The organism is Micromonospora sp. NPDC005707 (genome assembly GCF_040631005.1).
GTDB lineage: Bacteria > Actinomycetota > Actinomycetes > Mycobacteriales > Micromonosporaceae > Micromonospora.
In genome coordinates this window covers 1-55,500 of the sequence record NZ_JBEXYR010000011.1, presented here as the reverse complement: position 1 = coordinate 55,500, position 55,500 = coordinate 1, and the positions used below count along the sequence as shown (strand labels likewise).

Here is a 55,500-nt window from a genome sequence, read left to right as displayed (position 1 = left end):
TCGCCGTGTGGGACGACGGGGACGACCTGCACGCCGAGCCCCGGGCGCCCTACCCGCACGCCCGCGACGTGCTGCTCACCCGCGCCCAGCTCGGCGGGACCGCCGCCCTCGTCGGCGGCTACGCCCGGACCGCCGAGGCCCAGCTGCTGGTGGAGACCGGCTGGGCCCGCGAGGTGGTCGCCGACCGGGCGACGGTACGGGCCCGCATGCCGGCGATCGCGCCGACCGGGGACGACCCGCACTTGGCCCGGGACCCCGGCGCCGCGTCCGCCCGGCTGCCCAGCCTGGCCTGGACCACCGCCCGGGACGCGCTCCGTGCCGACCTGCCGGTGCTCGTGCAGGTGCCCCGCCGCGGGTACCTGCCCTCGGTGGCCTGCGCCGACTGCCGGGCCCCGGCCCGCTGCCCGCACTGCGCCGGGCCGCTGGGCCTGCCGTCGGCCGAGGGCGTGCCCGCCTGCCGCTGGTGCGGGCGGGTCGCCGCCGCGTACGCCTGCCCGGAGTGCGGCGGGCGGCGGCTGCGCGCGTCCGTCACCGGCGCCCGGCGGACCGCCGAGGAGCTGGGCCGCGCGTTTCCGGGGGTGCCGGTACGCACCTCGGGGCGGGAGGAGGTGCTGGCGACCGTGCCGGCCGGCGCGGGCCTGGTGATCGCCACCCCCGGGGCGGAACCGGTCGCCGAGGGCGGCTACGGGGCGGTGCTGCTGCTCGACTCGTGGGCCCTGCTCACCCGGGCCGACCTGCGGGCCGGGGAGGAGGCGCTGCGGCGCTGGCTGGCCGCCGCCGCGCTGGCCCGGCCCGGGCCGGCCGGCGGCCGGGTGGTGGTGGTCGCCGACGGGGCCCTCGCGCCGGTGCAGGCGCTGCTGCGCTGGGACTCCGCGTGGTTCGCCACCCGGGAGCTGGCCGAGCGCCGCGAGCTGGGCTTCCCGCCGGCGGTGCGGATGGCCAGCGTCACCGGCGTGGCCGACGCGGTGGCCGACCTGCTGGCCGGCACCCGGCTGCCGGACGGCGCCGAGGTGCTCGGCCCGGTGCCGGCCGACGAGGGGCGGGAGCGGATGCTGGTCCGGGTGCCCCGGGCCCGGGCCGCCGCCCTGGCCGGGGCGCTGCACGCGGCCGCCGGGCAGCGCAGCGCCCGCAAGGCGGCGGATCCGGTCCGGCTCCAGATCGACCCGCTCAGCCTGTTCTGAGCCCGCCCGCCGCCCGTGACCTGCCGCACGCGGGCCGTCGCGTACGGTCGTGAGCTGGGGTTTGCCACACACCGCGTCCGGCAAATGGGTGGAAGACGCGTGATAGCATCGCCCGTCATGCCCAGGCGCACGACGGCTCCCGGGCGCGGCGCGGCAAAGCGGGAGTGCGTCGAGCCGACGCGGATTCGATGATGTCAATCAGCCGGTGATCAGGGGTGGACCAGTCGTGACCGTTCGTCAGTCGATCGTCTTCAACGGTGACCTCGGCAGCGGCAAGAGCACCGTTTCCGTCGAGATCGCCAAGCGGCTGGGCCTGCGCCGGGTCAGCGTCGGCGACCTCTACCGCCAGATGGCCCAGGAGCGGCAGATGACCGCCCTGCAGCTCAACCTGCACGCCGAGCTGGACCAGGCCGTCGACGGCTACGTCGACCAGCTCCAGCGGGACATCGCCGCGTCGGGCGAGAGCCTGGTGATGGACTCCCGGCTGGCCTGGCACTTCTTCACCGACGCGCTCAAGGTGCACATGATCACCGAGCCGACCGAGGCGGCCCGCCGGGTGCTGGCCCGCCCGTCCGGCCCGGCGGAGAGCTACACCTCGATGGAGGAGGCGAAGGCCAAGCTCCGCGAGCGCAGCGAGAGCGAGCGCAGCCGGTTCATCGTGCGCTACGGCGTCGACAAGGCCCGCCTGCGCAACTACGACCTGGTCTGCGACACCACCCGGGCCACCCCCGAGCAGGTGATCCAGCACGTCGTCGACGTCTACGAGGGGCGGCTCGGCGCGGACGTGCTGCGCGACGGCCAGCCGCTGCTGCTGCTCGACCCGGCCCGGGTCTACCCGACCGAGGACATCGCCACCCTCCGTGGGCTGTGGGACTCGGAGTTCGTCGGCGAGGTGGCCGGGTCCGGCGACGAGGCCCTGGAGCCGCTGACCATCGGCTACACCGGCGAGTACTTCTTCGTGGTCGACGGCCACCGCCGGCTCAGCGCCGCCCTCCAGAGCGGCTTCCCGCTGGTCCCCGCCCGGCTGGTCGCCGAGGTCGACGAGCCGGTGGTCGGCGGGCTGAGCGCGGTCGACTTCTTCGCCGCCCAGGCCCGGCCCAGCCTGATCCACGACTGGGAGGCCGCGCACGGCCTCGCCCTGCCGCTGCCCGAGCACGCCCTGCTGGGCGGGGGCGCGGTGCTGGCCGGGGAGCCGGGCGCCGGCGCCTGACCGGGCCCACGGGCGCGGCGGCGGGATCGCCCGATCCGGCGGACCGGAGCATGATGAAGGTCTCCGATGCCTGGGGAGGCCGATCGTGGATCCTGCTGACGCCCTCGCGCTGCTCATGTCGCCCTCGGGACGGGTCGACCCGTACCCGACGTACGAACGGTTGCGCGCGCACGGCCCGGTGGTCCAGGCCGGCCCGGTCTTCTACGTGGTGACCGGCTACGCCGAGGCCGACGCGATCCTCCGCGACGCCCGGTTCGGCGTGATGGACGACGACCTGCGCGACCAGTTCCTGCCGGGCTGGCGGGAGAGTCCGGCGGTCCTGTCGATCTCCCGGTCGATGCTGCGCACCAACCCGCCGGACCACAGCCGGATGCGCCGCCTGGCGGCCGGCGCCTTCACCCCGCGCCGGATCGCCGCCATGCGGGACGTGGTCGAGGCGCAGGCCGACCGGCTGGTCGACGGGATACTGGCCCGCGGCCGGGAGGGCGCGCCGGTCGACTTCATGGCCGAGTTCGCGTACCCGCTGCCGGTGGGGGTGATCTGCGCGCTGCTCGGCGTGCCGGCGGCCGACCGGCCGCTGTTCCGGCGCTGGGCCACCGACCTGACCGGGGTGCTGGAGCCGGAGATCACCCCCGAGGAGCTGGCCGTGGCCGACCGCGGCGCGAGCGAGTTGCGCGACTACTTCACCGAGCTGGTCGCGGCCCGCCGGCGCGCCCCGGCGGACGACCTGACCACCGCGCTCGTGCAGGCCCACGACGCCGACGGCCATAATTCGGCCTCCGCGCCGCGAGGCGGCGCTACGGACCGAATGAGGGCCGACGGTGACCGGCTCTCCGGCGACGAGCTGCTGGCCAACCTGATCGTGCTGCTGGTGGCCGGCTTCGAGACCACCACCAACCTGCTCGGCAACGGCCTCGTGGTGCTCCTCGACCACCCGCGCGACGCGGCGGCGCTGCGGGAGCATCCCGAGTTCGCGCCCGGCTACGTCGAGGAGCTGCTGCGCTACGACTCACCGGTGCAGCTCACCTCCCGGATGAGCACCGCACCGACCCGGCACGGCGGCGTGGACCTGCCGGCCGGGAGCTGGCTCATCGTGATGCTCGGCGCCGCGAACCGGGACCCGGGCCGCTACCCGGAGCCGGAGCGGTTCGACCCGTGGCGGCCGCAGGTGCACCCGCTCTCCTTCGGCGCCGGCCCGCACTACTGCCTCGGCGCGGGCCTGGCCCGGCTGGAGGCGCAGGTGGCGTTCCCCCTGCTGCTGCGCCGGCTGCCCGGCCTCGCCCTGGCCGGGCCGGGCGAGCGGCGGGTCCGGCTCACCCTGCGGGGATACGCGACGCTGCCGGTCACCGTGGGTGACGAGGCGTCGCCGGTCACCGATCGCGGTACGCCGGCCGGGGCGACCGGATCGACTCCGTAGACTGGTACGGCACCACCCGTCCCAGACAAGGAGCCACTCCGCGTGACCGTCCAGCCCATCCGTCTGTTCGGCGACCCGGTGCTGCGCACGCCGGCCGACCCGGTCGTCGACTTCGACGCCGAGCTGCGCAAGCTGATCGCCGACCTGACCGACACGATGCGCGAGCAGAGCGGCGCCGGCCTGGCCGCGCCGCAGCTCGGGGTGGGCCTGCGGGTGTTCACCTTCGACGTCGACGACGTCCTCGGGCACCTGGTGAACCCGGTGCTGGAGTTTCCCGATGAGGAGGAGCAGGACGGCCCGGAGGGTTGCCTGTCCATCCCGGGGCTCTACTTCGACACGAAGCGGCGGCAGAACGTCATCGCCAAGGGCTTCAACGGCTACGGGGACCCGCTGCAGATCGTCGGCACCGGCCTGATGGCCCGCTGCGTGCAGCACGAGACCGACCACCTCGACGGGGTGCTCTTCGTCGACCGGCTCGACCCGGCCGGCCGCAAGGAGGCCATGAAGGCGATCCGCCAGGCCGAGTGGTACGACGAGGCCGCCCCGCCGACCGTCAAGCTCAGCCCGCACGCCGCCGGCAACCCCTTCGGCCTGGGGCGGTGACCCGGATGCGCCTGGTCTTCGCCGGCACGCCGGCCGTCGCCGTCCCCGCGCTGGACGCGATCGCCGCCTCCGGTCACGACCTGCTCGCCGTGGTCACCCGCCCCGACGCGCCGGCCGGCCGGGGGAGGGGCCTGCACCGCTCCCCGGTCGGCGCCTGGGCCGACGCGCACGGCGTGGAGGTGCTCACCCCGGCGCGGCCGCGCGAGCCCGAGTTCCTCGACCGGCTCCGCGAGCTGGCCCCGGACTGCGTGCCGGTGGTCGCCTACGGCGCGCTGGTGCCGCCGGCGGCGCTGGAGATCCCCCGGCTCGGCTGGATCAACCTGCACTTCTCGCTCCTGCCCGCCTGGCGCGGCGCGGCGCCCGTGCAGCACGCCGTGCTGCACGGCGACGAGCTGACCGGGGCCAGCGTCTTCCAGCTGGAGGAAGGGCTGGACACCGGCCCGGTCTACGGCACCGTCACCGACGAGGTGCGGCCCGCGGACACCTCCGGCGACCTGCTGGAGCGGCTCGCCCACTCCGGCGCCGGGCTGCTGGTCGCGGTGCTCGACGCGCTGGCGGCCGGCACCGCCCGGGCCGAGCCGCAGCCGGCCGACGGGGTCTCCCTCGCGCCGAAGCTGACCGTCGAGGACGCCCGGGTCCGCTGGGCCGACCCGGCCTTCGCGGTGGACCGCCGGATCCGCGCCTGCACCCCGGCCCCCGGCCCGTGGACCACCTTCCGGGGCGACCGGGTCAAGCTCGGCCCCGTCACCGTGGTGGCGGACGGCCCGGAGCTGAAGCCCGGCGAGCTGCTGGTCGAGAAGTCGCGGGTGCTGGCCGGCACCGGCACCGTCCCGGTGCGGCTCGGCGAGGTGCGCGCGGCCGGCAAGAAGGCCATGTCGGCCGGCGACTGGGCGCGCGGCGTCCGGGTCGCCGCCGGCGAGGTGCTCGCGTGACCGGGCCGGCCGAGCCCGGCCGTTTCTCCGACGGTCCGCGTGGCGGCCGCTCCGGCGACGCCGGGCGGTTCACCGGCGGCGAACGGTCCCGCGACCGCGGCGACCGCGGCGACCGCCCCGCACGCCGGGGCGACGGGCCGCCGCGCGAGGGGCGTTTCGGCGCCGACCGGCGCGGCGGCGTCCGGCGTCCGGTCCGGCCGGCCGTCGACCTGCCTCGGCACGTCGCGTTCCAGGCGATCGCGGCTGTGCACCGGGACGACGCGTACGCGAACCTGGTGCTGCCGGCGATGCTCCGTGACGAGGGGCTGACCGGCCGGGACGCCGCCTTCGCCACCGAGCTGACCTACGGCACGCTCCGCCACACCGGCACCCTGGACGCGATCATCACCGACGCGGCCGGCCGGGACGTGCAGCGGATCGACCCGCCGGTGCGGGACGCGCTGCGGCTCGGGACCTACCAGTTGCTGCACACCCGGGTGCCGGCGCACGCGGCCGTGTCGTCCACCGTGGACCTGGTGCGGACCGTCGCGGCCGGGGCCACCGGCTTCGCCAACGCGGTGCTCCGCGAGGTGGCGAGCCGCGACGTCGACGGCTGGGTGGCGAAACTCGCCCCGTCCGAGGAGACCGACCCGATCGGCTACCTCGCGCTGGCGTACAGCCATCCGCAGTGGATCGTCCGGGCCTTTGCCGAGGCGCTCGGCGGTGACCTGCGCGAGACCGCCCGCCTGCTCATCGAGGACAACGAGCGCCCGCCGGTGCACCTGTGCGCCCGGCCCGGGCTGGCCGACCCGGTGGCGCTGGCCGACGAGGTCGGCGGGGCGCCCGGCGCCTTCTCGCCGTACGCCGTCTACCTCGCCGGCGGCGCGCCGGGTGACCTGGCGGCGGTGACCGAGGGGCGCGCGCACGTCCAGGACGAGGGTTCCCAGCTGGTGGCGAACGCCCTCGCGGTGGCGCCGCTGGACGGCCCGGACGGCCGCTGGCTCGACCTGTGCGCCGGCCCCGGCGGCAAGGCGGGCCTGCTCGGCGCCCTGGCCGCGGAGCGCGGCGCCCGGCTCACCGCGGTCGAGGTCGCCGAGCACCGGGCCCGGCTGGTCAGCCAGGCGACCCGGGGCCTGCCGGTCACCGTGGTGAACACCGACGGGCGCACGGTCGGGGCCGATCCGAAGCTGCCGGAGGGGCACTTCGACCGGGTGCTGGTCGATGCCCCGTGCACCGGGCTGGGCTCGCTGCGCCGGCGGCCGGAGTCCCGCTGGCGCCGCCAGCCGTCGGACCTGCCGCCGCTGACCCGGTTGCAGCGGGAGCTGCTGACCGCCGCGCTGCGCGCGGCCCGGCCGGGCGGCCTGGTCGCGTACGTGACGTGCTCGCCGCACACCGTGGAGACGCACGTGTCGGTGACCGAGGCGTCCCGCCGGTGCGGCTTCCCGGTCGACTTCGTCGACGCCCGCCCGCTGCTGCCGGCCGGCATGCCCGGGCTGGGGGACGGCCCCACGGTCCAGCTGTGGCCGCAGCGGCACGGCACGGACGCGATGTTCCTGGCGGTGCTGCGCAAGGGCTGAGCGCGGACCCGGCCCACGGGCCGAATGTCCACAGGTGAATGGAAAAGCGGGACCGGCGACGCCGGTCCCGCTTTGTGTCATGTGACAGTCCCGTTGACTCTTACATCGATACGTGTCACTGTCCGATCACCGGTCCGTGGGGCTCCCACCGGAGTCCACGGGCCGCGCCACCCCCGCCAGCACGTCCCGCCGACCCCCACGAGGAGTCTCCATGAGACGCAGAACGCCGACCGCGGGCCTCGCGCTCGCCCTCTTCGCCGCCGTGACGGCGACCCTGACCACCACGGCCGCCTCCGCCGCCCCCGCGCCGGTGAGCGCCGCCCCCGCGCTCGCCGCCGCCGCGCCGGACATCTCGGTGACCAACGTCCAGGCCCACCTCACCCAGTTCAACTCCATCGCCACGAGCAACGGCGGCAACCGGCGGGCCGGCTCGGCCGGCCACACCGCCTCGGTCGCCTACGTGAAGGGCAAGCTCCAGGCCGCCGGCTACACCGTCTCCGAGCAGGTCTGCACGACCTGCACCTACCGGTCGAACAACCTGATCGCCGAGTGGCCGCAGGGCCCGGCCGACCAGGTGGTCATGTTCGGGGCGCACCTCGACGGCGTCTCCGCCGGCCCGGGCATCAACGACAACGGCTCCGGCTCGGCCACCCTGCTGGAGAACGCGCTGGTCCTGGCGAGCCAGAACCCGAGCATGACCAAGCGGGTGCGGTTCGCGTGGTGGACCGACGAGGAGCAGGGCCTCAACGGCTCGGAGTTCTACGTCAACTCGCTCAGCGCCACCCAGAAGGGCTACATCAAGGGCTACTACAACTTCGACATGGTCGGCTCGACCAACGGCGGCTACTTCATCAACCGGGTCACCTCCACCACGGCCGCGCCGCTGAAGGCGTACTGGGACTCGCTGAACCTCCAGCCGGAGGAGAACGTCGAGGGCCAGGGCCGCTCCGACGACTACCCCTTCCAGCAGGCCGGCATCCCGACCTCGGGTTACGCGGCCGGCGCCAGCGCCCGCAAGACCAGCGCCCAGGCCGCCAAGTGGGGCGGCACGGCCAACTCCGCGTACGACTCCTGCTACCACCGCTCCTGCGACACCACCGCCAACGTCAGCGCGACGGTGCTCAACCGCAGCGCCGACGGCGTGGCGTACGCGATCTGGCAGCTCGCGGTCGGCGGCGGCACCCCGACCAACGACTTCTCCGTCGCGGTGAGCCCCACCTCCGGCAGCGTCGCCCGGGGCGGCTCCACCACCGCGACCGTCAGCACCGCCACCACCAGCGGCAGCGCCCAGACGGTGAGCCTGTCGGCCACGGGCGCCCCGAGCGGGGTGACGGTGAGCTTCAGCCCGTCCTCGGTCACCTCCGGCGGCTCGGCCACCATGACCGTCAGCGCCTCAGCGACCGCCACCACCGGCACCTTCACCATCACGGTCACCGGCACCGGCTCGGTCACCCGCACCGCCGGCTACACCCTCACGGTGACCGGCACGGGCGGCTGCGCCGGCGGCCAGCTCATCGGCAACAGCAGCTTCGAGTCGGGCAGCACGCCGTGGACGGCCAGCTCGGGGGTCATCACGAACTCCTCGAGCCAGGCGGCCCGGACGGGCTCCTACAAAGCGTGGCTGGACGGCTACGGCAGCACCCACACGGACACGCTGTCGCAGTCGGTGACCATCCCGGCCGGGTGCGCCAGCTACACGCTGTCGTTCTGGCTGCACATCGACACCGCGGAGACCACCACGAGCACCGCGTACGACAAGCTGACCGTGCAGGTCGGCACGACCACGCTGGCGACGTACTCGAACCTCAACAAGGCGAGCGGCTACGCGCAGCGCAGCTTCAACCTGGCGGCGTACGCCGGGCAGACCGTCACGCTGAAGTGGACCGGGGTGGAGGACGCCTCCCTCCAGACCAGCTTCGTCATCGACGACGTGACGCTCCAGGTCGGCTGAGCGCACCGGGCGGGGTGGGCCGGAGAGCCCGCCCCGCTCCCGCTCAGGTGACCGGCAGCGCCTTGCTGCCGCCGCCCTTGAGTGAGCGGGTCAGCGTCCGGTCGGAGACCCAGAGGAAGCACTGCACGCCACGGTCGCCGTCCTGCCACTCCTCCTCGTAGGGGTGGTAGATGATCGTGCCGGCCCGGTAGACCAGGTCGCCGTTGTTCGGCACCTTGACGTACCTGGCGATCAGCGCGCGGCAGCCCTTGTGCGCCCGCAGGGTGGTCCGCTGGAACTCGGCGTAACTGAGATCCGGGAACCGGTAGACCCCGACGAACTCGGCGTGGTGCTTGGCGGTGCAGGCGACCGGCCGCATCTCCTCCACGTCGTCCTTGCTGAGCTTCGGGTTGAAGCAGCCCAGCGCCAGCGGCGAGCCCGCCTTCAGGGCGTTGCGCAGGCTGCCGCGGCGCGCGACGACGCTGCCGTCGTCGAGGCTGGCCACCTCGGAGGCGTCGCAACGGAACCAGTGGGCCCCACCGGTCCAGGCCGCGGCCGACGGGAAGACCACGGACAGCCGCAGCCGCCCCGAGCGCCACTCGGCGCCGACCGCCTTGTTGACCTGCTTCGCGCATTCGGCGTGCGCCGTCCGGGCGCCGGTCGACCCGGCCTTCGGGGGAGTGCCGCGTCCGGCGTCCGGGCCGGTCAGGGTGCCCACGTACAGCGTCTCGGCCCGGTGGGTGGCGGCGCAGTCGACCGGGTTCCAGCCGCTCAGGTAGCCGACGTCCTGGATCGTGGAGTGGCAGGCGCCGGCCTGGGGCACGAAGGCCGCCGGGGCGCCGAAGGCGGGCCAGTCGTCGGCCAGGTCGCGGTCGACCCCGGCCGGCGCGCCGCAGCCGCCGAGCGCCAACACCGCCGTGACACCGGCGGCGACCGCCGCCCACCATCGCCGCATCCCGACCGACCTCCCCGTCGTCCGTGGTCGCCCGACCGGCGCGGAGCACCGGGTACGCCTCGGCGGTGCAGCATACGACACCCGGGCTCAGCTGACGGGTAGTCCCTCCGGGCCGGCCCCGCGCACCGACCGGGTCAGCTTCCGGTCGTCGCTCCACAGGAAACAGCGCACCCCCCGGTCGCCCTCCTCCCACTCCCGCTGCGACGGCGGGTAGAAGATCGAACCGGCCCGGTACGGCAGGTCGGCGTTGTTCGGCACCGCGGCGAAGGCGGCGATCAGCGCCATGCAGCGGCGGTGCACCTGCGGGGCGGCGCGGGTGAAGTCCGCCCAGCTCATGTCGCCTTCCTCGAAGACGCCGACGAACTCGGCGCGGTGCGGCTCGGTGCAGAGGACCGGGGCCATGTAGTTCAGGTTGTCGCCGATCAGCTTCGGGTCGAAACACCGGTGCACCAGCGGGCTGTCGCCCACCATGGCGCCGCGCAGGCTGCCCACCCGGTTGATCGGCCGGGTGTTGTCGATGCTGTCGGTCTCCGCCAGGTCGCAGCGGAACCAGCGGGCCCCGCCCATCCAGGCGGTGACCGGGGGCAGCGCGATGCTCAGGGTGAGCCGGGCGGAGTGCCAGTCCCCGCCGATCACCTCCCGGGCCCGCTGGTCACACTCGGCGCGGGCGGTGCGCAGCCCGGGGGAGCCCGGTTCCGGCCGCGCGCCCTGCGCCGCCGGACCGGTGAAGGTGCCGACGTGCACCGTCTCGGCCAGGTGGCTGCCCGCACAGTCGACCGTCTCGTAGGTGGCGGCCTGCACCACGGCGGTGAGCCGGGACAGGCAGGCGTCGGTGGCGGGGACGAACAGGCGCGGCGCCGGCAGCGCGGCCCAGTCGTCGGTGAGGTCCCCGTCGGCCCGGTGCGGTGGGACACAGCCGGTCAGGGCCACCGTCGCCGTGCCGGCCAGCGCCAGCGCCAGGAGCCACCGTCGCATCGTCCGCCCTTCCCGGGAGATGACAGCCGGTCGCTGCGGCCCGTGCGGCGTGCCCCGCGACCGGGCGTGCAGCATACGTGACAGTCCCTGTAGGAGTTTCGCCCTGTTTCGATCGATCGGCCAGTCGCGGATGACTTTTCGTGTCGACTTTCCGCACCGGACCGGCTGATTCTGCACCGCGGGTCACGTCCGGGTCACGGTGGGCTCCCGCCGGTGCCGCGCTGCGGACGCCGGGTGACCGCCTTCGTACACTGGCCCCGTGACCGTACCGCCGCTGATCGTCGCGCCCAGCATCCTGGCCGCCGACTTCGCCCGCCTCGCCGACGAGGTCCGCGCCATCGAGCATGCCGCCGACTGGTTGCACGTGGACGTCATGGACAACCATTTCGTGCCCAACCTGACCATCGGGCTGCCGGTGGTGCAGAGCCTGCGGGCGGCCACCCAGCTTCCCTTCGACGTGCACCTCATGATCGAGGACCCGCGCCGCTGGGCGCCCGGCTACGCCGACGCCGGGGCGTACAACGTGACGTTCCACGCCGAGGCGTGCGACGACCCGGTGGCGCTGGCCAAGGACCTGCGCTCGGCCGGTGCGAAGGCGGGGCTGGCGATCGACCGGGACACGCCGATCGAGCCGTACCTGGACCTGCTGCCCAGCTTCGACACGCTGCTGATCATGACGATCAAGGCCGGTTTCGGCGGCCAGCGGTTCATCCCCCAGCTGCTCGACAAGGTGCGCGCCGCCCGGCGGCACGTCGCGAGCGGCCACCTGGAACTCCGCATCGAGGTGGACGGCGGGATCGCCGCGGACACCATCGAACAGGCCGCCGCGGCGGGCGCCGACGCCTTCGTCGCCGGCACCGCGGTCTACGGGGCCGACGACCCGGCCGAGGCGGTCCGCCGGCTGCGCGGCCTGGCGGAACGCGCGACGACCGGGGCCTGAGGTGGATCCCGCCGGCGACCGACCCGACGTGATCCTGGTCGTCGACGACGACGAGGACATCGCCCGCTTCGTCGAGTTCAACCTGCGGTTGCACGGCTTCGAGGTGCTGCACGCCGGCGACGGCCAGGAGGCCCTGGAGGTCATCGAGCGGCACCGGCCGGACCTGGCCGTGGTCGACCTCATGATGCCGCGGATCGACGGCCTGGAGCTGACCCGCCGGCTGCGCGCCGACCCGATGACCTCGGCCCTGCCGGTGATCATGCTGACCGCCAAGGGGATGACCTCCGACAAGGTCAACGGCCTCAGCGCAGGCGCGGACGACTACCTGGTAAAGCCCTTCGACACCGCCGAGCTGGTCGCGCGGGTGAGTTCCACGCTGCGCCGCAACAAGGAGTTCCGGGAGGTCTCCCCGCTGACCGGGCTGCCCGGCAACAGCCGGATCCGGCGGGAGATCAGCGACCGGGTCCGCAGCGGCGTCGACTACGCCGTCGGCTACATCGACATCGACCGCTTCAAGAGCGTCAACGACCGCTACGGCTTCGTCCGGGGCGACGAGTTCATCTCCGCGCTGGCCCGCAGCCTGCACCGGGCGGTGGTCTCGATCGGCCTGCCGCCGGCCTTCCTGGGCCACGTCGGCGGCGACGACTTCGTCATCGTGTGCACCCCGTCCCAGGTCCGGCCGCTGACCAGCCGGGCCGTGGTCGACTTCGAGAAGGCCGCCGACGCCCTCTACGACGCGACCGACCGGGAGCGCGGCTTCGTCGAGCTGAAGGACCGCCGGGGCAACATCCGCCGGGCCGCGCTGGTCACCCTCTCCATCGGCGTCTCCCTCTCCGACTCCGGCAAACGCTTCACCGACCCCCTGGAGGCGATCGCCGTGGCCTCCGAGATGAAGACGGTCGCCAAGAGCCAACCCGGGTCATACGTCGCGGTCGACCGCCGACGGGGAGTGACGTGACGATCCGACCCGGGCTGTGAAGTAGCTCGCCTCTGTGGCGCGACCCGCCTCGCGACGTGTAAGACTTCCGGTGTACCCACCACGCGCTGGCGGGGCTCGGTGAAATTCCGAACCGGCGGTGATCCACGGTCCGACCGTGGTAAGCCCGCGACCCGGACGGCTTCGGCCGGACGGTGGACCTGGTGAGAATCCGGGGCCGACGGTTGGGGTGCGGCTCGTCCGCCCCCAGACAGTCCGGATGGGAGACAGCGCGCGGGACGGGGAGAGCCCTGCTGGGCGCTGAGCACCCTCAGCCGCCGCGTGGGCTTCCCCGGGGTCGGCTGTGCCGTCCCCGGATCTCCGCCGCCGCGTGTCCGCGGCACCCGTGCCGCTCTGTCCCTGACCCGCCCGCGCGCGACCGGCGAGCGAGAGGGCAGGGCTGGCGATGGCGAGCGTCTCCGTGGACGAGGCGATGCGTCGTGCGATCGCGCTGGCCGCCCGCGGCCTCGGTGCCACCAGCCCCAACCCCGTGGTCGGCTGCGTCCTGCTGGACGCCGACGGCGAGGTCGTCGGCGAGGGCTTCCACGCCTACGCGGGCGGTCCGCACGCCGAGATCGTCGCGCTGGCCCAGGCCGGCCGGCGCGCCCGCGGCGGCACCGCCGTGGTCACCCTGGAACCCTGCGACCACACCGGCCGCACCGGCCCGTGCAGCCACGCCCTCATCGCGGCCGGCGTCGCGCGCGTGGTGGTCGCCGTCCCGGACCCCAACCCGGTCGCCTCGGGCGGCGCGGCCACCCTGCGCGCCGCGGGCGTCCAGGTCGACCTGGGGGTACGCGGCGACGAGGCCGAGGCCGGCAACATCGCCTGGCTCACCTCGATGCGCCGGGGCTGGCCGTACCTCATCTGGAAGTACGCGGCCACCCTCGACGGGCGCTCCGCCGCGGCGGACGGCACCAGCATATGGATCACCTCGGAGGCGGCCCGGATCGACGTGCACGCCCTGCGCGGCACCGTCGACGCGGTGATCGCCGGGGTGGGCACCGTGCTGGCCGACGACCCCCGGCTCACCGCCCGCAACCTGCGCGACGGCACCCTGGCCATCCGGCAGCCGCTGCGGGTGGTGGTGGACAGCTCGGGGCGTACCCCGGCGCAGGCCCGGGTCCGCGACGGCGCCGCCCGGACCTGGGTGGCCACCGCCGCGGAGGTCGGTGCCGGCCCGGACGGCCGGGTCGACCTCGCGGCGCTGCTCGCGGAGCTGCACCACCGCGGCGTGCGGGCCGCGCTGTTGGAGGGCGGCCCCACCCTGGCCGGCGCGTTCCTCGCCGCCGGCCTGGTCGACAGGATCGTCGGGTACGTCGCGCCGAAGCTGCTCGGCGCCGGGCCGACCGCCCTGCTGGACGCCGGCGTGACGACCATCGCCGACGCCATCGACCTGGAGCTCACCGACGTTACGCAGGTCGGTCCCGACCTGCGGATCACCGCGCTGCCCCGGAAGAGGGAGGCCTGACATGTTCACCGGCATCGTCGAGGAACTGGGCGAGATCGTCCGGACCACCGACACCGGGGGTGACTCGGCGCTGGTCGCGGTCCGCGGCCCGCTGGTCACCTCGGACGCCCGGCACGGCGACTCCATCGCGGTCAACGGGGTCTGTCTCACCGTGGTCGACGTCGACGGCGGGATCTTCACCGCCGACGTGATGGGGGAGACGCTGCGCCGCACCGCGCTCGGGGCGCTGCGCCCCGGCGACCCGGTCAACCTGGAGCGGGCCGCCGCGCTGAACAGCCGCCTCGGCGGCCACCTGGTGCAGGGGCACGTCGACGGGGTCGGCGAGCTGCTGTCCCGGGAGCCGGCCGCGCAGTGGGAGACGGTGCGCTTCCGGCTGCCCGCCGGGCTGGCCCGGTACGTGGTGGAGAAGGGCTCGATCACCGTCGACGGCATCTCGCTGACCGTCGCGGCGGTCGGCGACGACTGGTTCTCGGTCGGGCTGATCCCGACCACCCTCAAGCTCACCACCCTCGGCGCCAAGGGTCCCGGCGACCCGGTCAACCTCGAGGTGGACGTGCTGGCCAAGTACGTCGAGCGGCTGCTCGGCGACCGCGCCGCCGGGGGTGCCCGGTGACGGGCCCGCTCGGCTGGCTGCTCGACGCCCAGGTGCACGTGGCCGGCTCGCCGGTGCTGGTCCGGGAGATCGTCGGCAACGTCTTCGGCCTCGCCTCCGCGCTGTTCGGGCTCCGCCGGGTGGTCTGGGCCTGGCCGGTCGGCATGATCGGCAACGCGCTGCTGTTCACCGTGTTCCTCGGCGGGGTGTTCGCCACCCCTCAGGCGCACGACCTCTACGGCCAGGCCGGCCGGCAGGTCTTCTTCTTCGCGGTCAGCGTCTACGGCTGGTGGCGCTGGTCGCGCAACCGCCGCTCCGGCGGCGGGGAGCAGCCGGCGGTCGTCCCGCGCTGGGCGACCTGGCGGGAGCGGCTCGGCCTGCTCGCCGCCGCGGCGGTCGGGACCGCGGCCGCGTACCCGGTGCTCGCCGCGCTCGGCTCGTGGGGGCCGCTGCCGGACGCCTGGATCCTGGTCGGCAGCCTGCTCGCCACCTACGGCATGGCCCGCGGCTGGGTGGAGTTCTGGCTGATCTGGATCGCCGTCGACGCGGTCGGCGTGCCGCTGCTGCTCCAGGGCGGCTTCTACCCGTCGGCCGCCATGTACCTGGTCTACGGCGGGTTCTGCCTCGCCGGCCTGTACGCCTGGTGGCGCACCTCCCGGGCGACGCCGCCCGCCCGCACCCCGATCCCGCCGACGTACTCGGAGGCCGTGGCATGAGCAGCACCTTCGGCAGCATCGAGCAGGCGGTGGCGGACATCGCCGCCGGCCGGCCCGTCGTGGTGGTCGACGACGAGGACCGGGAGAACGAGGGCGACCTGATCTTCGCGGCCGAGCTGGCCACCCCGGAGCTGGTCGCGTTCATGGTCCGCTACACCTCCGGCTACATCTGCGTGCCGCTCACCGAGAGCGAGTGCGACCGGCTGGACCTGCCGCCCATGCACCACACCAACCAGGACCGGCGGGGCACCGCGTACACGGTGACCGTGGACGCGCGGGAGGGGATCAGCACCGGCATCTCCGCCGCCGACCGGTCGCACACCATCCGGCTGCTCGCCGCCGCGTCGACCGACCCGACCGACCTGGCCCGCCCCGGGCACGTGGTGCCGCTGCGCGCCCGCCAGGGCGGGGTGCTGCGCCGCCCCGGGCACACCGAGGCGGCCGTGGACCTGACCCGGCTGGCCGGGCTGCGCCCCGCCGGGGTGCTCTGCGAGCTGGTCAACGACGACGGCACCATGATGCGCCTGCCCGACCTGGAGAAGTTCTGCGCCGAGCACGGGCTGACCCTGGTCACCATCGCCGACCTGATCGCCTACCGGCGGCGCACCGAGAAGCAGGTCGAGCAGGTGGCCGAGGCGCGGATGCCCACGCCGTACGGGGTGTACCGGGCGCTCGGCTACCGCGCCGAGCACGACACCGCCGAGCACGTGGCGCTGGTCATGGGCGACCTGGGCGACGGGCGGGACGTGCTCGTGCGGGTGCACTCCGAGTGCCTCACCGGGGACGTCTTCGGGTCGCTGCGCTGCGACTGCGGGCCCCAGCTGCAGGCCGCGCTGGCCCGGGTGGCCCAGGAGGGGCGGGGCGTGGTGCTCTACGTGCGCGGGCACGAGGGGCGGGGCATCGGCCTGCTGCACAAGCTCCAGGCGTACCAGCTCCAGGACCAGGGCCGGGACACCGTGGACGCGAACCTCGACCTGGGGCTGCCGGCCGACGCGCGGGACTACGGGACGGGCGCGCAGATCCTCTACGACCTCGGCGTCCGCTCCATGCGGCTGCTGACCAACAACCCGGCCAAGCGCGCCGGCCTGGAGGGCTACGGCCTCACGGTGAGCGGCCGGGAGGGCCTGCCCGTGCGGTCCAACCCGGAGAACGTGCGTTACCTGCGGACCAAGCGGGACCGGATGGGCCACCTCCTGGAGGGGCTGGACGAGGTGACCGAGGCGCCGATGGGCCGCCCGGTCGCCGGCGACGAGATCGGAGCGTAGACATGGCGGGTTTCGGCGAACCGGGCGTGACCGCGGTGGACGCCGGCGGGCTGACCGTCGGCATCGTGGCCGCGCGCTGGCACGGCGACCTCACCGACCACATGGTCGACCGGGCGGTGGCCGCCGCCGAGGCGTGCGGCGCGCGGTCCGTGGTGGCCCGGGTGGCCGGCTCGGTCGAGCTGCCCGTGGTGGCCCAGGCGATGGCCCGCCGGTACGACGTGGTGGTCGCCCTCGGCGTGGTGGTGCGGGGCTCCACCGCGCACTTCGACTACGTCTGCCAGTCGGTCACCGAGGGGCTGACCCGGGTGGCGCTGGACGAGGGGAAGCCGGTGGCGCACGGGGTGCTCACCGTGGACACCATCGAGCAGGCCCGGGACCGGGCCGGGCTGCCCGGGTCGGCGGAGGACAAGGGCTGGGCCGCCACCGTGGCGGCGCTGGACGCCGCGCTGGCCATCCGTGGCCTGGACGCCGCGAGCGGCCACCGGGTCGGCTTCGCCTGACCGGCCCACCGGGTCGGCTTCGCCTGACCCGGCCGGCACCCGTGCGGCCGACCGTCCGGGGCGGCGGGTGCCGCGACGATCCCCGGTCGGAGCTGCCTGCCGTGTGACTCGCGGGACGCTACGAGCTTGATGACGTGGGTGATTCACCGTCCCGCCGCCCGTCACGACCGGGGGGCGTCCGCGGCTGCGGTCACCCGAGCCGCACCGGGAGCGTCGCCGGCCCGGCTGAATCGCCTGCGTCATCAGGTTCGTAGCGTCCTCCGGTGTGTGGGGTGGTGAGGCGGCGGCCGGTGAGCAGGTACGCCCCGGCAGCCAGCAGCAGCGCCCCGATCGCCCCGTACAGCAGCCGGTAGTCGACCAGGCCGACCACCAGGGCGCCCGCCCCGATCGCCACGGCCTGCGGTCCGCTGGCCAGCGCGTCCAGCGCGGCCGAGACGCGGCCGACCAGACCCGGTGGGGTGTTCCGTTGCACCAGCGTCATGGTGCCCACGAGGGCGACCGGCAGGCCGAGGCCGATCAGCACCGCGGCGGCGACCGCGAACCCGAGCACCGGCCAGACCGGGGCCACGAAGCCCACGGCGATGGTGGCCACGCCGAGCGCCATGGCGCCCAACTCGCCGAGCCGGCGCACCAGCGCCGCCGAGCCCAGCCCGCCGATCAGGCCACCGATGCCCTGCAGGGAGACCAGCACCCCCAGGAAGGCCGGCTCCCGCCCGAGCCCCCGGTCGACGTACGCGAACCACAGCGTCTCCCCGAAGCCGAGGCCGATGGTGGCGACCACGACCGCCAGCAGCGCCCGGCGCAGCGCCGGCTCGCCCACCAGGTGCCGCACGCCGGCGACCAGTTCCCCGCGCCCGTCTCCGGGGGCCCGCACCTCCGCCGCCCGCGGCGGGGCTGTTCCGGTGGCCCCGATCCCACCCGCCCCCGGCGCCGGGCGCACGGCCAGCCCCACGGCGCCGGCCACCAGGAACCCGAGCGCGCAGGTGGCCGCCATCGCCGGGCCGCCGAGCAGCACGAACAGGCCGGCGCCGAGCAGCGGCCCGACCAGCCGCAGCCCCTGCTTGACGGTCTGGGACACGCCGTTGGCGTCGGGCAGCAGCTCCGCGGGGACCAGTTCCTGCACGAGCGCGGTGACCGTGGCGCCCAGCGCGATGTACGAGAGCCCGTAGCCGGCGGCGACCGCGTAGACGATCCACAGCCGGCTGGCGTCGTGGACGGCCAGCAGCGGCAGCAGCAGGACGGCGGTGCCCGCGTTGAGGGCCACGAACAGCCGACGGCGCGGCGCCCGGTCGACCACCCAGCCGGCCAGCGGGGCGAGCACCATCGGCGCGGTCAGCGCCAGGAAGGTGGCGCCGGCCAGCCCGTCGGAGCCGGTCAGCTCCTTGACCCAGATCGCGAGGGCCAGCAGCAGGATCGACTCGGCGATCATGCTGACGGCCAGTGCGACGAAGAACAGCCGGAACTCCGGGCGGCGCAGCAGTTGTCTCATCGGTCCCCGTTCCCTTCGGCGACGGTGGGGCCGTCGACCTCGGGCACGCCCCAGGCCATCAGCCGTACCGGCCGGGAGCCGGGCGGGCGGGCCGCCGGGTCGCCGAGCCGGTCCAGGTGGCGGGCGAACAGCGCGCGCAGCTCCTCCTGGAGCTCCTGGAGTTCGTCGGCGGTGTACCAGCTGACGAACTGGGTGAAGTAGCCGGCGTCCCGCCATTCGGGGGACTGCTGCCGGCGGGCCGCCATCCAGTCCCAGAGCTTGCGGTACTCCAGGTCGAGCAGGACCCGGGCGGCCGCGTCGCCGGCGCGTGCCAGCTCGGGGCCCTCCTCGCCGTTGCCCCAGCGGTGGCCGTCGGTGACCAGCCGCCACGGCCGTTGCCGCCCGGTGCCGCCGCCGGCCTCGGTGACGAACCCGTACCGGGCGAGCTGGCGCAGGTGCCAGGAGCAGTTGGCGGGGCTCTCGCCGACCCGCTCGGCCACCTCGGTGGCAGTCAGCGGGCCGTGCACGCCGACCGCGTCGAGAATGCGCAGCCGCAGCGGATGGGCGAAGGCCCGCAGGGTGTCGACGTCGGTGATCTCGCGGGGGCGCTGTTCGGCCATGCGTCGAAGGATAACCTTCGAAAGGTGTGTTTCGAAAGACTTGCTTCGAGCGAGCCGTCCACCATGTGGTCGCCGTCCCGCCGCGCCGGACCCGGGGGGAGGCGTCACCCGGGGCGGCTGGAAGAATCGCCTTCCGTGAAGACGTTCGAGGAGTTGTTCGCCGAGCTGCAGGCCAAGGCCGCCGCCGGCGCCCCGGGCTCGGGCACGGTCGCCGCCCTGGAGAAGGGCGTGCACTTCATCGGCAAGAAGGTCGTCGAGGAGGCGGCCGAGTCGTGGATGGCGGCCGAGCACGAGGGCCCGGAGCGGGCCGCGGAGGAGATCTCCCAGCTGCTCTACCAGGCCCAGGTGCTGATGCTGGCCACCGGCCTCGAGCTGAAGGACGTCTACCGACATCTGTGAGTGCCCCGTCCGCTGATCACCTGATCGATCGAAGGAGCACTCCCATGCTGCGTGTCGCCGTACCCAACAAGGGCGCCCTGGCCGAGTCGGCCGCCGGGATGCTGCGCGAGGCGGGCTACCGCCAGCGCACCGACCCGAAGGACCTGGTCTGCCGGGACGAGCCCAACGACATCGAGTTCTTCTACCTGCGTCCCAAGGACATCGCCACCTACGTCGGCTCGGGCGACCTGGACGTCGGCATCACCGGCCGGGACCTGCTGGTCGACTCCGGCGCGCCGGCCGAGGAGGTCGTCGACCTCAACTTCGGCCGGGCCACCTTCCGGTTCGCGGCCCGCCCCGACGACGTGGACTCGGTCCAGCAGCTCGGCGGGCACCGGATCGCCACCGCGTACCCGGGGCTGGTCGAGCGGCACCTGGCCGAGCTGGGCGTCAAGGCGGACGTGATCCGCCTGGACGGCGCGGTGGAGAACGCCATCCGCCTCGGCGTGGCCGACGTGGTCGCGGACGTGGTGGAGACCGGCGCCACCCTGCGCCAGGCCGGCCTGGTGGTCTTCGGCGAGCCACTGCTGCGGTCCTCGGCGGTGGTGGTCCGCCGGGCCGGCGCCGCCGGCTCCGCCCAGCAGGAGCAGCTCCTGCGCCGGCTGCACGGCGTGCTGGTCGCCCGCCGCTACGTGATGCTCGCCTACGACGTGCCGGCCGGCCTGCTGGACCGGGCCAGCTCGCTCACCCCGGGCATCGAGTCGCCGACCGTCTCCCCGCTGCACCGGGAGGGCTGGGTGGCCGTGCAGGCCATGGTGCTGCGCGACGACGTGCACCGGATCATGGACGAGCTCTACGAGCTGGGCGCCCGGGCCATCCTGGTCACCAACATCCACGCCTGCCGCCTGTGAAGCCGCTGCCGGTTCCGGCCGCCCTGGCCGTGGTCGTCCTGGGCGGGGTGGCCTCGGCCGCGCAGGGCGTGGTCAACGCCGAGCTGGGGGAGCGGGCGGGCGACCCTCTCGTCGGCGCCATGGTCAACAACCTCGGCGGTTGCCTGATCGTGCTGCTCGGGCTGGTCGCCGTCCCGTCCATGCGGGCCGGGCTGGCCGGGCTGCGCCACTCCGGCCTGCCCTGGTGGGCCTACCTGGGCGGGCTGGGCGGCGCCGCCATCGTGGTGATCGGCCCGTTCGTCGTGCCGGCGCTCGGGGTGGCGGTCTTCACGATCGCCCAGGTGGCGGGCGGCAGCCTCGGCGGGCTCGCCGTCGACCGGGTCGGCCTCGCCGCGACGGGCCGGCTGGCGCTCACGCTGCCCCGGGTCGTCGGGGCGCTGCTCGGGATCGCCGCGGTGACCATGGCCCAGCTCGGCCGGCCGGTCGGCGACCTGGCGGTCGGTCTGGTGCTGCTCTCGGTGGCCGGCGGCCTGGCGGTGGCGCTGCAGTCCGCGCTCAACGGACGGGTCGCCGCGGCGATCGGTCCGGCCGCCGGGCTGGCCGTGAACTTCGCGGTCAGCACCTCGGTGATCGCCGCGGTGGCCGCGCTGGCCGGGGCGCTGGCCTCCCGCCCGACCTGGCCCACCCAGTGGTGGCTCTACGTCGGCGGCCTCTTCGGCGTCGGCATCGTGCTCGCCCTGCTGGTCGGCGTGCGCGCCGCCGGGGTGCTGCGCACCGGCCTGGCGCTGGTGGCCGGTCAGCTCGGTGGGGCCCTCGTGCTGGACGTGGTGGTGCCCGGCGGGGCCGGGGTGCGGCTGCCGGTCCTGGCCGGGGCGGTGCTCACCGGCGCGGCGGTGGTCGTGGCCGGCGTGCGGCGGCGCCGCCCGGTCCGTGTGGCGGCGGAACGTACGCCCGAGCCGGATGGCAGACTGGTTTCGTGAACGATTCAGTGGTGACCGTGCGGCCGCGGCGGGTCCGGGTGGTCTGCTGGGCGTCGGCCGTCACGCTGCTCGTGGTGTTCAGCCTGGTGGCGACCTCCCTGACCGGCGCGACCGGCGACGGCTACGGCAGCTTCCAGCGGGGCGACCAGCTCGCCATGGTGGGGCTTGGCGTCTTCGGGGCCCTCGGCTTCCTGCTCTTCACCCGCCCCCGGGTGGTGGCCGACGGCCGGGGTGTCCGGGTCCGCAACGTGATCGGCTCGTACGACCTGCCCTGGGAGGTGATTCGCGGGGTCCGGTTCGACCGGGGCGCCCCGTGGGCCAGCCTGGAGCTGCACGACGACGACCTGCTGCCGATGGTCGCCCTCCAGGCCGCCGACAAGGAGCGCGCCGTCGAGGCGGTCCGCGCCCTGCGCCGCCTGCACCAGGCCCACCTGGCCGCCCTGGCCGGCGACCCGGCCGTCCCGCGCTGACCGCCGCGCCCCGGTTTGGGGCGGGCTGGTCCGAGGGTGTAGTGTTGCGGAGTCGACCAGACCGCCCTGTGGGCGGTCCTGAAGCGGAGCGCCTGCTCCCACCCGAGTCGCCCCCGTAGGTGGCCGGGTCCCGGTCTCCCGGTTCCGGGCACGTCCCGGTTCCGGATGCGCGATCCTGTGATCGTGCCGACCGGTCGAGTGGGCCCTGGCATACGCCGGGGCCTTCTGCTTTCCGGGTCGGCTCCCGTCCGGGAGCCCGCGGAGTCGGCACCACGGAAGACTCGACTCGAGGAGGCCCCATCAGCGTCGAACCACGCGTGAACGAGCAGATCCGGGCACGTGAGGTCCGACTGGTCGGCCCTGAGGGTGAGCAGGTGGGCATCGTCCCGCTGGAGCGCGCCCTGCAGCTGGCCGCGGACGTCGACCTGGACCTGGTCGAGGTTGCGCCGATGGCGCGCCCGCCGGTGTGCAAGCTCATGGACTTCGGCAAGTTCAAGTACGAGAGCGCACTCAAGGCGCGCGAAGCGCGGCGTAACCAGCAGCAGACCGTCATCAAGGAGATGAAGCTCCGGCCGAAGATCGACCCGCACGACTACGAGACCAAGAAGGGTCACGTGGTGCGGTTCCTCAAGGCGGGCGACAAGGTCAAGGTGACGATCATGTTCCGCGGTCGCGAGCAGAGCCGCCCGGAGCTGGGTTACCGGCTCCTGCGCCGGCTCGAGTCCGAGATCACGGACCTGGGATACGTCGAGGCCGCGCCGAAGCAGGACGGCCGAAACATGATCATGGTTCTCGCTCCGCACCGGGCCGTGAAGGCCTCCGCGGTCGCCGCCACGGCGTCCCGCGGTGGGCCCCGGGACCGGGCCGCGGAGGAGTCGGAAGCCCCGGCAGGTGGCGAGACCCCGGCGGCCGGCGAGACCGCAGCAGCCGGCGAGACCGGCCCGACCGCTGACACCAGCGGCCAGTAACAGGGAGAGACGTTCCACATGCCGAAGATGAAGAGCCACACGGGTACGGGCAAGCGGGTCAAGGTCACCGGCACGGGCAAGATCGTCGCCCAGCAGGCCGGCCTCCGCCACAAGCTGGAGAAGAAGCCCTCCACCCAGACCCGCCGGCTGACCGGCACGGTCGAGCTGGCCAAGGCCGACACCAAGCGCATCAAGAAGCTGCTCGGCCGCTGACGCGCGCCACCTGAACCGAAGAAGGAGTTGAGATGGCACGCGTCAAGCGGGCTGTGAACGCCCAGAAGAAGCGTCGTACCCTGCTGGAGACCGCGAGCGGCTACCGCGGTCAGCGCTCCCGGCTCTACCGCAAGGCCAAGGAGCAGGTGCTGCACTCGATGCAGTACTCCTACCGGGACCGTCGTGACCGCAAGGGCGACTTCCGGCAGCTCTGGATCCAGCGGATCAACGCCGGCGCCCGGGCCAACGGCCTGACCTACAACCGGCTCATCCAGGGCCTGCGCCTGGCCGGCATCGAGGTCGACCGCAAGATCCTGGCCGACCTGGCCGTCAACGACGCCGCGGCGTTCGCCGCGATCGTCGAGCTGGCCCGCGCCGCCGTGGCGGCCGAGGGCACCGGTGGCGCCGCGGCCCAGGCCGCCTGATCCACCCGCACCAGCAGATCGAGGCGTCTCCCATGCCGTCAGCACCGCACGGGAGGCGCCTCGACGCTGTTCCCGGCCCGTTCACCCCGCGTACCCCGCGGGTGGTCGCCGCCCGCCGGCTCCAGCGCCGGCGGGACCGGGAGGCCACCGGCCGGTTCCTGGCCGAGGGGCCGCAGGCCGTCCGCGAGGCGCTCGCCCGCGCCGGCACCGTGGTCGAGCTGTTCGGCACCCCGGCCGCCCTGGACCGGCACGCCGACCTCGCCGCGCTCGCGGCCCGGGCCGACGTGCCGGTCTCCGAGGTCACCGACCAGGCGCTCGCCGCGCTCGCCGAGACCGTCGCGCCGCAGGGCCTGGTCGCCGTCTGCCGGCACCTCGACGTACCCCTGGACGACGCCCTGGCGCGCGGACCGCGCCTGGTCGCGGTGCTCGCCGAGATCCGCGACCCCGGCAACGCGGGGACCGTCCTGCGCACCGCCGACGCGGCCGGCGCCGGCGCGGTGATCTTCGCCGGGGACGCCGTCGACCCCTACAACGGCAAGTGCGTGCGGGCCTCCGCCGGCAGCCTGTTCCACGTCGACGTGGTCCGCGCCACCGACCCGGTCGCCGTGGTCGCGGCGCTGCGGGCCGCCGGGCTCACCGTCCTCGCCACGACCGGGTACGGCGACAGCGACCTCGACGACCTCGCCGACGCCGGCCGGCTGGCCGCCCCGACCGCCTGGCTCTTCGGTTCCGAGGCGCACGGGCTGCCCGAGGAGCTGACCGCCGCGGCCGACGCCCGGGTCCGGGTGCCGCTGCACGGGCGCGCCGAGAGCCTGAACCTGGCTGCGGCCGCGGCCGTCTGCCTGTACGCTTCAGCCAGAGCACTGCGCCGACCCGCGGGTCCGCGCGGCCACACAGCAGGGGAGTCAGCCGGATGATGAACGCGCCTCGGCGTTCGTTTAGCCAGCCCGCCGGTGTCGGCGGGCGGCGGGCCTGACCCTTCCTCCTGCGCGATCTCCCACCGGCGGGCTGCGGCGAAGCCGCGCGTCCGTAGACTCGCCTAGCCGCCCGTGAGGGCCGGCGCCGCCGTGAGGGAGTGCCCGTACGCCATGAGCTACCGCAACGATCCGTACGACCCGAAGCAGGTCGCCCTGCTCGACCCGGACGCCCTGGCCGCGGCCGTGGCCGACGCCGAGAAGGCGTTCGCCGCCGCCGCCGACCCGGACGCGCTGACCGCGCTGCGCCCCGCGCACCTCGGGGACCGGTCCCCGGTGTCCCTCGCGCGCCGGGAGATCGGCGCGCTGCCGCCGGCCGCGAAGTCCGACGCCGGCAAGCGGGTCAACGAGGCCCGCCGCGCCATCGAGACCGCGTACGCGGCCCGCCAGGAGATCCTGGAGCGCGAGCAGGCCGAGCGGGTGCTGGTCGAGGAGCGGGTCGACGTGACCCTGCCGTACGACCGGCGGCCGCGCGGCGCCCGCCACCCGTTGAGCACCCTCATGGAGCAGATCAGCGACCTGTTCGTCGGGATGGGCTACGAGGTGGCCGAGGGCCCCGAGGTCGAGCTGGAGTGGACCAACTTCGACGCCCTGAACATCCCCGCCGACCACCCGGCGCGCGGCCTCATGGACACCTTCCACATAGCGCCTCCGGCCGGTGCGGACAGCTCGGGGCTGGTGCTGCGCACCCACACGTCGCCGGTGCAGGCGCGCACCATGCTGACCCGCAAGCCCCCCATCTACGTGGTGGTGCCCGGCCGGGTCTACCGCACCGACGAGCTGGACGCCACCCACGCGCCGGTCTTCCACCAGGTCGAGGGCCTGGTGGTCGACAAGGGAATCACCATGGCGCACCTGCGTGGCACGCTCGACCACTTCGCCCGGGCCATGTTCGGCGAGGGCGCGAAGACCCGGTTCCGGCCGCACTACTTCCCGTTCACCGAGCCGTCGGCCGAGTTCGACGTCTGGTTCTCGGAGCACCGGGACGGCCCGCAGTGGGTCGAGTGGGGCGGCTGCGGCATGGTGAACCCGCGGGTGCTGCGCGCCTGCGGCATCGACCCGGAGGTCTACTCCGGATTCGCCTTCGGCATGGGCATCGACCGGACCGTGATGTTCCGGCACGGGGTCAGCGACATGCGGGACATGGCCGAGGGCGACGTGCGGTTCACCCGCGCGTTCGGGGTCTGACGGTGCGGGCACGAGTTACGGAGACGGTGGTTTAACAGTCATGCGAGTTTCTGTCAGTTGGCTGCGGGAGCACGTCGACCTCCCGGCCGACCTGCCCACCGGCGACCTGGAGCAGGCGCTGGTCGACCTCGGCATCGAGGTCGACTCCGTGGTGGACCTGCGGGAGACCGTCACCGGGCCGCTGGTCGTCGGTGAGGTGCTGGAGATCGAGGAGCTGACCGGCTTCAAGAAGCCGATCCGGTTCTGCCGGGTGGACGTCGGCGCCGCGAACGGCACCGGCGAGCCGCAGGAGATTGTCTGCGGGGCGCGCAACTTCGCCCAGGGCGACCGCGTCGTGGTCATCCTCCCCGGCGGCGTGCTGCCCGGCGACTTCCACATCGGCGCGCGCAAGACCTACGGGCGCAACTCGAACGGCATGATCTGCTCCGCCAAGGAGCTGGGCCTGGGCGATGACCACTCGGGCATCATCGTGCTGCCCGAGGACTCCCCGGCCAAGCCCGGCGACGACGCGCGCCCGGTGATCGGCCTCGACGACGTCGTGGTCGAGCTGGAGATCACCCCGGACCGCGGGTACGCGCTCAGCGTCCGGGGCCTCGCCCGCGAGCTGTCGCACGCCCTCGGGGTGCCGTTCCACGACCCGGCCGACGGCCCCGCCCCGGGCGCGACGGCAGAGCCGGCGTACCCGGTCGAGGTGCGCGACACCGTCGGCTGCGACCGGTTCGCCGCCCGCATGGTCCGCGGTGTCGACCCGACCGCGCAGACCCCGGGCTGGATGTCCCGGCGGCTGACCGTGGCCGGCGTCCGCAGCATCTCCCTGCCGGTCGACATCACCAACTACCTGATGCTCGAACTCGGCCAGCCGATGCACGCCTTCGACGCCGACCGGATCCGCGGCCCGCTGGTGGTCCGCCGCGCCGAGCCGGGGGAGAAGCTGACCACGCTGGACGGTGTCACCCGCACGCTGGTCGCCGAGGACATGGTCATCTGCGACGACACCGGGCCGGTCTCGCTGGCCGCCGTGATGGGCGGCGAGACCAGCGAGGTCGTCGCCTCCACCACCGACGTGCTCTTCGAGGCGGCGCACTGGGACCCGGCCATGGTGGGGCGCACCGCGCGGCGGCACAAGCTGTTCAGCGAGGCGGCCAAGCGCTGGGAGCGGGGCGTCGACCCGGCGCTGCCGCTGGTCGCGCTGGAGAGGGCGGTCCGGCTGCTCACCGAGCACGCCGGCGGCACCGTGGGCGCCGAGATCCTCGACCTCGACCACGTCCGGCCGCGTACGCCGGTGGCGCTGCCGGTGGACCTGCCGTCGCGGCGGGTCGGCGTGGCGTACCCGCCGGAGCGGGTGGTGGAGCTGCTGGAGCAGGTCGGCTGCGCGGTCACCCGGGGCGACGACCGGCTCGGCGACGACCCCGGCGAGACCGGTGTCGCCGCCGCGGGCGGCGGTGCCGTGCTGAGCGTGACCCCGCCGAGCTGGCGGCCCGACCTCACCGACCCGGCCGACCTGGTCGAGGAGGTCGTCCGCCTCGACGGCTACGACCGGGTGCCGTCGGTGCTGCCCACCGCGCCCCCCGGCCGTGGCCTCACGGCGCCGCAGCAGCGCCGCCGGGCGGTCGCCCGGTCGCTCGCCGAGCGCGGGTACGTCGAGGTCCTGGCGCACCCGTTCGTCTCCGCGGAGCTGGCCGACCAGCTCGGCCTGCCGGCCGACGACCCGCGCCGCCCCGCCGTGCGGGTGGCCAACCCGCTGTCCGAGGAGGAGCCGCTGCTCCGCACCACGCTGCTCGGCCCGCTGCTCGGCATCCTCAAGCGCAACGTCGGCCGGGGCCAGCGGGACGTCGCGATCTACGAGATCGGCGTGGTGTTCCACCCGCGTCCCGGCGCGGGCGCCCCGCCGGCCATGGGCGTGGACCGGCGCCCGACCGACGAGGAGTTCGCCCGCGCCGACGCGGTGGTCCCGGACCAGCCGCGGCACGTCGCCGTGGCGCTCACCGGGGAGATGGAGCCGACCGGCTGGTGGGGCGCGGGCCGAGCGGCCGGCTGGGCGGACGCCGTCGAGGCGGGCCGGACGGTGCTGGCCGCCGCCGGCATCCCGGCCGACCGGGTCACCGTCCGGGCCGCCGAGCGCGCCCCCTGGCACCCCGGGCGCTGCGCCGAGCTGCTGGTCGACGGCACGGTCGTCGGCTATGCCGGTGAGCTGCACCCCACCGTGGTGGCCACGCTGGAACTGCCCCGGCGCACCAGCGCCATGGAGCTGAACCTGGACGCGCTGCCCGAAGCGCCGGTGGTGTCCGGCCCGGCCGTCTCCACCTTCCCGCCCGCCCTCATCGACGTGGCGCTCGTGGTGGACGAGTCGGTCCCGGCCGCCGAGGTGGAGCGGGCCCTCGCCGAGGGGGCCGGCCCGCTGCTGGAGGACGTCCGGCTCTTCGACGTCTACGCGTCCGAGCAGCTCGGCGCGGGCCGCCGGTCGCTGGCGTACAAGCTGACGTTCCGGGCCCCGGACCGCACCCTCGCGGGCGAGGAGGCGGTGGCCGCCCGGGACGCGGCGGTGGCCGAGGCGGCCCGCCGCTTCGGCGCCACCCTGCGCGGCGCCTGACGGCGGACCGGACGGGCGCCACCCACCACGGGTGGCGCCCGTCCGCGCGGTCAGCCGGTGTACGGCAGCGTGATCCGGGAGGAGTCGCCGACGCCCAGCGTGGTCGGGGTGCCGCCGATGGCGTTCCACACCTCGACCCGCACGGTGCCGCCGGCCAGGTCGCCGAGGGTGCCGGTGGCCGAGCGCAGCCCCTGGGTCTGCCGGTAGTGCTCCCAGCCGGGCACCGGGTCGGTGGCGAAGTAGGCGTACGTCTCCACCCGGTCCCAGCCGCCGTCGCCGGTCCGGTCGTACGAGATCCGCACCTGGACCCCGTCGCCCACCGCCGTGCCGGCGTCGACGGAGAGGTCGAAGGCGGTGGCCCCGCCCGTCCACCGGCCGGTGAGACCCCGGGCCGTGAAGACCTGCGCGTTGGTGGGCGTGCCGTCGTGGTTGCCCCCGGCCGCGGCCAGGCTCACCGTGCCCGGCGCGCCGGTGGACGGGTCGAGCCCGCCGCCGGCCCGCAGGTAGCGGGTGGCGCTGAACGGGCCCGGGGTGGCCGTGGTCGACGGGCTGGGCGAGGGGCTCGGGCCGCCGCCGGGGCCGAACGGGCTGAGCGTGATGCCGGCGGCCCGGGGGTCGCCGTCGTGCACCAGCGACTCCTGGTTCAGCACGTCGTCGAAGGCGAACCCGTACGCCTTCCCGTCGGCCATGTTGGCGTGCACGATCCGGGAGTAGTGGTTGGTCAGCGTGCCCCGGTAGAAGTCGGCCGGGCCGCCGGAGGGCTGCAGGTCGAGGGTGCCCAGCGTGGAGCGGTGCAGGGCGGCGCAGAGGGTCCGGGCGATCGGGCCGACGACCTGGTCGTTCGGTGCGGCCAGCGCGCCGTCGCAGCCCCAGACGTCCGCGCTGGACGGCCGGCGGAACGTGGCCACCTGCCGGCCGCCGCCGTCGGTGAACGTCATCAGGTCCCCGCTGGTGCGCCCGAGGTACCGGACACCCGGCTGGTCGGTGAAGGGCGCCACGGTGAGGGCCCTGGTCGCGTACGCCTGCCAGGCGGAGGCGATGTAGGGGTCGAGGTAGGTGCGGCTGAACAGCCCGGCGTCGGCGGCCTTGCCGGGGGCGAGCACCCGTAGCACCGTGCCGTCGGAGTGGGTCTGCACGGCGCCGCTCCAGCCCGACTGGGCGCGGATCGCGGCGATCACCTTGTTGCGCCCGTCGTCGACCGGTTGCCCGGTCCGCCGGGTGGTCCCGGTGGCGCCCGTGACGCTCACCGCGTGCGGCACGGCGAACATGTCCACCTGGGAGCTGTTGAGCCAGAGCCCGGCGTCGTTGTAGGTGAACTCGGACCAGTCGAACAGCAGGTCCCGGTTGGGGTCGCCGGCCGCCCAGGGTGCGGGCTGGACCAGGCCGTCCGGGGTGAGGAAGAGCTTGAGCTTGGCGCCGAAGGAGAAGTAGACCCGGCCGGAGAGGTTGCGGGGCAGCCGCAGCACGGTGCTCGCTCCGTTGGCCGGGCCGGGCACCGCGACGTCGGGTGCGGGGGTGGGCGGCAGGCCGCCGGCCGGCCAGGGGGTGAAGGCGCCGCCGGCGGTGACGTAGCCGAGCCGGCCGGTGGCCAGGTCGGTGCCGAGCACGTACAGCCAGGTGGCGTCGGTGCGTCCGGTGGCGTTGGTGACGGTCAGCGGGAGCAGCGCGGGGCCGGTGGCGCGGGCCAGCGAGGCGGCCGCCACCGCGCCGCTGGTGGCCAGCGCGAGCGCGAGCAGGGCGCGCAGCAGGGTCCTGGGGGTGGGCACGGGAGGCTCCTTCCACCCGCCGCGGCCTGCGGCGGGCGCGGGGTGGTGGGCGTGGTGGGGGTGGCGCGGACGCGGGCGGGACGACCCGGGAGAGCGCTCTCTCAGAATCGGCCACGCATGGGCACCTGTCAATGCAAGGGTGCCGTGCGTATTCACGCGCCACCCCGTGAGCCGTCCTCACACCTCCTCCGTCGTGGCCTGGAATACTGGCCCAAACGGGGCTGAAGTAGGGCAGATTCGGATGGCCGTGCGGGGCGGGGCGTGGGAGCTGCCGGGGAGTCGTGAGCCCCCACGGCGGGCCGGTTTCGTCGAACTGCTCTTCGACGTGGTGCTCGTCTTCGCCTTCAACCGGCTCACCGACCGCCTGTACGGGCAGCTGGACTGGCAGGGCTTCTACTCGGCGCTGGTGCTCACCATGGCGCTGTGGTGGCTGTGGTACCGGATGGCCTGGACGACCAACCGGTACGACCCGACCCGCCCGATGGTGCAGGTCATGGTCGTCGTGACCATGTTCGGCGCCCTGCTGCTGGCGGCCGCGCTGCCGGCGGCCTTCCGGGACCGGGCCGTCGTCTTCGCCACGGTGTACGTCGCCGTGGAGGTGCTCCGCCATCTCTGGCTGGTGCTGTTCGGTGGGGACGGGTACCAGCGCCTGGTCAGTGTCCGGATCGTCTTCTGGGCGTGCCTCTCCGCGGTGCCCTGGCTCGCCGGGATCTTCACCGACCGCCCGACGCGGCTCGTCCTGTGGAGCCTCGCGGTCCTCATCGACTACGCCGGAGGGCTGCTCGACTTCCCGACACCCCGGCTGGGCCGCGCCGGGCTGCGGGGCCAGCCGATCGCCGAGGAGCACCTGACCGACCGCTACCGCCAGGTGCTGATCATCGCCTTCGGCGAGAACATCCTCACGTCGGGCATCCAGTTCAGCCCGTACGGCTTCGAACGGGAGCGGACCGCCGCGCTGGTGGTGTCGTTCGTGCTCACCGTGCTGCTCTGGCAGATCTACTACTACCGGGCGGGGGAGCTGCTTCCCCTTGCCATCGCCCGGTCCCGGTCCCCGGCCTACGTCGGTGACCTCGCGTCCTACGCGCATCTGATCATGGTGATCGGCGTCGCGGTGACCGGTGTGGGGGACAAGCTGATCATCTCGCACCCGGCCGGCGGAACCCAGCTGTCCTGGGTCGTTGTGATCTTCGGCGGCCCGGCGCTGTTCCTGGTCGGCCGGGCGATGCTCGACTACGCCGCGTTCAGCCGCATCTCCTGGTCGCGGCCGATCGGGATAGCGGTGCTGGCGGTCCTGGCTCCGGCGACCGTCGTGCTGCCGCCCCTGCTGGTGGCCACGGTCGCGACCCTGGCGGTGGCCGGCGTGGCGGCCTCGAACGCGATCAGCTGGCGGATGTTTCCGAGGGAGATGGCGCCGCCCTCCGGCCTGCCGCCCGAGCGCTGAGAGGGGGCGCGCCGCGCCCACGGGCCCGCACACGACTCGAAGTTCATGCAGTCCACTGCATGAACTTGCGGCTGCCGATCATCGCTGATACCGTCATCTGCATAGTCATGCGGAGGTGAGTATGGGCATCCGGGTCGCGGTCGCCGGGGCGAGCGGCTACGCCGGCGGCGAGCTGCTCCGTCTGCTCGCCGGGCACCCCGAGTTCGAGCTGGTCGCCGCCACCGCCCACGCCTCGGCCGGCCGGCCCGTCGCCGCCGTGCACCCGCAGCTCGCCGGGCTGGACCTGATCTTCGGGGCGACCGACCCGACCACCCTGGCCGACGCGGACCTGGTCTTCCTGGCCCTGCCGCACGGCCAGTCGGCGGCCCTCGCGGCGGCCCTGCCCGCCGCCGTCAAGGTGGTCGACCTCGGCGCGGACCACCGGCTGCGCGACGCCGGCGCCTGGGCCCGCTACTACGGCGGCGACCACGCGGGCGCCTGGACCTACGGCCTCCCCGAGCTGCCCGGCCAGCGCGCCGCCATCGCGGCCGCGACCCGGGTGGCCAGCACCGGCTGCTACGCGGTCGCCACCACCCTGGCGCTCGCCCCGCTGATCGGCGCCGGCGCCGTCCTCCCCACCGACGTGGTGGTGGTGGCCGCCTCCGGCACCTCCGGCGCCGGCCGGGCCGCCAAGCCGCACCTGCTGGGCAGCGAGGTGATGGGCGACCTGTCGCCCTACAAGGTCGGCGCCCACCAGCACGTGCCGGAGATCAAGCAGGCCACCGGGGCGGCCAGCCTCTCCTTCACCCCGGTCCTGGCCCCCATGCCGAGGGGCATCCTGGCCACCGTCACCGCCCTTCCCGCCGCCGACGCCGACCCGCGCGAGGTGCTCGCGGCGGCGTACGCGGACGCGCCCTTCGTGCACCTGCTGCCCGAGGGGACGTGGCCGCACACCGCCGCCACGGCCGGCTCGAACTCCTGCCACCTGCAGGCCACCGTCGACGCCGACTCCGGGCGGGTGATCGTGGTCAGCGCCATCGACAACCTGGGCAAGGGCGCGGCCGGCCAGGCCGTGCAGAACGCCAACCTGATGTTCGGCCTCCCCGAGACCACCGGCCTTCCTGCCTTTGGAGTAGCGCCGTGAGCGCGAGGAGTGCAGCGAAGCGGAGCCCCGCAGTCGCGAACGAAAGGACGGCCCAGTGACCGTCACCACCCCCCGGGGCTTCCGCGCCGCCGGCGTGGCCGCCGGCCTCAAGGCCAGCGGCGCCGGCGACGTCGCCCTCGTCGTCAACGACGGCCCCGACGCCGGTGTCGCCGGCGTCTTCACCGCCAACCGGGTCAAGGCCGCCCCGGTGCTCTGGACCCAGCAGGTCGTCCGCGGCGGCGTGGTCCGCGCCGTGGTGCTCAACTCCGGCGGCGCCAACGCCTGCACCGGCCCGGCCGGCTTCCAGGACACCCACGCCACCGCCGAGCACACCGCCGCCGCGCTCACCGCCAGCAGCCCCCGGCTCATGGTCGGCGCCGGCGAGGTGGCGGTCTGCTCCACCGGCCTGATCGGCGAGCGCCTGCCCATGCAGAAGCTCCTCCCGGGCGTCCGCGGCGCGGTGCGCGGCCTGTCCCGCGACGGCGGCCGGCCGGCGGCCGAAGCGATCATGACCACCGACACCCGGCCCAAGACCACCGTGGCCCGGGGGAGCGGCTGGACGGTCGGCGGAATGGCCAAGGGCGCCGGGATGCTCGCCCCGGCCATGGCCACCATGCTCTGCGTGCTCACCACCGACGCGGTGGCCGGGCCGGAGACCCTGGACGCCGCGCTGCGGGCCGCCACCCGGGTCACCTTCGACCGGGTCGACTCCGACGGCTGCATGTCCACCAACGACACCGTGCTGTTGCTGGCCAGCGGCGCCTCCGGCCTCGAGCCCACCGCCGCCGAGCTGACCGCCGCGGTGACCGCCGCCTGCCACGACCTGGCCCAGCAGCTGATCGCCGACGCCGAGGGCGCCACCAAGCAGATCGCCATCGAGGTGGCCGGCGCCGCCGACGAGGACGACGCGGTCGAGGTGGGCCGCTCGGTGGCCCGGAACAACCTGGTCAAGACCGCGCTGTTCGGCAACGACCCGAACTGGGGACGGATCCTCGCGGCCGTCGGCACCACCGCCGCCGCGTTCGAGCCGGACGGCGTGGACGTCGCGGTCAACGGGATCTGGGTGTGCCGGGGCGGCGCCGCCGCCGAGGACCGGGCCAAGGTCGACCTCACCGGCCGCGACGTCACCATCCGGATCGACCTGCACGCGGGCGACGCGGAGGCGACGATCTGGACCAACGACCTGTCGCACGCCTACGTGCACGAGAACTCGGCGTACTCCTCATGAGTCTCACCGCCGACCTCACCCGGGCCCAGGCCAAGGCCGAGACGCTGATCGAGGCCCTGCCCTGGCTGGCCCGCTTCTCCGGCGCCACCGTCGTGGTCAAGTACGGCGGCAACGCCATGGTCGACCCCGACCTGCAGCGGGCGTTCGCCGCGGACATGGTCTTCCTCCGCTACGCCGGCCTCAAGCCGGTCGTCGTGCACGGCGGCGGCCCGCAGATCTCCGCCATGCTCGGCCGGCTCGGCATCGCCAGCGAGTTCAAGGGCGGCCTGCGGGTCACCACCCCCGAAGCCATGGACGTGGTCCGGATGGTCCTCGTGGGGCAGGTCGGCCGGGAGCTGGTCGGCCTGATCAACGCGCACGGTCCGTTCGCGGTCGGCCTCTCCGGCGAGGACGCCGGCCTGTTCACCGCGGTGCGCCGCCCGGCGTACGTGGACGGGGAGCCGGTCGACGTCGGGCAGGTCGGCGACGTGGAGTCGGTGGACGTCTCCGCGGTGGCCGACCTCATCGCGGCCGGCCGGATCCCGGTCATCTCCACGGTCGCGCCGGACGCCGACGGGGTGCTGCACAACCTCAACGCCGACACGGCCGCCGCCGCGCTGGCCGTCGCCCTCGACGCGCGCAAGCTGGTCGTCCTCACCGACGTCCCCGGCCTCTACGCCGACTGGCCCGACACGACCAGCCTGGTCAGCGAGATCACCACCGACGACCTGGCGAAGCTGCTGCCCTCCCTGGAGTCCGGGATGGTCCCGAAGATGGAGGCCTGCCTGCGGGCCGTGCGCGGGGGAGTGCCCGCCGCGCACGTCGTCGACGGCCGGGTCGCCCACTCCACGCTGCTCGAGGTCTTCACCTCGGAAGGGTTCGGAACGATGGTGATCGACTCATGAGCACGCTCGTCGAACGCTGGCGCGCGGCCATGATGGACAACTACGGCACCCCGCCGCTGGCGCTCGTCTCCGGCTCCGGCGCCGTCGTGGTCGACGAGGCCGGCCGGGAGTACGTCGACCTGCTCGGCGGCATCGCGGTCAACGCCCTCGGCCACGCCCACCCGGCCGTGGTGGCCGCCGTGTCCAGGCAGGTCGCCACCCTCGGGCACGTGTCGAACCTGTTCGTCGCCGAGCCCCCGGTGGCCCTGGCGGAGCTGCTGCTGGCGCTGGCCGGCCGCCCCGGCCGGGTGTTCCTCGCCAACTCGGGCGCCGAGGCCAACGAGGCCGCGTTCAAGCTCTCCCGGCTCACCGGGCGCACCCACGTGGTGGCCACGCACGGCGGCTTCCACGGCCGCACCATGGGCGCCCTGGCGCTCACCGGCCAGCCGGCCAAGGCCGACCCGTTCCGCCCGCTGCCCGGCGAGGTCACCCACGTGCCGTACGGCGACGCCGCCGCCCTGGCCGAGGCGGTCACCGACGCCACCGCCATGGTGATCGTCGAGCCGATCCAGGGCGAGAACGGCGTCGTCGTCCCGCCGCCCGGCTACCTGGCCGAGGCCCGCCGGATCACCGCCGCGCACGGCGCGCTGCTGGTGCTCGACGAGGTGCAGACCGGCGTCGGCCGCACCGGGCACTGGTTCGCCCACCAGGCCGACGGCGTCGAGCCGGACGTCGTGACCCTGGCCAAGGGGCTCGGCGGCGGGCTGCCGCTCGGCGCCTGCCTGGCCTTCGGGCGGGCCGCCGACCTGCTCACGCCCGGCTCGCACGGCACCACGTTCGGGGGAAACCCGGTCAGCTGCGCCGCCGCGCTCGCCGTGGTCGCCACCATTGCCAACGAGGGGCTGCTCGACCACGTGAAGCGGGTCGGGGAGCGGCTGCGCCGCGGCGTCGAGGCGCTCGGCCACCCGCTCGTCACCGAGGTCCGCGGCGCCGGTCTGCTGCTCGGCATCGTGCTCGACGCGCCGGTCTCCGGCGCGGTGGCCGGCGCGCTGCGCGAGGCCGGCTTCCTGGTCAACCCGGTGCAGCCGGGCGTGGTTCGGCTCGCGCCGCCGCTGATCCTCGACGCCGGCCAGGTCGACGCCTTCCTCGCCGCGCTGCCGGCCGCCCTCGACGCCGCCGCGCCCGCACCCATCGCCACGGAGGTCCCCGCATGACCCGGCACTTCCTGAAGGACGACGACCTCTCGCCCGTCGAGCAGGCCGCCGTGCTCGACCTGGCCGCCCGGATGAAGGCCGACCGGTTCGCCCACAAGCCCCTGGCCGGCCCGAGGTCGGTGGCGGTGCTCTTCGACAAGCAGAGCCTGCGCACCCGGATCTCCTTCGACGCGGGCATCGCCGAGCTGGGCGGGCACCCGCTCGTGGTGGACACCCAGGTCACCCACTTCGGCCGGGGCGAGACCCTCGCCGACGCCGGCCGGGTGCTGTCCCGCTACGTCGCCGCCATCGTGCTGCGCACCCACGGCGACGACCGGATCGCCGAGGTCGCCAGCCACGCCACCGTGCCGGTGGTCAACGCGCTCACCGACACCTACCACCCCTGCCAGCTCCTCGCCGACCTGCTCACCGTCCGGGAACGCTTCGGCGCCACCGCCGGGCGCACCCTCGCGTACGTCGGGGACGCGGCCAACAACATGGCGCACTCCTACCTGCTGGCCGGGGCGACTGCCGGGATGCACGTGCGGATCGCGGGCCCGGCCGGCTACCAGCCGGACGCCGAGATCGTGGCCCGGGCCGAGAAGATCGCCGCCGGCACCGGCGGTTCGGTCCGGGTGCTCACCGACCCGGTCGAGGCGGTCCGCGCCGCCGACGTGGTCGCCACCGACACCTGGACCTCGATGGGCCAGGAGTCCGACGGCCAGGACCGGGTCACGCCGTTCCTGCCGTACCAGGTCAACGGGGCGCTCCTCGGCCACGCCGCGGCCGGGGTGATCGTGCTGCACTGCCTGCCCGCCCACCGGGGCGAGGAGATCACCGACGAGGTGCTCGACGGGCCGCACAGCGCCGTGTTCGACCAGGCGGAGAATCGCCTGCACGCCCAGAAGGCGCTGCTGACGTTTCTCCTGGAGGCATCATGACCGCACCGCTGACCCGTGCCGCGCGGCACGGCCGCATCGTCGAGCTCATCCGCGACAAGGCTATCCACTCGCAGACCGAGCTGGCCGACCTGCTCGCCGGTGACGGCATCCAGGTCACCCAGGCCACCCTCTCCCGGGACCTCAAGGAACTGGGGGCGGTCACCGCGCGCGGCGGCGACGGGCGCGGCGTCTACCTGATTCCGGAGGACGGCCACCGGCCGCTGCGGGAGGCCGAGGCCGCACCGGCCCGCCTCGTCCGGCTGCTGCGCGAGCTGCTCAACGGCGTCGACTCCAGCGGCAACATCGCCGTGCTGCGCACCCCGCCGGGCGCAGCCCAGTACCTGGCCAGCGCGTTGGACCGAGCGGGCCTGTCCGAGATCGTCGGCACCATCGCCGGCGACGACACCATCCTCGTCGTGGCCCGCGAGGCCGACGGCGGCGCCGCGTTGGGCGACAAGCTCGCCGCGTGGGCCCGCCGGGAAGAGAACGTTGAAGGGAGCACCACACCATGACCGAGCGGGTCGTCCTGGCGTACTCCGGGGGTCTCGACACCTCCGTCGCCATTCCCTACCTGGCCGAGCAGACCGGCGCCGAGGTGATCGCCGTGGCGGTCGACGTCGGCCAGGGCGGCGAGGACCTGAACGCCATCCGGCAGCGCGCGCTGGACTGCGGCGCCGTCGAGTCCGAGGTGGTCGACGCGCGCGACGAGTTCGCCGCCGAGTACTGCCTGCCGGCGATCCGGGCCAACGCGCTGTACATGGACCGCTACCCGCTGGTCTCCGCGCTGTCCCGGCCGCTGATCGTCAAGCACCTGGTGGCCGCGGCGCAGAAGCACGGCGGCACCATCGTGTCGCACGGCTGCACCGGCAAGGGCAACGACCAGGTCCGCTTCGAGGTCGGCCTGAACGCGCTCGCCCCCGAGCTGAAGATCATCGCCCCGGCCCGCGACTTCGCCTGGACCCGGGACAAGGCCATCGCCTTCGCCGAGGAGAAGGGCCTGCCGATCGACGTGTCGGCGAAGTCGCCGTACTCCATCGACCAGAACCTGTGGGGACGCGCGGTGGAGACCGGCTTCCTGGAGGACATCTGGAACGGCCCCATCGAGGACCTCTACTCCTACACCGCCGACCCGGCGCAGGAGCGCGACGCCGACGAGGTGGTCATCACCTTCGACGCCGGCGTGCCGGTCGCCGTCGACGGCGAGACCGTCACCCCGTACCAGGCGATCCTGGAGCTGAACCGGCGCGCCGGCGCGCAGGGCGTCGGCCGGCTCGACATGGTCGAGGACCGCCTGGTCGGCATCAAGAGCCGCGAGGTCTACGAGGCCCCCGGCGCGATCGCGCTGATCGCCGCCCACCAGGAGCTGGAGGCGGTCACCGTCGAGCGGGACCTGGCCCGGTTCAAGCGCGGCGTCGACCAGCGCTGGGGCGAGCTGGTCTACGACGGCCTCTGGTTCTCGCCGCTCAAGAAGTCGCTCGACGCGTTCATCGACGACGCCCAGCAGCACGTCTCCGGCGAGGTGCGGCTCACCCTGCACGGCGGCCGGGCCACCGTCACGGGTCGGCGCTCCGAGGCCAGCCTGTACGACTTCGGCATGGCCACCTACGACACCGGCGACACCTTCGACCAGTCCCTGGCCAAGGGCTTCGTGCAGCTCTGGGGCCTGCCCAGCAGGATGGCCGCCGCGCGGGACGCCCGGCTGGGCGGACGCTGATCGTGAGTGCGAACGCGAGGGGTGAAGGAGCGAGCCGAGTGAGCCCCGCAGTCGGGAGCGAAAGGTGAGCGCTGCCACAATGGGTGGGGTGGACGACAAGAGCCTGACCGAGAACAGCGCCCCCGCCAACCGGACGAGCCTCTGGGGAGGCCGGTTCGCCGGCGGCCCCGCCGAGGCGCTGGCGCGGCTGTCGGTGAGCGTCCAGTTCGACTGGCGCCTCGCCCCGTACGACATCGCCGGCTCCCGGGCGCACGCCCGGGTCCTGGCCGGCGCGGGCCTGCTCGACCCCGAGGAGCTGGGGAGGATCCTGGCCGCGCTGGACGACCTGGAGGCCGCCTGCGCCGCCGGGACGTTCCGGCCCACGATCGACGACGAGGACGTGCACACCGCACTGGAGCGCGGCCTGCTGGAGCGGCTCGGCAGCCTCGGCGGCAAGCTGCGCGCCGGCCGCTCCCGCAATGACCAGGTCGCCACCGACCTGCGGCTCTACCTGCGCGACCACGCGCGCGGCGTGGCCGCCCGGCTGGTCGAGCTGGCCGAGGCCCTGGTGGAGCAGGCGGAGCGGCACGTGGACACGGCCGCGCCCGGCATGACCCACCTCCAGCACGCCCAGCCGGTCACCTTCGGGCACTGGCTGCTCGCCCACGTGCAGCCGCTGCTGCGGGACCTGGAACGGCTGCGGGACTGGGACCACCGGTGTGCCGTCAGCCCGCTCGGCGCCGGGGCGCTCGCCGGCTCCGGCCTGCCGCTGGACCCGGTGGCCGTCGCCAAGGAGCTGGGGTTCCGCACGTCGTTCGCCAACTCGATGGACGCGGTGGCCGACCGGGACTTCGTGGCCGAGTTCCTCTTCGTCACCGCGATGATCGGCGTGCACCTGTCCCGCCTCGGCGAGGAGGTGGTGCTCTGGACGTCGCAGGAGTTCGGCTGGGTCGAGCTGGACGACGCGTTCGCCACCGGTTCGTCGATCATGCCGCAGAAGAAGAACGCGGACATCGCCGAGCTGGCCCGGGGCAAGTCCGGCCGGCTGGTCGGTGGACTGATGAGCGTGCTCACCATGCTCAAGGGCCTGCCGATGACCTACGACCGCGACATGCAGGAGGACAAGGAGCCGGCCTTCGACGCGGTCGACACCCTGGAGCTGCTGCTGCCCGCCCTCGCCGGGATGATCTCGACGATGACGGTCCGCGTCGACCGGCTGGTGCCCGCCGCGCCGGCGGGCTTCTCCCTCGCCACCGAGGTCGCGGACTGGCTGGTCCGGCGGAACGTGCCGTTCCGGGAGGCGCACGAGATCACCGGCCGGCTGGTGGCGCTCTGTGTGGCCCGCGACTGTGCCCTGGACGAGGTGTCCGACGACGACCTGGCCGCGGTCAGCGAGCACCTCGACCCCTCGGTGCGCGACGTGCTGTCGGTGCGCTCCGCCCTGGCTGCCCGGATCACGCCCGGCTCGACCGGCCCCGGGCCGGTGGCCGACCAGCTCGCCACGGCCGCCGACAGGCTGGCCGGCTGGCGGGAGTGGGCCGCCGAGCGGGTCGTGCCCCGCTGAGCGCGACACCCCGCGCGGTGGCCCGGCCGCCGCGCGGGGTCAGGCCGTCGGCCGCTCGCGCTTGGGCAGCTTCGCCACCACCGCGTCGTACGACCCGTCGACCGCCTCGATGAGCTCCTCGTCCGGGATGGCGCCGTCGAGCCGCAGCGTGTTCCAGCCGGAGCGGCCGATGTAGGGGGAGGAGCGGGCGTCGTCGGGGAACCGGTGCAGCCACTCGTCGGCCACCTCCCGGGACGGCCCGCACTTGAGCCCCACCCGGGCCTCACCCTCGGGCGCGCCGAGGAAGGCGAAGATCCGGCTGCCGACCTTGACCACCTCGTCGCCCTCCCACGGCTGGTCCAGCCAGGCGCCCGGCTTGGCCAGGCAGTAGGACCGCATCTCCTCGCGCTTCATCGCACCCCTCCCGTGCCGTCCACCGGCACAGTCTCGCCCGCGGCTGCGACAGTCGCCGGCCCCGCCACCGCGCCGCCCCCTGGTGGACCGGGATCAGTCGCCGGTGCCGGTGCGCACGGTGAGCCGCTCGTAACGCTGCCGGGCCGCCTGCGCGCTGCCCAGCCCCAGCCCGAAGGCGATCGCCTGCCAGGTCAGGCCCCGGCCGCGGGCCACCTGCAGCAGGCCCGCCTCCAGCGCGTCGACCTCGGCGCGCACGTGCGGGATAAGGGTCAGCGCGGCGGTCAGGTCGGCCTGGTCGACCGGCTCCTCGCCCTCCGCCAGCTCCGCCCCGCCCGCGAGCGCCATCACCAGCGTCGCCGCCTCGTAGGCGTCGGGGACGTCGGGGTGCGCGTAGCGCCGGCGGCGGGCGTCGGTGCCGGCGTGCCGCTCGGCGATCCGCAGCAGCGCCGCGTAGTTGCGGTGAGCCCGGGCCTGGGCAGCATCCGGAGCGGTGAACGGGTCGTTGTCCATCGTGACCATGTCGTCGATTCCACACCCTTGAACGACATTTTGTCAACAGCCCGTTGAAAGCAATTCGTGCTCACCTCTCGGATCCCGCTAGGGTTTCCCGGTGACCGCGACCGACCTCTCCGTCCTCTCCGACCTGCTCGCCGGCCCGGTGGTTCCCGCCGCCCGGGGGTTGCTCGGCTGCCGGCTCACCGGTCACGGGGTCACCGTCCGGATCACCGAGGTCGAGGCGTACGCGGGCACCGCCGGTGACCCGGCCTCCCACGCCCACCGGGGCCGCACCCCGCGCAACGCCGTGATGTTCGGCCCGGCCGGGCACGCCTACGTCTACTTCACCTACGGCATGCACTGGTGCGTGAACGTGGTGACCGGGCCCGACGGCGAGGCCTCGGCGGTGCTGCTGCGCGCCGGCGAGGTGGTCGACGGCCTCGACGCCGCGCGGGAGCGCCGCCCGGCCGTACGCAAGGACGTGGATCTCGCGCGCGGTCCGGCCCGGCTCTGCGCGGCGCTCGGCATCGACCGGTCCGTCTACGGTGCCGACCTGCTCGGCGACGGGCCGGTGCGGCTGCGGCCCCCGCTCGCGCCGGTGCCCGAGGCGGCGGTCACGGCCGGCCCCCGGGTCGGCGTCACGGGCGCCCACGACGTGCCCTGGCGCTTCTGGATCACGGGCGAGGAGACGGTGAGCGCGTACCGCCGGCACGTGCCCCGCGCCCGGCGCTGACCGGCGCGCGGCGCGCCGGGAGTGAATCCTGTCGGTGGGTGTGGCGATAATCACGGCACCCATCGATGAGGGAGGACCGGCATGACGACGCTGCTCGCGATCGGCACCGGCAAGGGACTCTTCCTGGCCACCAGCACCGACCGGCGCGACTGGGCGGTGAGCGGCCCGCACTTCCCGATGACCGGGGTCTACGCGGTGGCCGTCGACAAGCGCCCCGGCCGTCCCCGACTGCTCGCCGGCATGACCAGCTCGCACTTCGGCCCCAGCGTGGCCACCAGCGACGACCTGGGCGAGTCCTGGCACGAGCCGGGGCAGGCGCCGGTGGCGTTCCCGGCCGACACCGGGGCCAGCCTGGGGCGGGTCTGGCAACTCACCCCCGCCGGCCCGGACCAGCCCGACGTGGTCTGGGCGGGCGCCGAACCGTCCGCGCTCTTCCGCTCCGAGGACGGCGGGCGCAGCTTCAGCCTGGTTCGGGCGCTCTGGGACCATCCCCACCGTGAGCAGTGGGGCGCCGGCTTCGGCGGCCAGGCCGTCCACAGCGTGCTCCCGCACCCGGGCGACCCGGGCCGGATGGCGGTGGCCATGTCCACCGGCGGGGTCTACCGCACCGAGGACGCGGGAGCGAGCTGGGCGCCGGGCAACACCGGGATCCGGGCCTACTTCCTGCCCGACGAATGGCCCGAGTTCGGTCAGTGCGTCCACAAGATCGCCCGGGACGCCGGCGACCCCGAGCGGCTCTACGCGCAGAACCACCACGGGGTCTACCGCTCCGACGACGACGGGCGCAGCTGGACCTCGATCGCCGCGGGCCTGCCCAGCGACTTCGGCTTCCCGATCGTCGCCCACCCGTCCCGCCCCGGCACCGTCTACGCCTTCCCGCTGACCGCCGACGGCGAGCGGTTCCCCACCGACCGGCGCTGCCGGGTCTACCGCTCGGCCGACGCGGGCGCGAGCTGGGAGCCGCTCACCGCCGGCCTGCCCGACGGACCCTTCTATCCCTCGGTGCTGCGCGACGCCATGAGCGTCGACGACCACGACCCGGCCGGCGTCTACTTCGGCACCCGCTCCGGCGAGGTCTACGCCAGCGCCGACGAGGGCGACTCCTGGTCGCTGGTCGCCGCGCACCTGCCCGACGTGCTCTGCGTCCGGGCCGCGGAGGTCTGAGTGGTCACCGTGCTGCTGCCCGGCCCGCTCCGGTCCGAGACGGGCGGGGAGAGCCGGCTGACCGTGGCCGCCGGCGGCACCCTGCGGGCGGTCCTCGACGAGGTGGCCGCCACCTGGCCCCGGCTGGCTCGCCGCATCCGCGACGAGCGGGGCGACCTGCGCCGCTACGTCAACGTCTACGTCGACGGCGAGGACTGCCGCCACACCGGCGCCCTGGACACCCCGGTGCCCGAGAACGCCGAAGTCCAGATCCTCCCCTCGGTGGCGGGCGGCTGACCCCGCTCCCCGTGGCGGCCGCCGGCCGTGAGGTGGGCCACCCCGGAGCGGGTGCCGCGCGGAATAGTTGCTTCGTCAACTATGTTGTGCGGAGCGATTCCGGGCCGGAGGGTCCGGACCCCACGCGAGGAGCTGGTCATGCAGTTCGGAGTCTTCACCGTCGGCGACGTCACGGTCGATCCGACCAACGGTCGGCTGCCCTCCGAGCATGAGCGGATCAAGGCCATGGTGGCCATCGCGCTCAAGGCCGAGGAGGTCGGGCTGGACGTGTTCGCCACGGGCGAGCACCACAACCCGCCGTTCGTGCCGTCGTCGCCCACCACCATGCTCGGCCACATCGCGGCCCGCACCGAGCGGCTCCTGCTGTCCACCTCGACGACGCTCATCACCACCAACGACCCGGTGAAGATCGCCGAGGACTACGCCATGCTCCAGCACCTGGCCGAGGGCCGGGTGGACCTCATGATGGGCCGCGGCAACACCGGCCCCGTCTACCCGTGGTTCGGGCAGGACATCCGCAACGGCATCCCGCTCGCCATCGAGAACTACGACCTGCTGCACCGGCTGTGGCGGGAGGACGTGGTCGACTGGAAGGGCCGCTTCCGCACCCCGCTGCAGTCGTTCACCTCGACCCCGCGCCCGCTCGACGGCGTGCCGCCGTTCGTCTGGCACGGCTCGATCCGCAGCCCGGAGATCGCCGAGCAGGCCGCGTACTACGGCGACGGCTTCTTCGCCAACCACATCTTCTGGCCCAAGGAGCACACCCAGCGGATGATCGCCCTCTACCGGCAGCGCTTCGCGCACTACGGCCACGGCTCCGCCGACCAGGCCATCGTCGGCCTCGGCGGGCAGGTCTTCATGCGCAAGAACTCGCAGGACGCGGTCCGCGAGTTCCGGCCGTACTTCGACAACGCCCCGGTCTACGGGCACGGGCCGTCGCTGGAGGAGTTCACCCGGGAGACCCCGCTGACCGTGGGCAGCCCGCAGCAGGTCATCGACCGCACCCTGGGCTTCCGCGAGTACGTCGGCGACTACCAGCGCCAGCTCTTCCTCATGGACCACGCCGGGCTGCCGCTCAAGACCGTCCTGGAGCAGCTCGACCTCCTGGGCGAGGAGGTCGTCCCGGTGCTGCGCAAGGAGTTCGACTCGCTGCGCCCGGCGCACGTGCCCGAGGCGCCGACGCACGCTTCGCTGCTGGCCGCGGCGGGCGGTGCCAAGGACAGCACGGTCCACGCCGTCGACGACGTGACCGGCAAGGCGCCCGAGGAGGACCGATGACCCGCCGCACGCTGACCGTGGTCTCGGCCGGCCTCAGCCAGCCCTCGTCGACCCGGCTCCTCGCCGACCAGCTCGCCGCGGCCGCCCGCGACGAGCTGGTCCGGCGCGGCGCCGAGGTGGAGATCCGCACGCTGGACCTGCGCGAGTACGCCCACGACGTGGTCAACCACGTGCTCACCGGCTTCCCGCCGGCCGCCCTGCGGACCGCGCTGGACGCCGTCGCGGGCGCGGACGGGCTGATCGCGGTCACCCCGGTCTTCAACGCCTCGTACAGCGGCCTGTTCAAGTCGTTCTTCGACGTGGTCGAGAAGGAGGCCCTGGCCGGCCGGCCGGTGCTCATCGGAGCCACCGGCGGCACGGCCCGGCACTCGCTCGCCCTGGAGCACGCGGTCCGGCCGATGTTCGCCTACCTGAGGGCGGTCGTGGTGCCCACGGCGGTCTTCGCCGCGCCGGAGGACTGGGCCGGCGACGGCGGCGACAGCGCGCTGCGGGCCCGGATCCGGCGGGCCGGCATCGAGCTGGCCGACCAGGTGGACCGCCGGCCGGCGGCGACCGGGCCGGCCGACCCGTTCGCGCTCACCACCAGCTTCGAAGACCTGCTCGCCGGGCGCGACCCGGCCTGAGCCCGGCCGGCGGCCTCAGTCGCCGGCCGGCTCGTACGGGTGGGCCACCAGCACCGGGCAGTGGGCGTGCTGCACCAGCGCCTGGCTGACCGAGCCGAGCAGCAGCCCGGCGAAGCCACCCCGGCCCCGGGAGCCGACCACCACCAGCGCGGCCTCGCCGCTCGCCTCGATCAGCGCCTGCTCCGGGGACTCGCCCCGCAGGGGCCGCTCGACCACGCTCAGCACCGGATGGTCCGAGCGGATCCGGGCGGCCGCCCCGGCCAGCAGCTCCGCCGACTCGGCCTGCGCGGCGGCGGTGGCCTCGGCCGCGGCGTCCGGCGCCACGGCGCCCCGCTCCGGCGTGCGGACGTGCACCAGCACCAGGTCGGCGTCCCGGCGGACCGCCTCGTCGGCGGCGAGCCGCACGGCGTACCCGGCCGACTCGGACCCGTCCACCCCGACGAGCACCGGGCCCCGCACCGGGATGGGCTGCTCCGCCGGGCGGACCACCAGCACCGGGCAGTGCCCGTGCTGCGCCACCTGGTTGCTCACCGAGCCGAGCAGCAGCCCGGCGAAGCCGCCCACGCCCCGGCTGCCCACCACCACGAGTTCGGCCCGGCGGGACTCCTCGATCAGGGTGACGCCCGGGCCGCCGGCCACCTGGCGCACCTCCACCCGCAGGCCCGGATGCCGGTCGACCAGCTCGGCGGCCACCTGCTCCAACATCTTGTGCGACTCCTCGGTGGGCGCCGGCACCCCGAGGTCGTACGGGTTGAGCGGCACCCCGTAGCCGAGCGGGTGCAGGTAGCCGTGCACCACGTGCAGCGGTCGGGACCGCGCCACGGCGGCCCGGGCGGCGTGGTCGGCGGCGGTGAGGCTGGTCGACGATCCGTCGACACCCACCACGACAGGTCGGTTCATCGGCATCCCTCCGGTCGGCTCCGCCCATTGTCGACGACGACCCCGCCGACCGAGCGCGAACGCGGCCGTCCGCGCCGGCCGAGGGGGGGAAGGGGCCGGCGCGGACGGGGGACGGTCAGCCCGCGGCGGGGCTCCGGCGGTGCCGGACGATGGCCAGCGGGCTGCGGGCGTGGTGCAGCACGGCGTGGCTGACCGAGCCGAGCAGCAGCCCTCCCAGGCTGCCCCGGCCGTGCGCGCCGACCACGACCAGCTGCGCGTCGGTGGACTCGGCCACCAGTGCCGCCGCCGGGGTGGCCGCGACCAGCTTCCGGCGTACCCGCACCTCGGGGTGGCGCTCGGCCCAGCCGGCGACCGCCTCGGCGAGCACCCGCTCCTCCTCCGCGCGCAGTTCCTCGGGGTCGTACGCCAGCGGCACGATGTCGCCGGGGCCGACCGGGGCCGGGTAGAGCCAGGCGTGCACCGCCACCAGGTCGGCGCCGCGCCGCGCCGCCTCGGCGAACGCGAATCCGATGGCCTCGGTGGACAGCGCCGAGCCGTCCACGCCGACCACGACGGGGCCGTCGGCGCGCGGCTCGCCCCGCACCACCAGCACCGGGCAGTCCGCCCGGGCGGAGAGCCCCACGGCCGCCGAGCCGACCAGCAGCTCGGCGAAACCGCCGAGCCCGCGGTGGCCGAGCACCAGCAGCGCGGCGTCCCGGCTCTCCTCCAGCAGCACCGGGACGGCGGCGCCGTCGCGTACCGCGCCGGTCACCGGCAGCTCGGCGTCGACCTTGCGGGCCTCGTCGAGCGCCTCGGCGACCAGCTTCTCCGTCTCCTGCCGCAGCTCCTCGTGCGGCAGGGCGGCCACCACGGGGCCGAGTGGGGTGCCGAGCAGCGGCCACTGGAACGCGTGCACCACCCGCAGGGGCCGGTGCCGGGTGGCGGCCATCCGGGCGGCCACCCGGACCGCGTCCAGAGCGGTGGGGGAACCGTCCACGCCCACCACGACGGGGGCGCCGGATCTGTCGGTCATCACGTCCTCCTTCGTCCATCTCCACGGTTCTCCGGTCGGCGCTTCGCGGGCAGAGGCGTTGCACCCGGTCAATTCGGGACCAACGACCCTGCCACGTCGGGCCGAACGGGTGTGAGCTGGTGCCGGGACGATCCAGGACCCCGTGGGAGGCGAGCGACCGATGACCCCGCTGGAGATGCTCCGCGCACACCCCTTCCTCGCCGGGCTGCCCGACGCGTGGCTGCCCCCGCTGACCGGCTACGCCCGCCCGGTGGTCTGGCACCCCGGGCACCGGCTGTTCCGGGCCGGGCAGCCCGCCGAGCGGTTCTGGCTGGTCCGTGGCGGCCAGGTGGCGCTGGACTTCCCGGTGCCCCGCCGTGGTGACGTGGGGATCGAGACGATCGGTGCGGGCGGGGTGCTCGGCTGGTCGTGGCTGTTCCCGCCCTACCGCTGGCAGTTCGGCGCGGTCGCCGCGCAGCGGTGCACGGCGGTCGAGTTCGACGCCGCGGGCGTACGCCGGCTGATGGAGTCCGACGACGCCCTCGGCCGGCAGCTCACGACCCGCTTCATGAGCGTCGTGGTGGACCGGCTGCACGCGTCCCGGGTGCGGCTGCTGGAGCTGTACGGCTACCCGACGGCTCTGCCGCCGACCGGCTGACCTGCCGCGTGCCGGTGGACGACCAGGTCGTCCACCTCCAACCGGCCGATCCGCAGCTCACGGATCACCGCCCGGCGGATGGCCAGGCGGGCGATCACGAGCCGGCCGATGGCCACCGCGCCGATCGCCGCCACGGCGAGCGCCAGCGGCGCGGCCGCCGTCGGGCCGAGGGCACGCGGGCCGGCCGCGGTCGGGCCGACGACGCGGGCCCGGAGGGTACGCGTCGGACGTGCGCGGCCACGCGGGCGCTGAAGCATCCTGTTCACCCGACGATCCTGCGCTCCCACCCGGTCGGCCCGGTGCCGGTCGGGACGCCGGTCCACCCGCCGTGTGACCCGACGGCCCGGCCGCACGGCAGGTCCACCGCACGGCGTGACCGCGGATTTGGTACGGCCGCGGGCCCGACGGGGGCGGCGGCCGTACCCGGGGCGGGTCAGCGGTCGACGACCAGGCGGCGGGCCCGCAGCGCACGGGCCCACCAGGGCCGCCGGTCCGGCCGCAGCGGCGGCAGCGGGGCGCCGCGCAGGCTGACCCAGCCGCCGGGGCCCATGGTGACCGTGCGGATGGCCGGTGGCCGGCGGCGGGCCGACGCCACCACCCCCCATGGCGGCGGCGAGCGCGGCCACGGCGAAGGCCGCGGTGGCGGCCGCGACGAGCCGGTCCGGGTCGGCGAGCCGGCGGTAGCGGACCCGCCCGCCGGACACGACGAACACCCCGACCGGCCGGCCCGCGCGGGTGACCGGCACTAGCGCGGCGGCCGGCGTGCCTGGCGTCCCCTTCCTTGGTAGCCGGGCGGCCCGCCGGCGCGGCAGGGCCGGACGGGACACCGACCGGGCCGGAGGTCCCGAACCTGTCGGTGCGCCCACGTATCCTCCGGCGATGACCAGTGAGGTGCGGCTGCGGCCGGTGCGCGACGAGGATCTGCCCGCGTTCTTCGCCCACGAGCAGGACGCGCAGGCCAACTGGATGGCCGCCTTCGGCCCGAAGGACCCGGCCGACCGGGCCGCCTTCGACGCCCACTGGGCGCGCATCCGGGCCGACCCGCGCATCGTCAACCGCACCGTGATCGTCGACGGCACGGTGGTCGGGCGCGTGGCCGCCTTCCCGGTGGGGGAGCGCACCGAGGTCAGCTACTGGATCGACTCCGCCCACTGGGGGCGGGGCCACGCCACCGCCGCGCTCGCCGCGCTGCTGCGCGAGGTGCCGCAGCGGCCGGTGCACGCCCGCGCCGCCAAGGACAACGCCGCCTCCCTGGCGGTGCTGCGCAAGTGCGGCTTCGTGGTGGTCGGCGAGGACTCGGGGTACGCCGCCGGCCGCGGCGCCGAGGTCGAGGAGTACGTGCTGGAGCTGCCCGCCGAGGCGGCTGACCAGGGCGGCCACTAGTCTCCCCGGGGTGAACTGGCTGGAACTCGTCGGCTGGGCCGGCTCCGCGCTGCTGGTCTGGTCGCTGCTGCAGACCCGCATCCTGCGGCTGCGCGCGCTCAACCTGCTCGGCTGCCTCATCCTGATCGGCTACAACGCCGCCGTGCACGTGTGGCCCATGGTCGGGCTCAACGTGGTGCTCGCCGTGATCAACGTCTGGTATCTGCGGACGATGCTCGCCACCCGCCACGACGCGCAGACCTACGAGGTGGTCGAGGTGGGCACCGGCGACGCCTTCCTGGCCCACACCCTGCGGGTGCACGCCGCCGACATCGCCCGGTTCAACCCGGACTTCCGCTGGGACCCGGGCGCCGCCGACCGCTCCGCGTTCCTGGTGGTCCGCGCCGACGAGGTGGTCGGCGTGGTGGTCTCGCACGCCGAGGCCGGCGGGGTGGCCCAGATCGACCTGGACTACGTGACCCCGCCGTTCCGCGACTTCACCCCCGGCGAGTTCGTCTACCGGCGCAGCCGGCTGTTCACCGACCGCGGCTTCCGCCGGGTGGTCAGCCCGCCCGGCATGGTCGCCCCCTACTACCACCGGCTCGGCTTCCGCCCCGAGGGCGACGCGTACGTCCTGGACCTGCCCGCTCCCGCCTGACCCGCCGCCGGAGGATTGCGCGGCCCGCCCGCGGGGCAACAGAGGGGCCACGCCGCCCGGGCCACGGTCGGCGACGGGACGGCCACAGCGGCCGGCCCGGGTCGGCCGAGGGAGAGAACCGCGCGTGCAGAGCTACTGGAGCCAGCTGGCCCTGGTCGGAGTTCTGGTGATCGTCAACGCGGCCTTCGCCGGCAGCGAGATGGCCCTGGTCTCGCTGCGCGACAGCCAGCTCCAGCGGCTGGAGCGTGGCAGCCGGGCCGGCCGCACCCTGGCCCGCCTGGCCAAGGACCCCAACCGGTTCCTGGCCACCATCCAGATCGGGATCACCCTGGCCGGCTTCCTGGCCTCCGCCGCCGCGGCGGTGTCCCTCGCGAAGCCCCTCGTCCCGCTGCTCGGGGTGTTCGGCGACGCCGCCGAGACGGTCGCCATCGTGGCGGTCACCCTGGTGCTCACCTTCGTGACGCTGGTCTTCGGCGAGCTCGCCCCGAAGCGGATCGCCATGCAGTCCGCCGAGCGGTGGGCGCTCGTCGTGGCCCGCCCGCTCGACGTGCTGGCCAGCGTCACCCGGCCGGCGGTCTGGGCCCTCGGCGCCACCAGCGACCTGGTCGTCCGCCTGTTCGGGCTGAACCCGAAGCACGAGCCGGACGAGATCGGGCCGGACGAGCTGCGCGACATCGTGGCCGGCAACCACGGCTTCACCAAGGAGCAGCGGACCATCATCGCCGGGGCCGTGGAGATCGCCGACCGGCAGCTGCGGGCGGTGCTCGTACCCCGGTTGCAGGTCTTCACCCTGGACAGCGGGACGACCGCGGAGGCCGCCCGGCTGGTCCTCGCCGCGACCGGCCACTCGCGGGCGCCGGTGGTCCGGCACGGCGGCCTGGACGAGGCGGTAGGCGTGATCCACCTGCGCGACCTGGTCGGCGTCCCCGACGACCGCCCGGTGGACGAGATCGCCCGGCCGCCCATGCTGCTGCCCGACTCGCTGCCCGTGGTCGACGCGCTGCGCCAGTTCAAGGCGGAACGCCAGCACATCGCGCTGGTGGTCGACGAGCGCGGCGCCGTGGACGGCATCGTCACCCTGGAGGACATCCTCGAGGAGATCGTCGGCGAGATCTACGACGAGACCGACCGGGACCTCGGCTCGATCCGCACCGAGGAGGACGGCACGCTCGTGCTGCCCGGCACCTTCCCGGTGCACGACCTCACCGACCTCGGCGTCGAGCTGCCCAACCGGCCGCCCGGCGACTACACCACCATCGCGGGGCTCGTGCTCATCTGCCTCGGGCACATCCCCACCGTGGCGGGGGAGCGGGTCCGGGTCGACGGCTGGGACCTGGCCGTCGGCGACGTCGACCACCACGCCATCACCGAGGTCCGGGTCCGCCGGCACGCCCGCCGCGACCGCGGCGAGGACGCCGAGCACGCCGACGCCGACGGCACGCCGGTGCTCGACGAGGCCCGCGGCTGACCCTCAGCCGCGCCCGGCCGGCGGGCCGAACGGGAAGCCCGCCACCGGCGGGCGCACCTGCACCGAGTCGACGGGCACCTGGTGGGTGCTGCGGGCCAGCACCCGGGTGACGGCGCGCAGCAGCCACGGCCCCGACGGGTGCCGCTCCGGCCCGATCAGCCGGCTCGTGACACGGGTCCACCAGTGGCCGGCGACGATCACGTCGGTGATCCGCAGCCGGTCCGGCGGCCACCCGCCCCGCACCACCACGTCGACCACCCGGCCCAACCGCCGCCCGCGCAGGTCGTACGCGGTCCGGCCGAGCAGCTCACCCGCTCGCACGGTGCGCTCCCGGGATCCTGTCGATCAGGTGCCGGCGCAGCCAGGTCTCCACCGGCGAGGGCGGCAGGTCGGTCGCCGGGCAGCGCAGCCGGACCACACTGTCGACCCGGTCGACCTGGGTGAGCGCCACGCGCAGCGGCGGCACCGGCGGGTCGTCGGTGAACCGGTCGGCGACGGCGACGAGCAGCCGCCCGATCCGGCCCCCGATCCGGTCGCCGAGCGCCGCCTGCCCGGTGAGCAGGCAGTCGACGTACGGGTAGCCCTCCTCGTCGACGGCGAACGCGATGTCGTCGACGCGGCCGACCAGCCGGCCGTCGACGTCGACGATCTGCCGGTCGAGCAACTGCTTGGCGAGCTGGATCCTCATCGCCCCATCCTCGTGATGATCGCCAGCGGGATCGCCGCCACCGAGGCGGCGACGATGAGCAACAGGAACAGCGCCCCGAGCAGGTTCGTCCACCACCCGTTGACCCGGTCACCCAGGTAGATGCGGTCGTTCGCCACCACCAGGATCGGCAGGTAGGTCAGCGGCAGCACCACCGCGCTGAGCACCAGCATGTACTCGGTCAGCCGGATGGGGTCCACGCTGGTCATGAGCAGCAGCACCCCGAGTAGCAGCCCGACCAGCAGCACGCTGTGGAACCGGGCGGCCTCCCGCGGGCTGACCCGCTTACCCCACTGCCAGCCGAAATACTGCGACGCCGCGTACGCGGCGGACAGGCCGGTCTCCAGCGCCGCGCCGAAGGTCACCGCGAAGAACGCCAGCACGGCGGCGGCCAGCCCGACCCCGCCCAGCGCGGTCACCACCGGCCGCGCCACCGCCTCGAGGGTGTCCGGCGACGCCCCCGACGGGTGGTACGCCACCGTCGCCACGGCGATCAGCGACAGCGCCAGGAAGCCACCCACCGGGAAGCCGATCAGCACGTTCGAGCGGGCGTGCGCCAGGTCGGCGGCGCTCCACCGCTCCTCGACCCCGCCGGAGGAGAAGAAGAACACCTCGTACGGGCTGACCGTCGACGCGAACAGCGCCACCGCCACGAACCAGTACACCGACCAGCCCGCACCGGAGGAGCCGACGGTCAGTGCCCCGCGCCCCAGCTCCGCCCAGTCGGTGGGCACCGCGAACAGTGCCACCGCGAAGACCAGCAGCGCCAGCCCGGCCAGGCCGAAGACCCGTTCCATCAGCTCGAAGCGCATCCGCCAGAGCACCGGCCAGACCGCCACCGCGGCCACCGGCACCCAGAGCAGGTGGCTCCATCCCGTGGCGAGCTGCAACGCCAGCGCCACCCCGCCCAGCTCCGCGGCCAGGGTGATCACCGTGACCAGCCAGGAGGCGACCAGGTTGAGCAGCGCCACCCGCGGCCCCAGGCGCTCCCGGACCAGGTCGAAGACCGCCCGGCCGCTCACCGCCGCGATCCGGCCGGCCATCTCCGCGTACGCGCAGATGCCCACCACCCCGACGAGCAGCACCCAGGCGTGGGCCATCCCGAAGCGGGCGCCCGCCTGGCTCGCCGCCACCAGATCGCCGATGTCGACGAAGCCGCCGACGGCCGACAGCACGCCGAGCGTGGCGGCGAAGAGTTTCCTCACGTCGGGTCGGTGGTGGCCGGGCTCATCGACGCGACGATATCGGCGTCAGGCACCCTTTCCGGGGCGAATCGAACAGCTGGGGATCAGGCGGAGGTGAGGTTCTGCAGCCGTACCTGGCCGCGCGAGACCAACCGGCCACCCTCCTCGGTGATCTCCACCAGCCAGAGCTGCTGGCTGCGCCCGCGATGGATCGGGGTCCCGACCGCGGTCAGCTCGCCGTCGCGGACGGCACGCAGGAAGTCGGTCTGGTTGGAGACCCCGACCACCTTGCCCTTGTCACCGAGCCACAGGGCGCCGCCGATGCTGGCCGCCGTCTCCACGACCGAGCAGTAGACCCCGCCGTGCTGGATCCCGTACGGCTGGTGCAGCTCCGGACGGACCTGCCAGCGGATGACCACCCGGTCCCCGCTCACCTCGTCGAACTTCAGGCCCAGCAGGGCGACGAAGCCCCCGGTCACGTCCGGCATCTCCACGGCGGCCCCCTCCTGTCGGTGGAGCCGCCAGCCTAGTCGCCCCCCGTCGGCAAACCCGGTACGGGCCGGAGCCGGTGATGGGGGAGAATCGGTGACCGTGACGGACAGCAACCTCCCGCAGGGGCGGGACTCCCTGACCGAAGACCTGCTGTGGCGGGGCCTGATCCAGGACTCGACCGGCCTCGACGAGCTGCGCGAGCTGCTCGACGGCGGGAGCACCACCTTCTATGTGGGCTTCGACCCGACGGCGCCCAGCCTGCACGTCGGCAACCTCATGCAGGTCGTCATGGCCCGCCGGCTCCAGCTCGCCGGGCACCGGCCGCTGCTGCTGGTCGGTGGCGCCACCGGCCAGATCGGCGACCCGAAGGAGAGCGCCGAGCGCACGTTGAACCCGCCCGAGGTCATCGCCGGCTGGGTCCAGCGCATCCGCGACCAGCTCGCGCCCTTCGTGACGTACGAGGGGGAGAATGCGGCCAGGCTGGTCAACAACCTGGACTGGACCGCCGAGATGTCGGTGGTGGAGTTCCTCCGGGACGTGGGCAAGCACTTCCCGGTGAACAAGATGCTGGCCCGCGAGGTGGTCAAGGCCCGGCTGGAGACGGGCATCAGCTACACCGAGTTCAGCTACCAGCTGCTCCAGGCGAACGACTTCTTCGAGCTGCACCGCCGGCACGGGTGCCAGCTCCAGTACGGCGGCTCGGACCAGTGGGGCAACATCACCGCCGGTGTGGACTACATCCGGCGTCGTGGCGCCGGGCCGGTGGAGGCCTTCACCACCCCGCTGGTCACCAAGTCGGACGGCACCAAGTTCGGCAAGAGCGAGACCGGCGCGGTGTGGCTCGACCCGGAGATGACCAGCCCGTACGCCTTCTACCAGTTCTGGGTCAATGCCGACGACCGGGACGTCACCCGCTACCTGCGGTACTTCAGCTTCCGCTCCCGAGAGGAGCTGGAGGAGCTGGAGAAGGCCACGGCGGAACGCCCGCAGGCGCGGCTCGCCCAGCGGGCCCTCGCCGAGGAGCTGACCGCGCTGGTGCACGGCGAGCGGGAGATGGCGCAGGCGGTCGCCGCGAGCCAGGCGCTCTTCGGTCGCGGCTCGCTCGACGACCTGGCCCCGGAGACCCTGCGCGCCGCGCTCACCGAGGCGGGTCTCGTGCACCTCGACGAGCTGCCCGACGTCGCGGGCCTGCTCAAGGAGTCGGGCCTCGTGCCGAGCATGAAGGAGGCCCGGCGGGTCATCGCCGAGGGCGGCGCGTACGTCAACAACGTGCGCATCGCCGAGGTGGACGCGACGGTGTCGCCGGCGGACCTGCTGCACGGCCGCTACCTGGTGCTGCGCCGGGGCAAGCGCAACTTCGCCGGCGTCGAGCTGGGCAGATAGCCCCACGTCGACGGTGTGACGCGGGACGCGCCCGGCGGATTTGACGATCAATCCGCCGGGCGCGTAACTTTCTCTCTGCCAGCGCGGAACGGACGAAACAGGGCGAAGCACCTGGAAGGCCGGAGCGCAGGACCGAATACGGGCGGTGCCCCGGATTCGCCGGGAGGCGGATTTGGCGAGGCGGAACCGACCGGGTAAGGTTATCGGCCGGCAGGGATACGGACGAGCGAGCGGGAAACCGCGGCGGCCGTCCTGCCGAAACCCACGAGGCGCCCGGCGCGAGCCGGTCGAATAGTGGTGCCCGGCAAAAGGGTGGAAGCATGACAAACCGCGAAACACCGGTTTGACACGGCAGAAACCACCGGGTAACGTAGTAAAAGTGCCCGGCGCGAGAGCGGCGGGTGGTGAACGAAATGCCCCGGACGGGGGCTCCACGGTGTGGGGTTTCTGGATGGTGTGTGGTTGTTCTTTGAGAACTCAACAGGGTGCTTGATAAGCCAGTGCCAAATTGATTTATACCCCGGACTGGCAGCTCTTCTTTGGG

At 74.4% G+C, this 55,500-nt stretch carries 58 protein-coding genes and 1 riboswitch (1 of these 59 only partly in view); of the genes, 43 read left to right on the top strand and 15 right to left on the bottom strand.

Going from position 1 to position 55,500, the window contains the following annotated elements; all coding sequences use genetic code 11:
* From ABZ452_RS22230 to ABZ452_RS22200, 7 genes are all read left to right on the top strand, one after another.
* Window positions 1–1,181, top strand: partial view of a primosomal protein N' gene (locus ABZ452_RS22230; RefSeq protein ID WP_357945993.1) — the 3' portion only. It extends 943 nt beyond the left edge of the window; 1,181 of the gene's 2,124 nt are visible here — the last part of the coding sequence; the start codon falls outside the window, past its left edge; the stop codon is at window positions 1,179–1,181.
* A gap of 226 nt (window positions 1,182–1,407) precedes the next feature.
* Window positions 1,408–2,391 (top strand): AAA family ATPase, encoded by a 984-nt coding sequence (locus ABZ452_RS22225; protein ID WP_357945990.1) that lies wholly within the window; start codon window positions 1,408–1,410, stop codon window positions 2,389–2,391.
* An 85-nt stretch (window positions 2,392–2,476) separates the two neighbouring features.
* A complete protein-coding gene (locus ABZ452_RS22220; protein WP_357945987.1) occupies window positions 2,477–3,808 on the top strand; it encodes a cytochrome P450 in 1,332 nt (443 codons plus the stop codon).
* Window positions 3,809–3,850: 42 nt separating this feature from the next.
* Window positions 3,851–4,411 (top strand): peptide deformylase, encoded by a 561-nt coding sequence (gene def, locus ABZ452_RS22215; RefSeq protein WP_091263792.1) that lies wholly within the window; start codon window positions 3,851–3,853, stop codon window positions 4,409–4,411.
* 5 nt (window positions 4,412–4,416) lie between these two features.
* The gene (fmt, locus tag ABZ452_RS22210) at window positions 4,417–5,343 is read left to right on the top strand and encodes a methionyl-tRNA formyltransferase (RefSeq protein ID WP_357946313.1); all 927 of its coding nucleotides are present in this window, start codon (window positions 4,417–4,419) and stop codon (window positions 5,341–5,343) included.
* Window positions 5,340–6,899, top strand: a complete 1,560-nt coding sequence (locus tag ABZ452_RS22205) for a transcription antitermination factor NusB (protein WP_357945984.1) — start codon at window positions 5,340–5,342, stop codon at window positions 6,897–6,899. Before fmt ends, ABZ452_RS22205 begins: the two co-directional genes overlap by 4 nt.
* A gap of 211 nt (window positions 6,900–7,110) precedes the next feature.
* On the top strand, window positions 7,111–8,850 hold the full coding sequence (locus ABZ452_RS22200; RefSeq protein WP_357945981.1) for a M28 family peptidase: 1,740 nt from the start codon (window positions 7,111–7,113) through the stop codon (window positions 8,848–8,850).
* Window positions 8,851–8,893: 43 nt separating this feature from the next.
* Here the strand turns inward: ABZ452_RS22200 and ABZ452_RS22195 are convergent, their stop codons facing one another.
* Entirely contained in the window at window positions 8,894–9,784 is an 891-nt protein-coding gene (locus ABZ452_RS22195; protein WP_357945978.1) for a septum formation family protein, read from the bottom strand.
* A gap of 87 nt (window positions 9,785–9,871) precedes the next feature.
* On the bottom strand, window positions 9,872–10,759 hold the full coding sequence (locus ABZ452_RS22190; RefSeq protein ID WP_357945975.1) for a septum formation family protein: 888 nt from the start codon (window positions 10,757–10,759) through the stop codon (window positions 9,872–9,874).
* 259 nt (window positions 10,760–11,018) lie between these two features.
* Here ABZ452_RS22190 and rpe point away from each other — a divergent pair, with 259 nt between their 5' ends.
* The 7 genes from rpe (at window position 11,019) to ribH (ending at window position 17,216) form a co-directional block, all read left to right on the top strand.
* Entirely contained in the window at window positions 11,019–11,699 is a 681-nt protein-coding gene (gene rpe, locus ABZ452_RS22185; RefSeq protein ID WP_357945972.1) for a ribulose-phosphate 3-epimerase, read from the top strand.
* Window position 11,700: 1 nt separating this feature from the next.
* Window positions 11,701–12,657 carry a response regulator gene (locus ABZ452_RS22180; protein WP_357945969.1) on the top strand — a complete coding sequence of 319 codons (957 nt, stop codon included), beginning with the start codon at window positions 11,701–11,703 and terminating at the stop codon, window positions 12,655–12,657.
* An 81-nt stretch (window positions 12,658–12,738) separates the two neighbouring features.
* A riboswitch (FMN riboswitch) is annotated at window positions 12,739–12,911 on the top strand.
* Between the two features lie 170 nt (window positions 12,912–13,081).
* Window positions 13,082–14,143, top strand: coding sequence for a bifunctional diaminohydroxyphosphoribosylaminopyrimidine deaminase/5-amino-6-(5-phosphoribosylamino)uracil reductase RibD (gene ribD, locus ABZ452_RS22175; RefSeq protein ID WP_357945967.1), 1,062 nt, complete (start codon window positions 13,082–13,084; stop codon window positions 14,141–14,143).
* Window position 14,144: 1 nt separating this feature from the next.
* A complete protein-coding gene (locus tag ABZ452_RS22170) occupies window positions 14,145–14,756 on the top strand; it encodes a riboflavin synthase (RefSeq protein ID WP_357945964.1) in 612 nt (203 codons plus the stop codon).
* Window positions 14,753–15,451: a nicotinamide riboside transporter PnuC gene (gene pnuC / locus ABZ452_RS22165; RefSeq protein ID WP_357945961.1), complete on the top strand. Its 699-nt coding sequence runs from the start codon at window positions 14,753–14,755 to the stop codon at window positions 15,449–15,451. The genes ABZ452_RS22170 and pnuC overlap by 4 nt, the downstream gene beginning before the upstream one ends.
* Complete coding sequence (locus ABZ452_RS22160; RefSeq protein WP_357945958.1) at window positions 15,448–16,716, top strand: bifunctional 3,4-dihydroxy-2-butanone-4-phosphate synthase/GTP cyclohydrolase II; 1,269 nt, start codon at window positions 15,448–15,450, stop codon at window positions 16,714–16,716. The genes pnuC and ABZ452_RS22160 overlap by 4 nt, the downstream gene beginning before the upstream one ends.
* A gap of 2 nt (window positions 16,717–16,718) precedes the next feature.
* On the top strand, window positions 16,719–17,216 hold the full coding sequence (gene ribH, locus ABZ452_RS22155; RefSeq protein ID WP_357945956.1) for a 6,7-dimethyl-8-ribityllumazine synthase: 498 nt from the start codon (window positions 16,719–16,721) through the stop codon (window positions 17,214–17,216).
* 190 nt (window positions 17,217–17,406) lie between these two features.
* Here ribH and ABZ452_RS22150 read toward each other — a convergent pair whose 3' ends face one another.
* Together ABZ452_RS22150 and ABZ452_RS22145 are read right to left on the bottom strand one after the other, a co-directional pair.
* Window positions 17,407–18,705, bottom strand: coding sequence for an MFS transporter (locus ABZ452_RS22150; RefSeq protein WP_357945953.1), 1,299 nt, complete (start codon window positions 18,703–18,705; stop codon window positions 17,407–17,409).
* A complete protein-coding gene (locus tag ABZ452_RS22145) occupies window positions 18,702–19,304 on the bottom strand; it encodes a helix-turn-helix domain-containing protein (RefSeq protein ID WP_357945950.1) in 603 nt (200 codons plus the stop codon). The genes ABZ452_RS22150 and ABZ452_RS22145 overlap by 4 nt, the downstream gene beginning before the upstream one ends.
* Window positions 19,305–19,439: 135 nt before the next feature.
* Here ABZ452_RS22145 and ABZ452_RS22140 point away from each other — a divergent pair, with 135 nt between their 5' ends.
* The 10 genes from ABZ452_RS22140 (at window position 19,440) to pheT (ending at window position 28,380) form a co-directional block, all read left to right on the top strand.
* Entirely contained in the window at window positions 19,440–19,703 is a 264-nt protein-coding gene (locus tag ABZ452_RS22140; RefSeq protein ID WP_091263821.1) for a phosphoribosyl-ATP diphosphatase, read from the top strand.
* 44 nt (window positions 19,704–19,747) lie between these two features.
* Window positions 19,748–20,593: an ATP phosphoribosyltransferase gene (gene hisG / locus ABZ452_RS22135; RefSeq protein ID WP_357945948.1), complete on the top strand. Its 846-nt coding sequence runs from the start codon at window positions 19,748–19,750 to the stop codon at window positions 20,591–20,593.
* Entirely contained in the window at window positions 20,590–21,552 is a 963-nt protein-coding gene (locus tag ABZ452_RS22130) for a DMT family transporter (protein WP_357945945.1), read from the top strand. Before hisG ends, ABZ452_RS22130 begins: the two co-directional genes overlap by 4 nt.
* Window positions 21,549–22,022, top strand: a complete 474-nt coding sequence (locus ABZ452_RS22125) for a PH domain-containing protein (protein WP_357945943.1) — start codon at window positions 21,549–21,551, stop codon at window positions 22,020–22,022. Before ABZ452_RS22130 ends, ABZ452_RS22125 begins: the two co-directional genes overlap by 4 nt.
* Window positions 22,023–22,339: 317 nt before the next feature.
* Window positions 22,340–22,990, top strand: coding sequence for a translation initiation factor IF-3 (infC, locus tag ABZ452_RS22120; protein WP_357945940.1), 651 nt, complete (start codon window positions 22,340–22,342; stop codon window positions 22,988–22,990).
* A gap of 18 nt (window positions 22,991–23,008) precedes the next feature.
* Window positions 23,009–23,203, top strand: a complete 195-nt coding sequence (gene rpmI / locus ABZ452_RS22115) for a 50S ribosomal protein L35 (protein WP_151461610.1) — start codon at window positions 23,009–23,011, stop codon at window positions 23,201–23,203.
* 32 nt (window positions 23,204–23,235) lie between these two features.
* On the top strand, window positions 23,236–23,628 hold the full coding sequence (gene rplT, locus ABZ452_RS22110) for a 50S ribosomal protein L20 (RefSeq protein ID WP_091263835.1): 393 nt from the start codon (window positions 23,236–23,238) through the stop codon (window positions 23,626–23,628).
* Between the two features lie 32 nt (window positions 23,629–23,660).
* The gene (locus ABZ452_RS22105; protein WP_357945937.1) at window positions 23,661–24,545 is read left to right on the top strand and encodes an RNA methyltransferase; all 885 of its coding nucleotides are present in this window, start codon (window positions 23,661–23,663) and stop codon (window positions 24,543–24,545) included.
* Window positions 24,546–24,716: 171 nt separating this feature from the next.
* Window positions 24,717–25,790, top strand: coding sequence for a phenylalanine--tRNA ligase subunit alpha (gene pheS, locus ABZ452_RS22100; protein WP_357945934.1), 1,074 nt, complete (start codon window positions 24,717–24,719; stop codon window positions 25,788–25,790).
* Between the two features lie 40 nt (window positions 25,791–25,830).
* Window positions 25,831–28,380, top strand: coding sequence for a phenylalanine--tRNA ligase subunit beta (gene pheT / locus ABZ452_RS22095; RefSeq protein WP_357945931.1), 2,550 nt, complete (start codon window positions 25,831–25,833; stop codon window positions 28,378–28,380).
* 50 nt (window positions 28,381–28,430) lie between these two features.
* Here the strand turns inward: pheT and ABZ452_RS22090 are convergent, their stop codons facing one another.
* Window positions 28,431–30,146, bottom strand: coding sequence for a beta-1,3-glucanase family protein (locus ABZ452_RS22090; protein WP_357945928.1), 1,716 nt, complete (start codon window positions 30,144–30,146; stop codon window positions 28,431–28,433).
* Window positions 30,147–30,387: 241 nt separating this feature from the next.
* Between ABZ452_RS22090 and ABZ452_RS22085 the strand changes: the two genes are divergently transcribed.
* From ABZ452_RS22085 to argH, 9 genes are all read left to right on the top strand, one after another.
* The gene (locus ABZ452_RS22085) at window positions 30,388–31,587 is read left to right on the top strand and encodes a low temperature requirement protein A (protein WP_357945925.1); all 1,200 of its coding nucleotides are present in this window, start codon (window positions 30,388–30,390) and stop codon (window positions 31,585–31,587) included.
* A gap of 121 nt (window positions 31,588–31,708) precedes the next feature.
* On the top strand, window positions 31,709–32,710 hold the full coding sequence (argC, locus tag ABZ452_RS22080; protein WP_357945922.1) for an N-acetyl-gamma-glutamyl-phosphate reductase: 1,002 nt from the start codon (window positions 31,709–31,711) through the stop codon (window positions 32,708–32,710).
* A gap of 55 nt (window positions 32,711–32,765) precedes the next feature.
* The gene (gene argJ, locus ABZ452_RS22075) at window positions 32,766–33,938 is read left to right on the top strand and encodes a bifunctional glutamate N-acetyltransferase/amino-acid acetyltransferase ArgJ (RefSeq protein WP_357945919.1); all 1,173 of its coding nucleotides are present in this window, start codon (window positions 32,766–32,768) and stop codon (window positions 33,936–33,938) included.
* Window positions 33,935–34,822, top strand: a complete 888-nt coding sequence (gene argB / locus ABZ452_RS22070; RefSeq protein WP_357945916.1) for an acetylglutamate kinase — start codon at window positions 33,935–33,937, stop codon at window positions 34,820–34,822. The genes argJ and argB overlap by 4 nt, the downstream gene beginning before the upstream one ends.
* Window positions 34,819–36,015 carry an acetylornithine transaminase gene (locus ABZ452_RS22065; protein WP_357945913.1) on the top strand — a complete coding sequence of 399 codons (1,197 nt, stop codon included), beginning with the start codon at window positions 34,819–34,821 and terminating at the stop codon, window positions 36,013–36,015. Before argB ends, ABZ452_RS22065 begins: the two co-directional genes overlap by 4 nt.
* Window positions 36,012–36,935 (top strand): ornithine carbamoyltransferase, encoded by a 924-nt coding sequence (argF, locus tag ABZ452_RS22060; RefSeq protein WP_357945911.1) that lies wholly within the window; start codon window positions 36,012–36,014, stop codon window positions 36,933–36,935. Before ABZ452_RS22065 ends, argF begins: the two co-directional genes overlap by 4 nt.
* Window positions 36,932–37,447: an arginine repressor gene (locus ABZ452_RS22055; RefSeq protein WP_262287227.1), complete on the top strand. Its 516-nt coding sequence runs from the start codon at window positions 36,932–36,934 to the stop codon at window positions 37,445–37,447. The genes argF and ABZ452_RS22055 overlap by 4 nt, the downstream gene beginning before the upstream one ends.
* A complete protein-coding gene (locus ABZ452_RS22050; RefSeq protein WP_357945907.1) occupies window positions 37,444–38,649 on the top strand; it encodes an argininosuccinate synthase in 1,206 nt (401 codons plus the stop codon). Before ABZ452_RS22055 ends, ABZ452_RS22050 begins: the two co-directional genes overlap by 4 nt.
* Before the next feature lie 79 nt (window positions 38,650–38,728).
* Entirely contained in the window at window positions 38,729–40,192 is a 1,464-nt protein-coding gene (gene argH, locus ABZ452_RS22045; protein ID WP_357946311.1) for an argininosuccinate lyase, read from the top strand.
* A gap of 39 nt (window positions 40,193–40,231) precedes the next feature.
* On the opposite strand, the gene ABZ452_RS22040 is transcribed toward argH, so the two are convergent.
* Entirely contained in the window at window positions 40,232–40,585 is a 354-nt protein-coding gene (locus ABZ452_RS22040) for an MmcQ/YjbR family DNA-binding protein (protein ID WP_357945904.1), read from the bottom strand.
* A gap of 93 nt (window positions 40,586–40,678) precedes the next feature.
* Window positions 40,679–41,104: a DNA-binding protein gene (locus ABZ452_RS22035; RefSeq protein WP_357945902.1), complete on the bottom strand. Its 426-nt coding sequence runs from the start codon at window positions 41,102–41,104 to the stop codon at window positions 40,679–40,681.
* 91 nt (window positions 41,105–41,195) lie between these two features.
* Between ABZ452_RS22035 and ABZ452_RS22030 the strand changes: the two genes are divergently transcribed.
* From ABZ452_RS22030 to ABZ452_RS22010, 5 genes are all read left to right on the top strand, one after another.
* Window positions 41,196–41,813 (top strand): DNA-3-methyladenine glycosylase, encoded by a 618-nt coding sequence (locus ABZ452_RS22030; protein ID WP_357945900.1) that lies wholly within the window; start codon window positions 41,196–41,198, stop codon window positions 41,811–41,813.
* An 81-nt stretch (window positions 41,814–41,894) separates the two neighbouring features.
* Entirely contained in the window at window positions 41,895–42,977 is a 1,083-nt protein-coding gene (locus ABZ452_RS22025) for an exo-alpha-sialidase (RefSeq protein WP_357945897.1), read from the top strand.
* Window positions 42,978–43,253 carry a ubiquitin-like small modifier protein 1 gene (locus ABZ452_RS22020; protein ID WP_357945894.1) on the top strand — a complete coding sequence of 92 codons (276 nt, stop codon included), beginning with the start codon at window positions 42,978–42,980 and terminating at the stop codon, window positions 43,251–43,253. It abuts the gene before it with no gap.
* A 138-nt stretch (window positions 43,254–43,391) separates the two neighbouring features.
* Window positions 43,392–44,531 carry an LLM class flavin-dependent oxidoreductase gene (locus tag ABZ452_RS22015; RefSeq protein WP_357945891.1) on the top strand — a complete coding sequence of 380 codons (1,140 nt, stop codon included), beginning with the start codon at window positions 43,392–43,394 and terminating at the stop codon, window positions 44,529–44,531.
* Window positions 44,528–45,154 carry an FMN reductase gene (locus ABZ452_RS22010; RefSeq protein WP_357945888.1) on the top strand — a complete coding sequence of 209 codons (627 nt, stop codon included), beginning with the start codon at window positions 44,528–44,530 and terminating at the stop codon, window positions 45,152–45,154. The genes ABZ452_RS22015 and ABZ452_RS22010 overlap by 4 nt, the downstream gene beginning before the upstream one ends.
* Before the next feature lie 15 nt (window positions 45,155–45,169).
* Here the strand turns inward: ABZ452_RS22010 and ABZ452_RS22005 are convergent, their stop codons facing one another.
* On the bottom strand, window positions 45,170–46,060 hold the full coding sequence (locus tag ABZ452_RS22005; RefSeq protein ID WP_357945885.1) for a universal stress protein: 891 nt from the start codon (window positions 46,058–46,060) through the stop codon (window positions 45,170–45,172).
* Window positions 46,061–46,169: 109 nt separating this feature from the next.
* Window positions 46,170–47,066: a universal stress protein gene (locus ABZ452_RS22000; protein ID WP_357945882.1), complete on the bottom strand. Its 897-nt coding sequence runs from the start codon at window positions 47,064–47,066 to the stop codon at window positions 46,170–46,172.
* A 160-nt stretch (window positions 47,067–47,226) separates the two neighbouring features.
* Between ABZ452_RS22000 and ABZ452_RS21995 the strand changes: the two genes are divergently transcribed.
* On the top strand, window positions 47,227–47,703 hold the full coding sequence (locus tag ABZ452_RS21995; protein WP_357945879.1) for a cyclic nucleotide-binding domain-containing protein: 477 nt from the start codon (window positions 47,227–47,229) through the stop codon (window positions 47,701–47,703).
* Here the strand turns inward: ABZ452_RS21995 and ABZ452_RS21990 are convergent.
* Window positions 47,673–47,960 carry a hypothetical protein gene (locus tag ABZ452_RS21990; protein WP_357946308.1) on the bottom strand — a complete coding sequence of 96 codons (288 nt, stop codon included), beginning with the start codon at window positions 47,958–47,960 and terminating at the stop codon, window positions 47,673–47,675. The two genes, ABZ452_RS21995 and ABZ452_RS21990, sit on opposite strands and share 31 nt — an antisense overlap.
* A gap of 176 nt (window positions 47,961–48,136) precedes the next feature.
* A complete protein-coding gene (locus tag ABZ452_RS21985) occupies window positions 48,137–48,298 on the bottom strand; it encodes a hypothetical protein (protein ID WP_357945876.1) in 162 nt (53 codons plus the stop codon).
* Between the two features lie 284 nt (window positions 48,299–48,582).
* Between ABZ452_RS21985 and ABZ452_RS21980 the strand changes: the two genes are divergently transcribed.
* The 3 genes from ABZ452_RS21980 (at window position 48,583) to ABZ452_RS21970 (ending at window position 51,191) form a co-directional block, all read left to right on the top strand.
* The gene (locus ABZ452_RS21980) at window positions 48,583–49,086 is read left to right on the top strand and encodes a GNAT family N-acetyltransferase (RefSeq protein WP_357945873.1); all 504 of its coding nucleotides are present in this window, start codon (window positions 48,583–48,585) and stop codon (window positions 49,084–49,086) included.
* Window positions 49,087–49,096: 10 nt separating this feature from the next.
* Window positions 49,097–49,723 carry a hypothetical protein gene (locus ABZ452_RS21975; protein ID WP_357945870.1) on the top strand — a complete coding sequence of 209 codons (627 nt, stop codon included), beginning with the start codon at window positions 49,097–49,099 and terminating at the stop codon, window positions 49,721–49,723.
* 124 nt (window positions 49,724–49,847) lie between these two features.
* Complete coding sequence (locus ABZ452_RS21970; protein ID WP_357945866.1) at window positions 49,848–51,191, top strand: hemolysin family protein; 1,344 nt, start codon at window positions 49,848–49,850, stop codon at window positions 51,189–51,191.
* 3 nt (window positions 51,192–51,194) lie between these two features.
* Here ABZ452_RS21970 and ABZ452_RS21965 read toward each other — a convergent pair whose 3' ends face one another.
* The 4 genes from ABZ452_RS21965 to ABZ452_RS21950 form a co-directional block, all read right to left on the bottom strand.
* A complete protein-coding gene (locus ABZ452_RS21965; protein ID WP_357945864.1) occupies window positions 51,195–51,512 on the bottom strand; it encodes a PRC-barrel domain containing protein in 318 nt (105 codons plus the stop codon).
* Window positions 51,499–51,879 (bottom strand): hypothetical protein, encoded by a 381-nt coding sequence (locus ABZ452_RS21960; RefSeq protein WP_357945862.1) that lies wholly within the window; start codon window positions 51,877–51,879, stop codon window positions 51,499–51,501. The genes ABZ452_RS21965 and ABZ452_RS21960 overlap by 14 nt, the downstream gene beginning before the upstream one ends.
* A complete protein-coding gene (locus ABZ452_RS21955; RefSeq protein WP_357945859.1) occupies window positions 51,876–53,102 on the bottom strand; it encodes a divalent metal cation transporter in 1,227 nt (408 codons plus the stop codon). Before ABZ452_RS21955 ends, ABZ452_RS21960 begins: the two co-directional genes overlap by 4 nt.
* An 83-nt stretch (window positions 53,103–53,185) precedes the next feature.
* Window positions 53,186–53,569 (bottom strand): PaaI family thioesterase, encoded by a 384-nt coding sequence (locus ABZ452_RS21950; protein ID WP_357946306.1) that lies wholly within the window; start codon window positions 53,567–53,569, stop codon window positions 53,186–53,188.
* Window positions 53,570–53,672: 103 nt separating this feature from the next.
* Between ABZ452_RS21950 and tyrS the strand changes: the two genes are divergently transcribed.
* A complete protein-coding gene (gene tyrS / locus ABZ452_RS21945; RefSeq protein ID WP_357946303.1) occupies window positions 53,673–54,956 on the top strand; it encodes a tyrosine--tRNA ligase in 1,284 nt (427 codons plus the stop codon).
* The last annotated feature ends 544 nt before the right edge of the window (window positions 54,957–55,500 follow it).

Bases quoted from the DNA above. Each gene is read 5' to 3' on its own strand.
- fmt (WP_357946313.1), top strand. From the start codon at position 4,417: ATGCGCCTGGTCTTCGCCGGCACGCCGGCCGTCGCCGTCCCCGCGCTG.
- ABZ452_RS22200 (WP_357945981.1), top strand. From the start codon at position 7,111: ATGAGACGCAGAACGCCGACCGCGGGCCTCGCGCTCGCCCTCTTCGCC.
- ABZ452_RS22195 (WP_357945978.1), bottom strand. From the start codon at position 9,784: ATGCGGCGATGGTGGGCGGCGGTCGCCGCCGGTGTCACGGCGGTGTTG.
- ABZ452_RS22190 (WP_357945975.1), bottom strand. From the start codon at position 10,759: ATGCGACGGTGGCTCCTGGCGCTGGCGCTGGCCGGCACGGCGACGGTG.
- ribD (WP_357945967.1), top strand. From the start codon at position 13,082: ATGGCGAGCGTCTCCGTGGACGAGGCGATGCGTCGTGCGATCGCGCTG.
- ABZ452_RS22170 (WP_357945964.1), top strand. From the start codon at position 14,145: ATGTTCACCGGCATCGTCGAGGAACTGGGCGAGATCGTCCGGACCACC.
- ABZ452_RS22160 (WP_357945958.1), top strand. From the start codon at position 15,448: ATGAGCAGCACCTTCGGCAGCATCGAGCAGGCGGTGGCGGACATCGCC.
- ribH (WP_357945956.1), top strand. From the start codon at position 16,719: ATGGCGGGTTTCGGCGAACCGGGCGTGACCGCGGTGGACGCCGGCGGG.
- ABZ452_RS22150 (WP_357945953.1), bottom strand. From the start codon at position 18,705: ATGAGACAACTGCTGCGCCGCCCGGAGTTCCGGCTGTTCTTCGTCGCA.
- ABZ452_RS22145 (WP_357945950.1), bottom strand. From the start codon at position 19,304: ATGGCCGAACAGCGCCCCCGCGAGATCACCGACGTCGACACCCTGCGG.
- hisG (WP_357945948.1), top strand. From the start codon at position 19,748: ATGCTGCGTGTCGCCGTACCCAACAAGGGCGCCCTGGCCGAGTCGGCC.
- rpmI (WP_151461610.1), top strand. From the start codon at position 23,009: ATGCCGAAGATGAAGAGCCACACGGGTACGGGCAAGCGGGTCAAGGTC.
- rplT (WP_091263835.1), top strand. From the start codon at position 23,236: ATGGCACGCGTCAAGCGGGCTGTGAACGCCCAGAAGAAGCGTCGTACC.
- ABZ452_RS22105 (WP_357945937.1), top strand. From the start codon at position 23,661: ATGCCGTCAGCACCGCACGGGAGGCGCCTCGACGCTGTTCCCGGCCCG.
- pheS (WP_357945934.1), top strand. From the start codon at position 24,717: ATGAGCTACCGCAACGATCCGTACGACCCGAAGCAGGTCGCCCTGCTC.
- pheT (WP_357945931.1), top strand. From the start codon at position 25,831: ATGCGAGTTTCTGTCAGTTGGCTGCGGGAGCACGTCGACCTCCCGGCC.
- ABZ452_RS22085 (WP_357945925.1), top strand. From the start codon at position 30,388: ATGGCCGTGCGGGGCGGGGCGTGGGAGCTGCCGGGGAGTCGTGAGCCC.
- argC (WP_357945922.1), top strand. From the start codon at position 31,709: ATGGGCATCCGGGTCGCGGTCGCCGGGGCGAGCGGCTACGCCGGCGGC.
- argB (WP_357945916.1), top strand. From the start codon at position 33,935: ATGAGTCTCACCGCCGACCTCACCCGGGCCCAGGCCAAGGCCGAGACG.
- ABZ452_RS22065 (WP_357945913.1), top strand. From the start codon at position 34,819: ATGAGCACGCTCGTCGAACGCTGGCGCGCGGCCATGATGGACAACTAC.
- argF (WP_357945911.1), top strand. From the start codon at position 36,012: ATGACCCGGCACTTCCTGAAGGACGACGACCTCTCGCCCGTCGAGCAG.
- ABZ452_RS22055 (WP_262287227.1), top strand. From the start codon at position 36,932: ATGACCGCACCGCTGACCCGTGCCGCGCGGCACGGCCGCATCGTCGAG.
- ABZ452_RS22050 (WP_357945907.1), top strand. From the start codon at position 37,444: ATGACCGAGCGGGTCGTCCTGGCGTACTCCGGGGGTCTCGACACCTCC.
- argH (WP_357946311.1), top strand. From the start codon at position 38,729: ATGGGTGGGGTGGACGACAAGAGCCTGACCGAGAACAGCGCCCCCGCC.
- ABZ452_RS22040 (WP_357945904.1), bottom strand. From the start codon at position 40,585: ATGAAGCGCGAGGAGATGCGGTCCTACTGCCTGGCCAAGCCGGGCGCC.
- ABZ452_RS22035 (WP_357945902.1), bottom strand. From the start codon at position 41,104: ATGGTCACGATGGACAACGACCCGTTCACCGCTCCGGATGCTGCCCAG.
- ABZ452_RS22025 (WP_357945897.1), top strand. From the start codon at position 41,895: ATGACGACGCTGCTCGCGATCGGCACCGGCAAGGGACTCTTCCTGGCC.
- ABZ452_RS22015 (WP_357945891.1), top strand. From the start codon at position 43,392: ATGCAGTTCGGAGTCTTCACCGTCGGCGACGTCACGGTCGATCCGACC.
- ABZ452_RS22010 (WP_357945888.1), top strand. From the start codon at position 44,528: ATGACCCGCCGCACGCTGACCGTGGTCTCGGCCGGCCTCAGCCAGCCC.
- ABZ452_RS22005 (WP_357945885.1), bottom strand. From the start codon at position 46,060: ATGCCGATGAACCGACCTGTCGTGGTGGGTGTCGACGGATCGTCGACC.
- ABZ452_RS22000 (WP_357945882.1), bottom strand. From the start codon at position 47,066: ATGACCGACAGATCCGGCGCCCCCGTCGTGGTGGGCGTGGACGGTTCC.
- ABZ452_RS21995 (WP_357945879.1), top strand. From the start codon at position 47,227: ATGACCCCGCTGGAGATGCTCCGCGCACACCCCTTCCTCGCCGGGCTG.
- ABZ452_RS21990 (WP_357946308.1), bottom strand. From the start codon at position 47,960: ATGCTTCAGCGCCCGCGTGGCCGCGCACGTCCGACGCGTACCCTCCGG.
- ABZ452_RS21980 (WP_357945873.1), top strand. From the start codon at position 48,583: ATGACCAGTGAGGTGCGGCTGCGGCCGGTGCGCGACGAGGATCTGCCC.
- ABZ452_RS21960 (WP_357945862.1), bottom strand. From the start codon at position 51,879: ATGAGGATCCAGCTCGCCAAGCAGTTGCTCGACCGGCAGATCGTCGAC.
- ABZ452_RS21950 (WP_357946306.1), bottom strand. From the start codon at position 53,569: ATGCCGGACGTGACCGGGGGCTTCGTCGCCCTGCTGGGCCTGAAGTTC.